General features: G+C 39.8%; 54 protein-coding genes and 6 tRNA genes (2 of these 60 only partly in view). 25 read left to right on the top strand and 35 right to left on the bottom strand.

Going from position 1 to position 57,671, the window contains the following annotated elements:
- From aroB to G9371_RS07820, 7 genes are all read right to left on the bottom strand, one after another.
- On the bottom strand, nt 1–460 hold the 5' portion of the coding sequence (gene aroB / locus G9371_RS07850) for a 3-dehydroquinate synthase (protein WP_001193997.1). It extends 623 nt beyond the left edge of the window; only the first 460 of its 1,083 coding nucleotides appear in the window; it begins with the start codon at nt 458–460; the stop codon falls past the left edge of the window.
- Between the two features lie 28 nt (nt 461–488).
- Nucleotides 489–1,058 carry a shikimate kinase AroK gene (gene aroK, locus G9371_RS07845; RefSeq protein WP_000643712.1) on the bottom strand — a complete coding sequence of 190 codons (570 nt, stop codon included), beginning with the start codon at nt 1,056–1,058 and terminating at the stop codon, nt 489–491.
- A gap of 11 nt (nt 1,059–1,069) precedes the next feature.
- Nucleotides 1,070–3,235 (bottom strand): type IV pilus secretin PilQ family protein, encoded by a 2,166-nt coding sequence (pilQ, locus tag G9371_RS07840; RefSeq protein WP_029424115.1) that lies wholly within the window; start codon nt 3,233–3,235, stop codon nt 1,070–1,072.
- 67 nt (nt 3,236–3,302) lie between these two features.
- Nucleotides 3,303–3,830: a pilus assembly protein PilP gene (locus tag G9371_RS07835; protein ID WP_000695065.1), complete on the bottom strand. Its 528-nt coding sequence runs from the start codon at nt 3,828–3,830 to the stop codon at nt 3,303–3,305.
- Between the two features lie 10 nt (nt 3,831–3,840).
- Nucleotides 3,841–4,581: a type 4a pilus biogenesis protein PilO gene (locus tag G9371_RS07830; protein WP_000076101.1), complete on the bottom strand. Its 741-nt coding sequence runs from the start codon at nt 4,579–4,581 to the stop codon at nt 3,841–3,843.
- Nucleotides 4,578–5,219, bottom strand: a complete 642-nt coding sequence (locus G9371_RS07825) for a PilN domain-containing protein (protein WP_000201227.1) — start codon at nt 5,217–5,219, stop codon at nt 4,578–4,580. The genes G9371_RS07830 and G9371_RS07825 overlap by 4 nt, the downstream gene beginning before the upstream one ends.
- Nucleotides 5,219–6,277: a pilus assembly protein PilM gene (locus G9371_RS07820; protein WP_002014066.1), complete on the bottom strand. Its 1,059-nt coding sequence runs from the start codon at nt 6,275–6,277 to the stop codon at nt 5,219–5,221. Before G9371_RS07820 ends, G9371_RS07825 begins: the two co-directional genes overlap by 1 nt.
- Before the next feature lie 161 nt (nt 6,278–6,438).
- Here G9371_RS07820 and ponA point away from each other — a divergent pair, with 161 nt between their 5' ends.
- Nucleotides 6,439–8,994: a penicillin-binding protein PBP1a gene (gene ponA, locus G9371_RS07815; RefSeq protein WP_000736677.1), complete on the top strand. Its 2,556-nt coding sequence runs from the start codon at nt 6,439–6,441 to the stop codon at nt 8,992–8,994.
- Nucleotides 8,995–9,011: 17 nt separating this feature from the next.
- Here ponA and G9371_RS07810 read toward each other — a convergent pair whose 3' ends face one another.
- The 9 genes from G9371_RS07810 to G9371_RS07770 all read right to left on the bottom strand — a co-directional run bounded on the left by G9371_RS07810 (nt 9,012) and on the right by G9371_RS07770 (nt 18,586).
- Entirely contained in the window at nt 9,012–9,836 is an 825-nt protein-coding gene (locus tag G9371_RS07810; RefSeq protein ID WP_086221410.1) for a putative RNA methyltransferase, read from the bottom strand.
- A 2-nt stretch (nt 9,837–9,838) separates the two neighbouring features.
- Complete coding sequence (locus G9371_RS07805) at nt 9,839–10,171, bottom strand: hypothetical protein (protein ID WP_000169602.1); 333 nt, start codon at nt 10,169–10,171, stop codon at nt 9,839–9,841.
- A gap of 60 nt (nt 10,172–10,231) precedes the next feature.
- Nucleotides 10,232–11,350: a phospho-N-acetylmuramoyl-pentapeptide-transferase gene (gene mraY, locus G9371_RS07800; protein ID WP_000928089.1), complete on the bottom strand. Its 1,119-nt coding sequence runs from the start codon at nt 11,348–11,350 to the stop codon at nt 10,232–10,234.
- A complete protein-coding gene (locus G9371_RS07795) occupies nt 11,351–12,751 on the bottom strand; it encodes a UDP-N-acetylmuramoyl-tripeptide--D-alanyl-D-alanine ligase (protein ID WP_004839801.1) in 1,401 nt (466 codons plus the stop codon).
- Between the two features lie 8 nt (nt 12,752–12,759).
- Nucleotides 12,760–14,259 carry a UDP-N-acetylmuramoyl-L-alanyl-D-glutamate--2,6-diaminopimelate ligase gene (locus G9371_RS07790; RefSeq protein WP_029424113.1) on the bottom strand — a complete coding sequence of 500 codons (1,500 nt, stop codon included), beginning with the start codon at nt 14,257–14,259 and terminating at the stop codon, nt 12,760–12,762.
- A gap of 3 nt (nt 14,260–14,262) precedes the next feature.
- Nucleotides 14,263–16,095, bottom strand: coding sequence for a penicillin-binding protein PBP3 (ftsI, locus tag G9371_RS07785; RefSeq protein ID WP_000227936.1), 1,833 nt, complete (start codon nt 16,093–16,095; stop codon nt 14,263–14,265).
- Nucleotides 16,096–16,106: 11 nt separating this feature from the next.
- Entirely contained in the window at nt 16,107–16,439 is a 333-nt protein-coding gene (gene ftsL, locus G9371_RS07780; RefSeq protein WP_000842465.1) for a cell division protein FtsL, read from the bottom strand.
- Entirely contained in the window at nt 16,439–17,362 is a 924-nt protein-coding gene (rsmH, locus tag G9371_RS07775) for a 16S rRNA (cytosine(1402)-N(4))-methyltransferase RsmH (RefSeq protein WP_000018346.1), read from the bottom strand. Before rsmH ends, ftsL begins: the two co-directional genes overlap by 1 nt.
- 222 nt (nt 17,363–17,584) lie before the next feature.
- Complete coding sequence (locus G9371_RS07770) at nt 17,585–18,586, bottom strand: sulfate ABC transporter substrate-binding protein (protein ID WP_029424112.1); 1,002 nt, start codon at nt 18,584–18,586, stop codon at nt 17,585–17,587.
- Nucleotides 18,587–18,982: 396 nt separating this feature from the next.
- Here G9371_RS07770 and G9371_RS07765 point away from each other — a divergent pair, with 396 nt between their 5' ends.
- From G9371_RS07765 to G9371_RS07730, 8 genes are all read left to right on the top strand, one after another.
- Nucleotides 18,983–19,282, top strand: coding sequence for a hypothetical protein (locus G9371_RS07765; RefSeq protein ID WP_000690905.1), 300 nt, complete (start codon nt 18,983–18,985; stop codon nt 19,280–19,282).
- A 116-nt stretch (nt 19,283–19,398) separates the two neighbouring features.
- Nucleotides 19,399–20,907 (top strand): glutamate--tRNA ligase, encoded by a 1,509-nt coding sequence (gene gltX / locus G9371_RS07760; RefSeq protein ID WP_000868422.1) that lies wholly within the window; start codon nt 19,399–19,401, stop codon nt 20,905–20,907.
- A 57-nt stretch (nt 20,908–20,964) separates the two neighbouring features.
- A tRNA-Ala gene (locus G9371_RS07755) sits at nt 20,965–21,040 on the top strand.
- Between the two features lie 25 nt (nt 21,041–21,065).
- Nucleotides 21,066–21,141 (top strand) — tRNA-Glu (locus G9371_RS07750).
- A gap of 131 nt (nt 21,142–21,272) precedes the next feature.
- Nucleotides 21,273–22,691 carry an amino acid permease gene (locus G9371_RS07745; protein ID WP_001183128.1) on the top strand — a complete coding sequence of 473 codons (1,419 nt, stop codon included), beginning with the start codon at nt 21,273–21,275 and terminating at the stop codon, nt 22,689–22,691.
- A gap of 119 nt (nt 22,692–22,810) precedes the next feature.
- On the top strand, nt 22,811–23,695 hold the full coding sequence (locus tag G9371_RS07740) for a hypothetical protein (RefSeq protein WP_001988038.1): 885 nt from the start codon (nt 22,811–22,813) through the stop codon (nt 23,693–23,695).
- A 134-nt stretch (nt 23,696–23,829) separates the two neighbouring features.
- A tRNA-Glu gene (locus G9371_RS07735) sits at nt 23,830–23,905 on the top strand.
- A gap of 28 nt (nt 23,906–23,933) precedes the next feature.
- Nucleotides 23,934–24,009, top strand: a tRNA-Glu gene (locus G9371_RS07730).
- 92 nt (nt 24,010–24,101) lie between these two features.
- Here G9371_RS07730 and G9371_RS07725 read toward each other — a convergent pair.
- Nucleotides 24,102–25,049, bottom strand: a complete 948-nt coding sequence (locus G9371_RS07725; protein ID WP_000529525.1) for a hypothetical protein — start codon at nt 25,047–25,049, stop codon at nt 24,102–24,104.
- Nucleotides 25,050–25,322: 273 nt separating this feature from the next.
- Here G9371_RS07725 and G9371_RS07720 point away from each other — a divergent pair, with 273 nt between their 5' ends.
- On the top strand, nt 25,323–25,661 hold the full coding sequence (locus tag G9371_RS07720) for a hypothetical protein (RefSeq protein WP_002132336.1): 339 nt from the start codon (nt 25,323–25,325) through the stop codon (nt 25,659–25,661).
- 18 nt (nt 25,662–25,679) lie between these two features.
- Here the strand turns inward: G9371_RS07720 and G9371_RS07715 are convergent, their stop codons facing one another.
- From G9371_RS07715 to G9371_RS07675, 9 genes are all read right to left on the bottom strand, one after another.
- Nucleotides 25,680–26,636: a cation diffusion facilitator family transporter gene (locus G9371_RS07715; RefSeq protein WP_002132369.1), complete on the bottom strand. Its 957-nt coding sequence runs from the start codon at nt 26,634–26,636 to the stop codon at nt 25,680–25,682.
- Between the two features lie 132 nt (nt 26,637–26,768).
- Nucleotides 26,769–29,927: an efflux RND transporter permease subunit gene (locus G9371_RS07710; protein ID WP_002132384.1), complete on the bottom strand. Its 3,159-nt coding sequence runs from the start codon at nt 29,925–29,927 to the stop codon at nt 26,769–26,771.
- The gene (locus G9371_RS07705; RefSeq protein ID WP_002132438.1) at nt 29,917–31,125 is read right to left on the bottom strand and encodes an efflux RND transporter periplasmic adaptor subunit; all 1,209 of its coding nucleotides are present in this window, start codon (nt 31,123–31,125) and stop codon (nt 29,917–29,919) included. Before G9371_RS07705 ends, G9371_RS07710 begins: the two co-directional genes overlap by 11 nt.
- A complete protein-coding gene (locus G9371_RS07700; protein ID WP_029424111.1) occupies nt 31,125–32,534 on the bottom strand; it encodes a TolC family protein in 1,410 nt (469 codons plus the stop codon). Before G9371_RS07700 ends, G9371_RS07705 begins: the two co-directional genes overlap by 1 nt.
- A gap of 57 nt (nt 32,535–32,591) precedes the next feature.
- Nucleotides 32,592–32,984 carry a cation efflux protein, CzcI-like gene (locus tag G9371_RS07695; RefSeq protein ID WP_071543202.1) on the bottom strand — a complete coding sequence of 131 codons (393 nt, stop codon included), beginning with the start codon at nt 32,982–32,984 and terminating at the stop codon, nt 32,592–32,594.
- Nucleotides 32,985–33,181: 197 nt separating this feature from the next.
- Nucleotides 33,182–33,355 carry a hypothetical protein gene (locus G9371_RS07690; RefSeq protein ID WP_000023573.1) on the bottom strand — a complete coding sequence of 58 codons (174 nt, stop codon included), beginning with the start codon at nt 33,353–33,355 and terminating at the stop codon, nt 33,182–33,184.
- Between the two features lie 144 nt (nt 33,356–33,499).
- The gene (locus G9371_RS07685) at nt 33,500–34,117 is read right to left on the bottom strand and encodes a methyltransferase family protein (protein ID WP_002132347.1); all 618 of its coding nucleotides are present in this window, start codon (nt 34,115–34,117) and stop codon (nt 33,500–33,502) included.
- Nucleotides 34,108–34,302 carry a hypothetical protein gene (locus G9371_RS07680; RefSeq protein WP_000935947.1) on the bottom strand — a complete coding sequence of 65 codons (195 nt, stop codon included), beginning with the start codon at nt 34,300–34,302 and terminating at the stop codon, nt 34,108–34,110. Before G9371_RS07680 ends, G9371_RS07685 begins: the two co-directional genes overlap by 10 nt.
- Before the next feature lie 56 nt (nt 34,303–34,358).
- The gene (locus G9371_RS07675) at nt 34,359–34,757 is read right to left on the bottom strand and encodes a cation efflux protein, CzcI-like (protein ID WP_002060055.1); all 399 of its coding nucleotides are present in this window, start codon (nt 34,755–34,757) and stop codon (nt 34,359–34,361) included.
- Nucleotides 34,758–34,904: 147 nt separating this feature from the next.
- On the opposite strand from G9371_RS07675, the gene G9371_RS07670 reads away from it, so the two are divergent.
- Complete coding sequence (locus G9371_RS07670) at nt 34,905–35,597, top strand: hypothetical protein (protein WP_000277242.1); 693 nt, start codon at nt 34,905–34,907, stop codon at nt 35,595–35,597.
- Between the two features lie 342 nt (nt 35,598–35,939).
- Entirely contained in the window at nt 35,940–36,320 is a 381-nt protein-coding gene (locus G9371_RS07665) for a tetratricopeptide repeat protein (RefSeq protein ID WP_002060024.1), read from the top strand.
- A gap of 42 nt (nt 36,321–36,362) precedes the next feature.
- Here G9371_RS07665 and ettA read toward each other — a convergent pair whose 3' ends face one another.
- Complete coding sequence (ettA, locus tag G9371_RS07660; protein ID WP_000090021.1) at nt 36,363–38,024, bottom strand: energy-dependent translational throttle protein EttA; 1,662 nt, start codon at nt 38,022–38,024, stop codon at nt 36,363–36,365.
- Nucleotides 38,025–38,321: 297 nt separating this feature from the next.
- Here ettA and G9371_RS07655 point away from each other — a divergent pair, with 297 nt between their 5' ends.
- Both G9371_RS07655 and G9371_RS07650 read left to right on the top strand, forming a co-directional pair.
- Complete coding sequence (locus G9371_RS07655) at nt 38,322–39,599, top strand: O-acetylhomoserine aminocarboxypropyltransferase/cysteine synthase family protein (RefSeq protein WP_165471263.1); 1,278 nt, start codon at nt 38,322–38,324, stop codon at nt 39,597–39,599.
- A gap of 273 nt (nt 39,600–39,872) precedes the next feature.
- A complete protein-coding gene (locus G9371_RS07650) occupies nt 39,873–40,763 on the top strand; it encodes an SDR family NAD(P)-dependent oxidoreductase (RefSeq protein ID WP_001035486.1) in 891 nt (296 codons plus the stop codon).
- Between the two features lie 67 nt (nt 40,764–40,830).
- On the opposite strand, the gene G9371_RS07645 is transcribed toward G9371_RS07650, so the two are convergent.
- Both G9371_RS07645 and G9371_RS07640 read right to left on the bottom strand, forming a co-directional pair.
- Nucleotides 40,831–43,020, bottom strand: coding sequence for a bifunctional SulP family inorganic anion transporter/carbonic anhydrase (locus G9371_RS07645; RefSeq protein WP_001111065.1), 2,190 nt, complete (start codon nt 43,018–43,020; stop codon nt 40,831–40,833).
- Nucleotides 43,021–43,323: 303 nt separating this feature from the next.
- Nucleotides 43,324–45,672: a Tex family protein gene (locus G9371_RS07640; protein ID WP_000131196.1), complete on the bottom strand. Its 2,349-nt coding sequence runs from the start codon at nt 45,670–45,672 to the stop codon at nt 43,324–43,326.
- 655 nt (nt 45,673–46,327) lie between these two features.
- On the opposite strand from G9371_RS07640, the gene ompR reads away from it, so the two are divergent.
- The 5 genes from ompR (at nt 46,328) to G9371_RS07615 (ending at nt 50,835) form a co-directional block, all read left to right on the top strand.
- Complete coding sequence (gene ompR / locus G9371_RS07635) at nt 46,328–47,092, top strand: two-component system response regulator OmpR (RefSeq protein WP_000060753.1); 765 nt, start codon at nt 46,328–46,330, stop codon at nt 47,090–47,092.
- 17 nt (nt 47,093–47,109) lie between these two features.
- Entirely contained in the window at nt 47,110–48,567 is a 1,458-nt protein-coding gene (locus tag G9371_RS07630; RefSeq protein WP_000051217.1) for an ATP-binding protein, read from the top strand.
- Nucleotides 48,568–48,594: 27 nt separating this feature from the next.
- Complete coding sequence (locus tag G9371_RS07625) at nt 48,595–48,723, top strand: hypothetical protein (protein WP_085940424.1); 129 nt, start codon at nt 48,595–48,597, stop codon at nt 48,721–48,723.
- Between the two features lie 35 nt (nt 48,724–48,758).
- Nucleotides 48,759–50,273, top strand: a complete 1,515-nt coding sequence (locus G9371_RS07620) for an acetyl-CoA hydrolase/transferase family protein (protein ID WP_000059344.1) — start codon at nt 48,759–48,761, stop codon at nt 50,271–50,273.
- A 130-nt stretch (nt 50,274–50,403) separates the two neighbouring features.
- A complete protein-coding gene (locus tag G9371_RS07615; RefSeq protein WP_000469967.1) occupies nt 50,404–50,835 on the top strand; it encodes a GNAT family acetyltransferase in 432 nt (143 codons plus the stop codon).
- Nucleotides 50,836–51,006: 171 nt separating this feature from the next.
- On the opposite strand, the gene G9371_RS07610 is transcribed toward G9371_RS07615, so the two are convergent.
- From G9371_RS07610 to G9371_RS07600, 3 genes are all read right to left on the bottom strand, one after another.
- Nucleotides 51,007–51,082 (bottom strand) — tRNA-Phe (locus G9371_RS07610).
- 126 nt (nt 51,083–51,208) lie between these two features.
- Nucleotides 51,209–51,284, bottom strand: a tRNA-Phe gene (locus tag G9371_RS07605).
- Between the two features lie 105 nt (nt 51,285–51,389).
- Nucleotides 51,390–51,773 carry a GNAT family N-acetyltransferase gene (locus G9371_RS07600; RefSeq protein ID WP_001123235.1) on the bottom strand — a complete coding sequence of 128 codons (384 nt, stop codon included), beginning with the start codon at nt 51,771–51,773 and terminating at the stop codon, nt 51,390–51,392.
- 102 nt (nt 51,774–51,875) lie between these two features.
- Between G9371_RS07600 and hisB the strand changes: the two genes are divergently transcribed.
- The 5 genes from hisB (at nt 51,876) to hisA (ending at nt 55,342) form a co-directional block, all read left to right on the top strand.
- Complete coding sequence (hisB, locus tag G9371_RS07595) at nt 51,876–52,469, top strand: imidazoleglycerol-phosphate dehydratase HisB (RefSeq protein ID WP_000194096.1); 594 nt, start codon at nt 51,876–51,878, stop codon at nt 52,467–52,469.
- Nucleotides 52,469–53,086 carry an imidazole glycerol phosphate synthase subunit HisH gene (gene hisH, locus G9371_RS07590; RefSeq protein WP_000196730.1) on the top strand — a complete coding sequence of 206 codons (618 nt, stop codon included), beginning with the start codon at nt 52,469–52,471 and terminating at the stop codon, nt 53,084–53,086. Before hisB ends, hisH begins: the two co-directional genes overlap by 1 nt.
- 153 nt (nt 53,087–53,239) lie before the next feature.
- Nucleotides 53,240–53,788 (top strand): DUF805 domain-containing protein, encoded by a 549-nt coding sequence (locus tag G9371_RS07585; RefSeq protein ID WP_001087823.1) that lies wholly within the window; start codon nt 53,240–53,242, stop codon nt 53,786–53,788.
- A gap of 86 nt (nt 53,789–53,874) precedes the next feature.
- Nucleotides 53,875–54,516: a 3'-5' exonuclease gene (locus tag G9371_RS07580; RefSeq protein WP_029424109.1), complete on the top strand. Its 642-nt coding sequence runs from the start codon at nt 53,875–53,877 to the stop codon at nt 54,514–54,516.
- Nucleotides 54,517–54,610: 94 nt separating this feature from the next.
- Nucleotides 54,611–55,342, top strand: coding sequence for a 1-(5-phosphoribosyl)-5-[(5-phosphoribosylamino)methylideneamino]imidazole-4-carboxamide isomerase (gene hisA, locus G9371_RS07575; RefSeq protein ID WP_000905538.1), 732 nt, complete (start codon nt 54,611–54,613; stop codon nt 55,340–55,342).
- Between the two features lie 68 nt (nt 55,343–55,410).
- Here hisA and G9371_RS07570 read toward each other — a convergent pair whose 3' ends face one another.
- Entirely contained in the window at nt 55,411–55,962 is a 552-nt protein-coding gene (locus G9371_RS07570; RefSeq protein WP_029424108.1) for a helix-turn-helix domain-containing protein, read from the bottom strand.
- A gap of 98 nt (nt 55,963–56,060) precedes the next feature.
- Here G9371_RS07570 and G9371_RS07565 point away from each other — a divergent pair, with 98 nt between their 5' ends.
- Nucleotides 56,061–56,963 carry a DMT family transporter gene (locus G9371_RS07565; RefSeq protein ID WP_029424107.1) on the top strand — a complete coding sequence of 301 codons (903 nt, stop codon included), beginning with the start codon at nt 56,061–56,063 and terminating at the stop codon, nt 56,961–56,963.
- A 25-nt stretch (nt 56,964–56,988) separates the two neighbouring features.
- On the opposite strand, the gene G9371_RS07560 is transcribed toward G9371_RS07565, so the two are convergent.
- Together G9371_RS07560 and G9371_RS07555 are read right to left on the bottom strand one after the other, a co-directional pair.
- Complete coding sequence (locus G9371_RS07560) at nt 56,989–57,300, bottom strand: antibiotic biosynthesis monooxygenase family protein (RefSeq protein ID WP_000582728.1); 312 nt, start codon at nt 57,298–57,300, stop codon at nt 56,989–56,991.
- Between the two features lie 3 nt (nt 57,301–57,303).
- Nucleotides 57,304–57,671, bottom strand: the 3' portion of a protein-coding gene (locus tag G9371_RS07555; protein ID WP_001088854.1) for a DUF4870 family protein. Its footprint extends 25 nt past the window's final position; 368 of the gene's 393 nt are visible here — the last part of the coding sequence; the start codon falls outside the window, past its right edge — the gene reads right to left on this strand; the stop codon is at nt 57,304–57,306.

Raw genomic sequence — 57,671 nt, 5'->3', positions numbered from 1 at the left:
CTAACATATTCTTGCCAAGCGGATGATTAATTCCTGTTTTTCCACCAACACTTGAGTCTACTTGTGAAAGTAAGGTCGTAGGAACCTGTACAAAATAAACGCCACGTTGGAAACAAGCAGAAGCAAAACCAGCCATATCACCAATGACACCACCACCTAAAGCTAAAACCGTACAATCACGGTTAAAACCAGCTTCAAGCAATGCATCAAAAATTAAGTTTAAATGCTGAATATCTTTATACTTTTCGCCATCAGGTAAAATACAGGTCGCAACCGTTTTACCTAGACTTTCCAAAGCTTCCTGATAGTGGCTTAAATATAAAGGTGCAACCGTAACATTACTCACAATCATGACCTGTTGGCCATGAATATAAGGCTCTAGTAATTGTTTCGGGTCAAGTTGGCTACCAATGAAAATAGGATAACGGCGTTCGCCTAATTCAACATGTAAAGTTTGCATGAATTTATAAAACCACTAGTCAGTTCGTCTATTTTAACTTGTTCGATAGAATAAGTTGCAAAATCTTTTGGGCAAGATCACGTGCAGCACCTTGATTCGTTTCAATCGTATAGTGTGCAACTTCACGATACAGAGGATCTCTGATCTTTAATAAATCCCGCAATTTTTGTTCAGGATTTTCAACTTGTAATAAAGGTCTATTTTTATCGCGATAGGTTCTTTGTAGTTGTAATTCGACAGGAGTATATAGATAAACAACAATTCCACGTTGCTTTAAAAACTCCCGATTAGGCGCCTGAGTAATAGCACCGCCACCTGTGGCAAGCACTAATGCCTTACGTGAAGTAAGCTCATTTAAAACGACAGTTTCACGCGTACGAAAGCCGACTTCTCCTTCTTTTTCAAAAATCCAGGGAATAGTAGCCCCTGTCTTGCGCTCAATTTCATGATCACTATCTAAAAATTCACGCCCTAATAGTTCTGCTAAATGACGTCCAACAGTTGTTTTTCCTGCCCCCATGGGCCCTACCAAATAAATATTTGGTAGGGTTTCAAACGCTTTGCTTGGCAAGGCGCCACCTATTTCAATTGCTTTCATTAAAAAATATATTAATGATTTCTCGCTAAAGTGTCATTAACAATTCGTGGTGTAACGAAAATCAGCAACTCTTGTTTATCATCAGACTTTACATCTTTTCTAAATAAACGCCCAACGACAGGAATATCACCAAAGAAAGGAACTTTGGTTTGTGAATTCATAGTCGTTTGCTCAAAAACACCACCCAAAATGACAGTTTCGCCATTATCTACCAATACATTGGTATTGATATTATTTTTATTTAAAATCAACTCTCCATTTGGAGCCGCACCCGCTACAGAATCCTTAGAAATATCCAACTTCATTTGAATCTTGCCATCAGGTGTAATACTTGGTGTCACATTTAAACTCAGCAAAGCATCTTTAAAAGATGTTGTAGCAGTTGAACCTGCTGCAGAGTTAGTTGTAGATTGATATGGAACTTGTTGACCAGTTGCAACTTTCGCTGTTTGTTTATCGGCAGTCATGACTTTAGGGGTAGAAATAACCTCACCATAACCATCCGCTTGTAAAGCAGACAATTCAAGATCTAACATAAAGTCAGACATACTAATCAAGCCAAAAGCAATACTTCCTGCAGGATTAGAAACTCCTAAATCCACGTTTAAGTTATCTGGGCGCTCAATCGTATATTTATACCCACCTGTAGTTTCATCTTTTTTAGGTTCGCGTAAATTCCATAAAGTTGTTTCACTACCGCCAACCAGCAAATTGTTGTTATTGGTAATACCTTGCGACAGAATGCCCCACTTCACACCAAGTTCTTTGGTAAATGACGTAGAGGCTCTGACAATACGTGCCTCAACCATAACCTGTTTAACTTGCACATCAAGCAAGTCAATCATTTTACGAATTTGATCAATTGACTGAGCAGTATCATTAATAATAAGAGTATTGGTTCGATCATCTTGAGTAATAGTGCCACGTGGGCTAAGCAAACTCCCCACATTATTGCCTAGACTATCAACTCCAGTATTTAAATTGGTTGAAGTTGAGGTCCCTCCACCAGAAGTATGCTGTAAGCCATTACTATTATTTGAGCCTTGTGTAATGAGACCCATAATATCGCCAGCTTTAGCATACTTCAGTTGAATATACTCAGTCTGTAAGGGTGCAAGTTTGACACTTTGTGCAACAGCTTTCGCTTCTTCTTCTTCCGCTTTAATCAATTCTGCAACTGGAGCAATCCAAATCACATTGCCATTACGGCGTTTATCAAGATTTTTAGTTTTTAAAATAATATCAAGAGCCTGATCCCAAGGTACATCTTTTAAACGTAGTGTGATATTACCTTGTACACTATCGGCAGCTACCATATTGATGCCTGTAAAATCAGCAAGTAATTGCAACACACGGCGTACTTCAATATCTTGGAAGTCTAATGAAAGTTTATTTCCTGAATAATTTGGCGTTTTATATAAAGAGGTAACATTTTTATCTTGGGGACGTTTCAAACTGATCGTGAGCTTATTCTCCGCCTGATAGGCCATATATTCATAGCTACCAGAGGACTGGATAGTTATTACACCAACCCCTTTATCATTATAAGCATCGATACTTGAAACCGGGGTTGCAAAATCATTTACATTTAAGCGACGCGCTAAATGTGTCGGGATTTTTGTACCTATTGTTCTTATAACGACTTTACTACCCTGCTGCTGAACATCTACAGGCGTATTACTTCCTAAAAGATCTACAACAACCAGGCCTTCTCCCTGACTACCACGCTGAAAGCCAATATTTGAAACTCCCTGTGGTTGTGCTGAGACCACAGGTAGCGGCTTATTACTTGTTTGAGCAGAATTAATTTTTAAAATGAAAGTATTGCCTTCGACTCGTGTTGTAAATGCTCCAGCATCTTTTAGGTTTACAGTTAAACGTGAGCGCCGGTCATCTGAAGTAACATCTACAGAACTTGCCTCATTAGTTGCAACACTAATTTTAGACTGTTTTAAACCTTGCTGTGCCTTATCAAAATCAAGGATTAAACGTGAAGGATTTTCAAGTTGGTAAGCTTGTGGTTGTGGTGGCAAGCCATTAAACATGACTCTAATTTCTGTGCCCTGACCTGCAATTTGCATTGGTACAATGTTGGTCATGCTGACCTGTGCAGATGCAGCCTGCATAATCGCAATAGCTACAGCCCCCATAGAAAACTGACGGAATACGTGATTCATTGTCTGACCATCCCCAATTAAATTAAATAATCTTTAAAAATATTTTTTCGTTGTTATTCCCTAAATTTTAGGGTGCAGGCCCAATCAAGACCAATGTTCTTGGTCTTTCGACATAGCCTTCTCGACCATCTGGTACGATTTCAACCAGATCAATCTGGGTTGGACTAATATGGGTAATACGGCCCTGATTCATGCCCATATAGTTACCCACTTGTACCCGTTCAATCTGCTGATCCGGTGTCTGGATCAGGGCCAATATCTGCCCTCGATTATTACGCATGCTCCCTTTCATATTTAAAGCTTCAAGTGCATAACTTTCGAGTGGTTGCGGCGCACGTGAGAAATTCGGATAAACCCGTTTCCCCGCCATAATCTTGAGCTCGGCAGCTAGAGAACTTGGCATAAATGGGCTTTTTAATTGATGAGCAGCGTAATTAAATTGTGGTACAGGAGTAAAAATCGGTGCTGGTTCAATAGGGAGTGGCGGCTGATTACGAATATTGGCCATTTCCTGATTTACTGCATCAATTCTTGAATCACAACCGACAAGCACAGCACACGCCAAAACATAAAGAGTAATTTGCTTAATTTTCATCATAACTCTCCTATTTCGGCTGAACAGTAGTGTTCGTTGAAGCAGATGCTGCTGGAGCTTTGCCTGTTTGCTCCGATGTATCTGTTGCCCCTACGTATCGGTATGTTTTTGCTTTAATGGAATAGTTCAGCACAGGAATATCAGACTTGTTATCTTTAGCTGGCGATACATCAACAGTAAAATCGTGCATGGTTACAATACGAGGCAAAGCAGCGATACTACTTACAAAAGCTCCAAATGCGTGATAGTCCCCGGTCGCTTCTATGGCAATTGGTTGCTCAATAAAAATTTCCTGCTTTACTTCATCTTCCAAGCGAATATTTTTAAATTTCAATCCAGAGTTCACTCCTGTTAAGTTGATATCTTCAACTAAACTCGGAATCTCAGTTTCTTTTGGTAACTGCTCTAGTTGCTGGTTGAAATTTGCCTGCATCTCTTGAAGCTGTACCTGATACTGTTGCAGGTTACGTAATTTCGAGTCTTTTTCACGAAATTCGTTTAATAAATTGCTTTCCTGAGCTTGAGCATTATCAATAGCTTGTAATTTCGGTTGAATAACAATGAAATACCCCAAAGCTAACACAGCAAAGAAAATAAAAATCCAACACGTAATTTTTACAGATATTGGCCAACTACCGTAGTTGTTCATATCCAGCGTATTAAATTGCTGAAGGAATTTATCGAGATTAAATTTCTTTTTCTTTGCAGATAATTGTTCTAATGACAATTCTTGAAGTTCGTCTTGACTCATTTAGCAGCCCCCACACTTTCACCTGTAGATGGCTTAGCAGAATCATCCGTTGTGGTCACGCCCATTTCCCCCAAATCGACAGTCACAACAAAACTACCATAGTGGTCTTCCACCCTAGGAAGAAGAGAACTTGCAGCCTTATCTTTTTTCTCTTCATTAGCCAAGAAAGAGTTCATAAAAGCATTACGATACCAAGGAGATGCTTCAAGATTACGGAGTAGTTCGGCTACTGTATTTGGACTTTCAGCTTTACCTTCAATCGTAAACTTATCTCCGGTTCGGCTAAATTTCGTTAAATACATAGCTGATGGTGTGACTCGAACTAACTCATCAACAAGTCTTACCACTACTGGACGTTGACTCTGCAAACCTTGAATCAACTTCATGCGTTCAATAATGGCATCACGCTGTTCCTGTAAGCCGTTTAATGTTTTTAATTGCTGATCAAGGTTCTGATTTGTGCTCATAATGAGCTGATTCGCTTGCTCTTGATCATCTAATTTATGGTCAAAATAAAACCATCCCCCAAATACGGTTGTAATCCCCAAAACAACCACCCCAAAACATAACGTTATAAATTGTTTTTTTCGTTGCTCCCTCAGCTCTTCGCGCCAAGGCAGTAAATTAATTGTTGCCATTAATCAAAACTCCTTAAAGCCAAGCCACATGCCACCATTAAAGATGAAGCATCATTTTCAATTTTTTGAACGTCGACTTGAGGAGAAAAGCCCATTTGTAAAAACGGGTTGGCAATCGTGACACGGTAACCTAATTTTTGCTGCAAAAGCTTGGCAAGGCCTGGAATATTCGCATTTCCACCAGCGAGCAAAATATGATCTATTTCGTTAAATTGGGATGAAGAAAAGAAAAATTGTAATGAGCGGGCCGCCTGCTGAACTACCGCATCTAGAAATGGGTCTAGCACTTCAATTTCATAATCATCGGGTAAAGAGCGATCTTTTTTCGCTCGGCTTGCTTCTTCTAAAGACAAACCATAACGACTTTGAATTTCAAGCGTAAGTTGTTTTCCGCCAAAAACCTGCTCTCGTGTATAAATAATCTTGCCATTTTGCATGACAGATAATGTCGTCATGGTATGACCGATATCTAAAATCCCTATGGTATTTGCACCCATCGGTAAGCTATCAGCAAACACGCTAAAAGCGCGTTCAACCGCGTAACTTTCGACATCAGCCAATTTAGGATTTAAATCTGCCAATTCAAGCACTTCAACGCGTGTTTCAACGTTTTCTGTTCTTGTGGCGACCAAGAGTACATTTACACGATTTGGATTCGCAAGACGATCGGGCAAAACCTCAAAATCAAGGCTCACCTCATCTAAAGGGAACGGTATATACTGCTCCGCATCTACACGAATCTGAACTTCGCGTTCGTCATCGCTCATATCTGCATCCATTTCGATAGTTTTATGAATAACCGTCGATGTCGGAACAGCAATTGCAGCATGAGTGGTTTGGGGATTTGCTAAATTCATCGCCCGTTCCAAAGCCTCTGCAACTGCTTCTGGATTTAAGATATTTTTTTCAACTACACTGTTTTCGGGTAAAGGCATCAAAGCATAGCTTTCTACCCAATATTTACCGTTCTTGACAGAGAGCTCTAACAACTTAACAGAAGTCGAACTAATATCGACACCCATTAACCCCTTATTAGGTTTACGATATAACCTGAGCACACTATTGTCCTATTATTTTTTTATCCCCAAAAAAAATTACAAACCAATAATCTCGGTCTTTATTTTTACACGGATACAATATCTCATCTAACAATCCGCATGTCTAAAGGCTATACTGACCACAATTAGTTTGTATTCGATCTTATTAAAGCTTACTTATCATGAAAAAGCTATCCAGTTTGGGCTTCGTGCGTCCAATTTTTTTGATCATTATTATTATCTTAGTCTCACTTCCGATGGGATTCTATGGCATGTATCTCTATATTGCCCCAACGCTTCCGGAAATGAGTTCGCTAAAAAAAGCACCGCTTTTAAAACCATTGCAAGTCTATACAGCCGATAATCAACTCATTGCTGAATACGGTGGTAAACTTTCTATTCCGGTTGAATACAAACAAATTCCTCCTAATTTTATTCATGCATTCCTAGCAGCAGAAGATTCTTCTTTCTTTGAACATAGCGGCATTAGTTTTAAAGGTTTAGGCCGTGCTTTGAGTGAAAGTGTGACTGGTTCTGATGTACAAACTGGTGGCTCAACCATCACGATGCAGGTCGCAAAGAACTATTATTTGAGTCCAGAAAGAACATTAAAACGCAAACTAACAGAAATCTTTTTGGCTCGAAAAATTGAGCAAAACTTATCTAAAGAAGACATCTTAAGCCTCTATGTAAATAAGATTTTCTTAGGTAAAAATGCTTACGGTATCGCAGCGGCTGCAAAGATTTACTACAACAAAAGCATTAATGAGCTCAGCATTGCCCAAATGGCCATGATTGCCGGCTTGCCTAAAGCACCATCTAAATATAATCCAGTTGTTAACCCTGAGCGTGCACTTGAACGTCGCAACTGGATTTTAGGCCGAATGCTTCAACTTGGTTATATCTCTCAAGCGGAATATCAAAAGGCCGTTGCAGAACCAATCAATTTGAATATGCCCAACCGTGACCTAAATAATATTCACCCCTACGCAGGTGAAATGGTCCGCTCAGAGCTTGTAAAACATTTTGGTGAACAAGCAATTGATTCTGGTTATAAAGTCTACACAACAATTAATGCGAAACGCCAAGCGATTGCGGAAAAAGCTGTGCAGGACGGTCTTGAAGCTTATGACCGTCGTCATGGCTGGCGTGGTGCAGAAGCACATGATAAGCCATTAAGCGAATTTAGAGCATATGCCAACACTTATCCGGCGCAAGTTACCAAGGTAAATAGCAGCTCTTTTGAAGCATTAATGCAAGATGGCTCAACAGTAACCGTGCAATGGTCCGGCATGTCATGGGCCCGTCCCTATCGCAATGCAAATAGCGTAGGTGCAGCGCCTTCTCGTGCATCTCAAATTGTTAAAGTTAAAGATATTGTTCGTTTACGTCCAAATGAAGCTAAAACTGCGTGGTCACTAGTTCAAGTACCAAAAGTTCAAGGTCAGCTCATTGCAATTAACCCAAACGATGGCTCAATTGAAGCAATTGTAGGTGGTTATAATTTCTATCAATCAAAATTTAACCGTGCTTTACAAGGCTGGCGTCAGCCAGGTTCTACCATCAAACCATTCCTCTATGCTTTAGCATTAGAACGTGGCATGACACCTTATAGTATGGTGAATGATAGCCCTATTACGATTGGCAAGTGGACACCGAAGAACTCTGATGGTCGCTACCTAGGTATGATCCCGTTACGCCGTGCTTTGTATTTGTCTCGTAATACGGTTTCAGTAAGGCTCTTACAAACTGTAGGAATTGAACGTACTCGCCAATTATTCATGGATTTTGGTTTACAAGAGGATCAAATTCCACGTAACTACACCATTGCTTTAGGTACGCCTCAAGTATTACCAATTCAAATGGCAACTGGATATGCAACATTCGCAAACGGTGGTTACCGCGTTCAACCGCATTTTATTCAGCGTATTGAAGATGCATACGGTAAAGTCATTTACGAAGCCAAACCAGAATATGCATGTATTCCATGTATTAACGCTCCTGAGACAACTGACGATGCACAGGTAACTACTCCAGATGATCAAGTTGTTGAAGTTACAAATAAAGAGCTAGAGCAGAAAGAAAAGACAACCAAACAACTTAATCTTAAACAGACGGACAAAAATAACAGTCAATATCGTCAAGCTCAGCGCATTTTAAAATCAAGCTCTGCTTATGACATGGCAAATATCTTACGTGACGTAATTGAGCATGGTACAGGTCGTGCTGCACTCAAGATTGGCCGTAGTGATTTAGGAGGTAAAACAGGTACGACTAACGATGCAAAAGATGCATGGTTTGCAGGTTTTAATGGCAAGTTAGTAACTGTAACATGGGTTGGTTTTGACCAGCCGACTACACTTGGCCGCCGTGAGTATGGTGGTATTGCTGCATTACCGATCTGGATTAACTTTATGGGTCAAGCATTGCAAGGTACACCAGCTGCTTGGGTTCGTTTAGAAAAAGATGCTCAGGCACCTATTTCTCGCGATAAGCAAGAAGTCACAACTGAAGTAGGCGATAAGAAAACATATCGTGCTGCCCCTCCATTAGCACGTCCACTCTATCGTCCTGCACCACCGCAACCTAAAACCACCAATAATGACTTCGATGACTTACCTGGTGAGGAAATTGTGATTCCTTCCAAGACAACACCTCCAGCGATGAAACCTTCGCAAGGGGCAGCGCCGAAGCGTGAAAAAGATGAATTAGAAAACTTGATTAATCAAATTGAGTAAAAATAAAAAAGCCATCGTTAGATGGCTTTTTTATTACGCTTTTGAAAAAGATAAATTTGAAAAGATGCGGTCACTTGTAAGTGTGCTTTCTGTTCTAATTGCATACGACGTTCTGGAGATGCCTTATAAGCATAGGGAGTCATAGCAATAAGATTTTTTAAAGCCTGCTGGTCAAGTACTAAAGGAGCATCAATAACTTGCTGTTCTTTCAACTCAAATAAATCTTGCAATTGTTCAACAAATTTCTGTGGTGTGTGAGGATTAACCTGTTCAAACAACGCCTCACGCATCGCATACAAATGATCGGTTGCCGGGGTCACAACAATTAAATAACCATCATCTTTTAAAACACGCAGAATTTCCGTTTGGGGAATCGGGCTAAAAAGACTCGTACACACATCCATGCTTTGATCGATGACCGGTAAAGTTGCTCCTGTACCAACCACCCATGTCACTTTGTCATTTAACTTTGCTGCGCGTTGTACTGCATTTTTTGCAATATCTACACCTATACACTGTTCAACGACCTGTTGCATTGCGCTGGTGTAATAGCCCTCACCACAGCCAATATCAAGTACCATTTTAGCTTGAAGATCTTTCAGCAAATGAACTACTGCTTGCTGTAAAGGTTGATAATAGCCACCTTGTAAGAAAGCACGGCGCGCATCTACAGACTCAGGAGTATCTCCCGGATTTTTACTATGTTTGTGCTGTACAACATGTAAGTTCACATAACCTTGCTTTGCAATGTCATAGCTATGGCCCTGTTCACACCGCCATGTTTTGCTTACCAGCTCAAGTCGTTGACGACACACAGGGCACATTAAATTTTGCGTAGTCACGTTTAATTATTCTCTTGTTCTTTTTGTTGTAAATAAGCCTTAGCGTGCATTCCAACAAATGTACGGCCTGCATTTGTTCCCTTAATCCATTCATCTACTTCAAACAAATCAAATAAGCCCACTTTAACTAAAGTTGGAATTGCGATCTTCAACTCTTCTTCAATTTGCCCTCTTTGCCCCGCATTATAGAGCTCAATATTATGCAGCATCGTCGCGACAGTTCCCGTTTGCACCTGACTTCCATCTTTAAGCACAACTTGAGGTAAGACTTCGCCCTCTCCAACTACTTTTTGATTAATTACAGATAATTGGTCTAGACCAGCAACTTTTGTCATTTACCTCTCCAATAAAAAAAGCCAGTAGAAACTGGCTTTATATTGACACCAAAATAAGTTCTAGCGCAATTTTAAGGTCATTAGGCCTAAAACAACCAGCATAATCGTAATAATCCAGAAACGGATGACTACTTGGGTTTCTTTCCAGCCTTGTTTTTCATAGTGATGGTGCAAAGGTGCCATCAAAAATACGCGTTTATTCCGCATTCGTAATGAGCCGATTTGCAGGAATACCGATACCGCTTCCATAACGAAAACACCGCCCATAATTGCGAATACGATTTCTTGGCGAACCATAACGGCAATGGTTCCAAGCATTGCACCTAGAGCTAAAGCGCCCACATCCCCCATAAAGACTTGCGCCGGATGTGCGTTATACCAAAGAAATGCCAAACCTGCACCAATCATGGCAGAACAGATCACCACAAGTTCAGAGGTATATTTCACATAAGGAATATGCAAATAGTTGGCAAAACGAATATCACCAGATAAATAAGCAAATACGCCTAAGCCCGTCGCTACCATAACCACTGGCATAATGGCTAAACCATCTAAACCATCAGTTAGGTTAACCGCATTAGAGGCACCATTAATTACTAAATAGGTAAATACAATAAATGCTAAACCTAAAGGAACAATAGAAAGCGGAATTGAAAGATTCTTAAAGAAAGGAATCAATAAATCCAGCATATTTGCTGTGTATTCTGCATTAGATTGTTGGGTAGCAATTAAATATAACGCAATACCAGCACCCAGCGATGCGACAGAAGTCCAGAAAAACTTCTTACGGGCAGGTAGACCTGCATTATCTTTATAGCGAATTTTAATCCAGTCATCTGCCCAGCCAACCGCACCGAACACAACCATTACACCAAGTACAATCCAAACATAAGGGTTAGATAAATCAGCCCACAATAAAGTACTAATACCAATTGAGAGCAGAATTAAAATCCCCCCCATGGTCGGTGTACCCATCTTCTTAGCATGATTTTCAGGAGCAAACGAACTTACTGCCTGACCGTATTTTAACGCTTGTAATTTACGAATCATGATTGGTCCGAGAACCAAACCAATGGTCAGTGACGTTAATACACTGAGTAAAGAACGTAATGTTAAATAACGAACAACCTGAAACGAACTGTGATAGCCCGCAAGTTGTTCAAACAACCATAACAGCATTTAAAGTTTCTCCATCAAATCAGCCATCAACGTTTCCATATGAGTAAAGCGAGAACCTTTAAACAGGAAACTCATGGACTGGGGTTGATGTGTTTGGATTAGATTGATTAAAAATGGAAGCGCCTCAGCTTGAGTCTGAAATGCTTTCAATTTAGTAGAATGAAGACCTGCGCCTTCGAGAGCTGCTGAGGCAAACTGCCCAACTGCAATAATATGGTCTAAAGGAAGCTCAGCAAGATCGCGACCTAGATCGTGATGTTCTTGCCAACTACTATCACCTAACTCCCCAATATCCCCCATCACCATGACTTTAATGCCATTTTGCTGAAGTAATACTTGTGCCGCAGCACGCATAGATGTTGGATTGGCGTTATAAGTATCATCAATAAATAAATGAGGCGCTTTTTGAATAAAATTCAAACGACCTTTTGCACCTTGTGCTTGCTCTAGACCTTTTACGATATCTTCCAAGCTAACACCTAACGCCAAAGCAAATGCTACTGCTGCAGTTGCGTTTTGCACATTGTGCTCACCCGCAAATGGCAGTCTTACAAAACTTGAACCTTGAGGCGTATGTAACTGGAAATTGGCAGATTGTGGCAACAATTCAATCTCTGTAGCAAAGACATCACCACCAGCACCAAAGCTCATGATTTGATGGCTTTTGGCTGCTTCACGAATCTCAGCGGTAAAGTCATCTTGTTGCGGAACAATAGCAACGCCCTGAGGTAAAATATGACGATAGATTTCTGATTTAGCGCGGCAAATGCCATCACGCCCGCCGAACTCACCCAAATGAGCAGTTCCAATATTTAAAATGCCAGCAACATGCGGTTGAACAATTTTTGATGTGTAATCAATTTCACCTTGATGATTTGCACCAAGTTCCATCACCGCATACTGATGCTCCTTTCGAAGCTCAAGCAACATCATCGGCACACCAAGGTCATTATTTAAATTGCCTCGGGTAATCAATGTAGGTGCTAAACGAGACAAAATACTTCCTAGCATTTCTTTGGTGGTGGTTTTACCACTACTGCCCGTTAAAGCAATTACTTTCAATTGAGCATTTTGTTCACGGCGATACGCACCAAGTTGCCCTAAAGCCAAACGGGTATCGGCAACTACAAGCTGAGCAATTTCTGCATCTATAGGCCGCTCGACAATAGCGACTTGGCAACCATTTGCAGCCACTTGCGCGACAAAATTATGCGCGTCGAAACGTTCACCTTTTAGTGCTAAAAAGGCATCCCCACTTTCTGCATGACGCGAGTCAGTCAAAATACGTTTAATTTCACTTTGAGGGATCTGGTCTTTATGCCAGTAACCCTGTGTTGCCTGTTGTAATTGTTGAGCTGTCCACGGTTCCAAAGGCACGGTACTGGTGGTTGAAGTATGCATAATTTTTCCTATTGTGCAGGGTAAGCAGCATCTACCGTATGATGTTGGGCATCAATCGCGGAACGCACTTCAACCACATCATCAAACCAGTGACGCACACCATTAATTTCTTGATAATTTTCATGTCCTTTGCCGGCAATCACTACAATGTCACCAGCTTGAGCTTGCTCTGCAACAAATTTAATTGCTTCACGGCGGTCATGAATTTCATGCATACGATGCCCTGAAAAATCGATTCCTTGCTTCATGTCAGCAAAAATTTGTTCAGGGTCTTCTGTTCTTGGATTATCTGAAGTCAGAATAACAGGATTTGCGCCATCCAAAGCTGCTTGAGTCATGAGTGGACGCTTACCACGGTCACGGTCACCACCACATCCAAACACCGCCCAAAGCTGATTCGAAACATGACGCTTTAATGTTTTAAGCACTTGAATCAATGCATCTGGTGTATGCGCATAATCCACTACAAATAATCGCTCATCATCACGAATAACTTGCATTCGGCCTGGCGCACCAATTAGTTTAGGAACAAAATTAACCAATGCCTGTAAATCGAAACCAGCTTGCTCAGCAGCGATGAGTGCGGCAATTAAATTTTCAACATTGAAATGACCTAATAATGGGCTTTCTACCGCAAATGAACCTTGCTGACTTACTAAATTAAAAGTTGCACCCGCCAAGCTATAGCTTAAATCGGTAATGTAATAATCAGCTGTATTTTGAGTTAGTGAGTAAGTCAAAATTTTAGGTTGTGCTGGATTATTTTGGGCAGACTTAATCATCAAGTCAGCATGCGCATCATCTAAATTAATAACAGCGACTTTTAACGAATTAAACTGAAATAAACGCGCCTTCGCTTCTGCATAAGCTTCTAAAGTGCCATGATAATCCAGATGGTCACGACTTAAGTTGCTATAAACAGCAATTTCAATATCGCAACCATTTAATCGACCCTGTTCAAGACCATGTGAACTTGCTTCTAAAGAAGCAAAAGTTGCTCCCTGTTTAGCATAATCATGTAGCGCATTTTGTAACTGTAGAGCGTCGAGGGTAGTATGCGTAGAAGGCGTTAAATTCGGTAAAATACCATTCCCTGTTGTCCCCATCACTGCACAGCGCTGCTGCTGTGAACTAATTAACTCAGCAATTAAACGAGAAATTGTTGTTTTACCATTTGTGCCTGTTACAGCTATAATCCGTAAAGGTTTTACTACATCAGCCTGTTGCAAATAACGTTTTTGCCACTCTCCCATGCGCTGACGCACATCAGGGCATACCCATTCATTTGCTACACCTAATTCGGTTTCGCTAATGACAGCCAACGCTCCATTTGCTAAAGCCGCTTCAGCAAATGTACGCGTTTTTTCAGGCTGGCTATAACTTGTCAAAGCAATAAAAATTTGGCCCGTTTCAACTTTACGACTATCTAAACTAAAGCCGTGAAATCGCTGTTGAGGCCATTGAGCATCAATTTCGATTGGATGAATTTCTTGAAAAGAAACAGTCATAGCTTACCTGCGAATAGGATTTTCTGGAGTATTAAGTGGCTTATCAAGCGGCACATTCATTAAGCGCAACGACTCTTGCATAATACGAGCAAAAACTGGAGCGGCAACCAAACCACCGTAATAGCGACCTTGTGGGTTTTCCACCACTACAATAACGGCTAAACGTGGATCACTAATTGGTGCGACACCCGCAAATAAGGCACGATACTCATTATTTGAATATCCTTTACCATCTGCACGCAATTTATGTGCAGTACCTGTTTTACCACCTACCCTATAACCAGGAATATTGGCTTGTTTTGCAGTACCACCCGGCATAGTCACTTGCTCAAGCATTAACAAAACTTGATCGGCAATTTTCGGATTTAAAACTTGCTCACCTTTAGGTGGCTGATCTAGTTTATGCAAGCTTAATGGCATTTTGACACCATGATTTGCAAGCATGGCATAACCTTGAGCCAATTGAAGGATTGTCGCGTTTAAGCCATAACCATATGCCATGGTCCCGATTTGAGAAGAATTTAATTTATTAACAGGTAAAACCAGACCTGAACTTTCCCCAGGGAACCTTACTGCAGAACGCTTACCAAAACCAACGCGATTAAAGAAGCTCGGCAAGGTTTCTTTCGGAAGCGATAATGCAATTTTTGCAGAACCCACGTTTGAAGACTTAATAATGACACCACTTACGGTCAAAGCCCCGTAGTTATGGGTATCACGAATAGTATGCCAGCCTAAACGCATTGAGCCAGGAGAGGTATTTACAATCGTATTTGGCGTATATTGACCAGTTTCTAAAGCTGCAGAAATAGTAAAAGGTTTCATGGTTGAACCTGGCTCGAACATATCGATCGCACCACGGTTACGCATAGCATCTTTATTTGATAAGCCATTCTTATCATTCGGGTTATAAGATGGCCAACTGGTCATTGCCAGAATTTCACCCGTTTTAACATCAACCGCAATCGCCGTTGCTGAACGCGCATTGTTAGCCACACCTGCAGCCGTTAATTCACGGTACATAATGTACTGCAAACGTGAGTCGATACTTAAAGTGATATTTTCACCTGGTTCACCCTCACGAATCACCTCAGAGACTTTTAAACGGTTACCACGTTTATCGCGAATAATTTTTTGCTCACCATCCACGCCTGACAGTTGCTTATTCAACTGCATTTCCAAGCCTTCGATACCTTGACCTTCACTATTGGTCAAACCAATAATTTGGGCATTTGGCTGAGGTTGCGGATAATAACGTTTATAAGTTTTTTCTGCATACACCCCTTGAAAATTACCTTTCATAATGAGGTCAGCTTGCTGAGGAGGTACTTCTTTTTTCAAAACCAAATAGCGAGAACGCGGACGTGCATTCATCTGTTTTTTAAGATCAGCACGATCAACACCCACCACGTCGGCAAGTTCATCAAGATTTAAATTTTTATCTGGTAACTGGCGTTTTAATTTACGGTTGTTTGGATCTTGTTTTAGTTCAGCCGTAATTTGATCATATAAATGCTTGGTCTCAAAATAATCACGCGGATCAATCACAATTTTCATGATTGGACTACTAATCGCTAAAGGTACACCGTGGCGATCACTAATCACTCCACGCATAGCCTCTATACGTTCAGTACGCAAAATATTGGCATTCGCCTTATTTTGCAAAAAGTCTTTATTAATGACTTGAACATAAAATGCACGTGCAATTAATACCACAAAACACAGTAGCACGACTGCCCAGAGCAGATAAAACCGCCACATATCAAAGGCAAGACTTGGTTTTTCCGAAATAGACTGCTGTTTTTTTCGTGTTTGCTTTGTTCGCTTATCTACCATACAGCAAGGCCTTACTTATTTTGCTCTGAGGTCATCGGTAAAGAAATTACCACCGTTTCTGCAGCAGGTGGCGAAAACATTCGAAGTTGGGTCACGGCACGTGTACCAATTTGTGCTGTAGCACCAAAGGTTTGCTGCTCAATCAACAAGCGCCCCCACTCCGCATTGAGGTCATCACGTTCACGCATATAAGAGCTTAACTCTCTATAATCATGACGGTATTCAAATACTTGAAATACCACCATCATGGCACTGATAAAAACCAATGCCACCATGACTGCATATACCACAACTTTTTTGACCACTTTATTTTCTGTGGTTTCGATTTCATCACTGCTTTTCATTACGCGCCTTTTTGTTCCAAGCGTTCAGCAACCCGAAGCCATGCACTACGTGAACGTGGATTCGCTTTTACTTCTTCTTCACTCGCACGAACCCGTGAAATTTTCTTTAATCTTCTCGTATCAACCTGCTGTTGAGGCATCCCCCAACCAGAATCTTCTGCTAGAGTTGATTCTTTTTGAATAAACTGTTTGATCAACCGATCTTCAAGCGAATGGAAGCTGATCACAGACAAACGCCCTTTTGGTTTAAGCAAGTCTACAGCTTGCGGTAAAAATACTTCAATATCATCTAGTTCTTTGTTAATAGCAATACGGATTGCCTGAAACGTACGTGTCGCCGGATGTTTATGCTTTTCCCATTTTGGATGGGCTGTTTTTACTATTTCAGCCAATTGCGCCGTAGTATCCAATTTTCCGGCCTGTTTAATTGCTCTAGCAATACGGCGACTATATCGTTCTTCACCATATTGATAAATGATATTTGCCAAATCTTCCTCTTCTACCTCAAGTAACCATTCGGCAGCAGTCAATCCTTTAGAGTTATCCATGCGCATATCTAACGGGCCATCTTGCATAAAGCTAAAGCCGCGTTCAGCCTGGTCGAGTTGAGGAGAGGACACACCTAAGTCTGCCATAATTCCATCGACACTTTGCACCCCAATTTCCTGCATTTTTTCCTTAATATCAGCAAAACTTGCATGAATAATCGTAAATCTTGGATCTTCTTGTGCTAAAGCAGCCGCAACTTCCAGAGCTTGAGGGTCTTTATCAAAAGCATATACTCGGGCGTTTTCATCGAGTTTCGACAATAACAAGCGCGTATGCCCACCTCGTCCAAAGGTTGCATCGATATACACCCCAGTTGTGCGATCTGCCAATAAGCTTTCAACGGTCTCAAAAAGTAAGACAGAAATATGCGACATAGGAGTAAAATCATAGCGTAAAAATGTAACTGCACATTATCACCTTGTTTATGGCTAACACCAAACGGCTTTTTGTAGGAAAATATTAATTTTTCATAGAGAAAACCGTTTTCTTTTCATTTTTTAAGCAAAACAAAAAAGCAAGCTCACCTTTTCAGGCTCACTTGCTTCACTATAAAAAAGTAAACTAATTTTTAAACTTCTACTCTACCAAAATTTTATCTACTGCTTTCCATCATAAATCTGATCAAAGATAGCTCCATTGGCAAAATGGGTTTTCTGAGCTTTTGCCCAACCGCCAAAAACATCATTGATCGTAAATAATTTAATTTTTGGGAATTGTGCTGCATATTTAGCAGCAACTTGAGGATTACGAGGACGGAAATAGTGTTTAGCAGCCAACTCTTGACCTAAAGGTGAGTATAAAAAGTTGAGATAACCTTTTGCCAAAGTACGGTTACCGTCTTTGTCGACTGTTTTGTCAACAATAGCAACAGATGGTTCTGCCAAAATTGAAATTGATGGGTAAACAATTTCATATTTATCTTTATCGAGACCTTTCGTTGCCAATAGTGCTTCATTTTCCCAAGAAAGTAGAACATCTCCAATTCCACGCTCAGCAAATGTAGTAAGCGAGCCTCGCGCTCCCGAATCTAACACCTTAACGTTGTGATAAAGTTTTTTAACCAGCTCTTTGGCTTTAGCGTCATTTCCACCCGGCTGCTTTAAAGCATATCCCCATGCAGAAAGATAAATCCAACGCGGTGCCCCACCCGTTTTTGGATTAGGCGTAATAATTTCAACACCAGGTTTAGTTAAATCATTCCAATCACGAATATTTTTTGGATTGCCTTTTCTTACTAAAAACACAACTGTAGAGGTATACGGTGCAGAATTATTAGGGAATTCTTTTTGCCAGTTTGGCTGGATAAAGCCTGCTTTTACAATTTCATCAATATCATTGGCTAAGGCTAAGGTCACCACATCTGCCTCAAGACCAGTTGCTACAGCGCGAGCCTGTTTTCCTGAGCCCCCATGGGATTGTTTAAAATCCACGTCCTGCCTGGTACGTTGTTTCCAGAAATTACCAAATGCCTGATTATATTCCTGATAAAACTCTCGAGTTGGGTCATAAGAAACATTTAAAAATGTAGTCGCCGCCTGCACAGCACTTCCTGCCAACCCCATATACGTAGCGACTGCAATTCTTGCTATTCTTTTCATTTATAAAAACCACTTTTACTTTTAACGTTTACTATATTTTTATTTTTTTAGTTTTCAATCAAATAGTTATATAAATAAATGTTTTACTAATCACTTTAAAAGATATAATTAACTCTAATTTTTCCTTCTCCTTTTTGAAAAGTTTTGTAATTATTCTTATAGTTTATTTATAGTCTTCACTTTATCTACACATTAATTTGTTAAATAATGAGACGTAATGGATACACATAGGCTACATTTAAAGGTACCAGCGTAAAATAAAGGTATTTTTTGTAAAAAGTGTGACACAGTTCTACTTTTTTATTAAAATTTATGTTTGAATCGTAGCGTTACCGTAATTTTACATTTGGTTAAACTCAAAAAATAGACGAAATGTACTGAGGGGATGAACAGAAAATGAAAATTCATTATGGAAAAGCTTTAAGCTTGGGTTTGGTGCTTAGTTTTGCATCGCAACTGTCTACAGCAGCCGTACTGAAAGATACACCAAGTAAAAGTCTTTCAGATAAACAGTCTTCACTTATTGAAAAAGCTTTAGATCAGCAAAAACGTAACACTATTGTACTTCCATCAACAGATGATGAGTTAAAAGTACTTAATACTATCCGTGTTACACCAACTCAAAACTTTCTTGCAGCACAGCATGAACGTTTTTCACGTTTTGTTCAGGCAATCTTCCAGCCGCACACTTCTTAATATTTGAAACGACCCCTCATCGTTTCAATTTCAGCCCAGACTGTCGTTAAATAAAACGTCAGAATACTGGGCTTTTTCGTTATAATAGTTCCAATTTTTATTTTGACCCATTAACTATGAAAGTTCGTACTCGTATTGCACCTTCTCCTACCGGTTTCCCACATGTTGGTACTGCCTACATCGCCCTATTCAATATGTGTTTTGCGAAACAGCATGGCGGGGAATTCATTTTAAGAATTGAAGATACAGACCAGCTTCGCTCTACGCCAGAATCTGAAAAAATGATTTTAGACTCTCTACGCTGGTTAGGCTTAAATTGGTCTGAAGGTCCGGATGTAGGTGGTCCTCATGCTCCTTACCGCCAATCAGAGCGTATGGGAATTTATAAGCAATACGCGTTAGAACTTGTTGAAAAAGGTCATGCTTTTTATTGTTTTGCTACAGCAGAAGAACTTGACCAAATGCGTGCCGAGCAGCAAGCTCGTGGCGAAACACCAAAATACGATGGTCGTGGTTTAAAGCTGTCTCAAGAAGAAGTAGCTCGACGTCTTGAAGCGGGTGAACCTCATGTTATCCGTATGAAAGTGCCTGAAGAAGGCGTGTGTAAATTTAACGACTTACTCCGTGGTGAAGTTGAAATTCCTTGGGCACAAGTCGATATGCAAGTGCTTCTTAAAACAGATGGTTTACCAACTTACCATTTAGCTAACGTTGTTGATGACCATTTAATGGAAATCACCCATGTATTACGTGGTGAAGAATGGCTTCCGTCTGCACCGAAGCATCAATTGCTTTACCAATACTTCGGTTGGGAAATGCCAACGCTTTGCCATATGCCATTGCTTCGTAATCCAGATAAATCGAAGTTATCTAAACGCAAAAACCCGACCTCAATTAACTACTACCGTGATATCGGCGTTTTACCAGAAGCCTTACTCAACTATTTAGGCCGTATGGGTTGGTCAATGCCGGATGAAAGAGAAGTTTTCACATTACAAGACATGATGGATAACTTTGATATTCAACGCGTATCACTAGGTGGACCAATTTTTGACGTTGAAAAACTCAATTGGTTAAATGGTCAATGGATTAAAGGGTTAACCCCAGGACAACTATTAGACCGTTTATTGACATGGAAAAGTGATCGCAGCACTTTAGAAGACATTGCTGCCGCTATTCAACCACGTATTAATTTACTTTCTGAAGCTGTAAATTGGGCTGGTTTCTACTTTAACCATATGCCACAAATTACGGCTGAAATGTTTGAAAGTAAAAAATTGACTCAAGAGCAAGTTCGTCAAAGTTTACAATTCGCAATTTGGCGTCTTGAAAGTCAGTTTACTTGGAATAACGACACAGTTAGTCAAACTTTAATGGATTTGGCAAATCAGATGGGCATTAAATTACGTGACTTCATGCCAACGTTCTTTATTGCAATTGCTGGCTCAACAAGTTCAACACCAGTTATGCAGTCAATGGTTACGCTTGGCCCTGACTTAACCTTTGCTCGCTTACGACATGCGCTAGAAATTGTAGGTGCACCGAGTAAAAAAGAGGTAAAAAACTGGGAAAAGCTTAATGAAAGTTTAAAATTGCCGAAAAATGAAGCAACTAGCGAAGCTTAATTCATTTTTTTATTGACGTGTGAGCGCATTCACCCTAATATTGCGCTCACACAAACTGGGGTCATAGCTCAGTTGGTAGAGCGCTACAATGGCATTGTAGAGGTCAGCGGTTCGATCCCGCTTGGCTCCACCAAGCTCCTTTGTGTTTGCCTCATCAAGTCCCTATCGTCTAGAGGCCTAGGACATCGCCCTTTCACGGCGGTAACCGGGGTTCGAATCCCCGTAGGGACGCCATTTTCTATTTTAAAAATTCCTTTTAAAGACTCTATCGTCACCTTCCTGTCTATTCTTTGACTGCTTCTTGATTGCACATTTGTCTATTTTATCTAAAATAGCGTCTTTCTCAAATTCTCTCAATGTGTAATATGCAGCCATCTGACAAACAACTAGATGCTCAGCATCAGAACAGTACTGCACCTTTAAAAAGAGCCATGAGTACCCGCCACCTTGTCATGTTATCGCTAGGTGGAGCAATCGGTACTGGTTTATTTTTGGGTTCAGGGGAAGTCATTTCACAAACTGGACCTATTGGCGCAATTATTGCCTATATTCTTGGGGGTGCAATTGCTTACATGGTCATGCTCTGTTTAGGCGAGCTGGCTGTACATATGCCCGTTTCGGGTTCTTTCGGTGCATACGCTCGAAAGTACATTAGTCCAAGTACAGGCTACATGATTTCATGGATGTACTGGCTAACATGGACAGCAACGCTAGGAACCGAGTTTACCGCCGCTGCTCTACTTATGCAGGAATGGTTTCCACAAATTTCAATGTGGATCTGGACACTTATTTTTGCAGTAACTATTTTCGGGTTAAATATCAGCTCAACCCGAGTATTTGCCGAGTCAGAGTTCTGGCTAGCGCTGGTTAAGGTCATTACCGTCATTGCTTTTATTGTACTTGGATTATTAGCAATTTTTGGTTTAATTCCTTTCCACGGTGCTCAAACTGCTCCATTGTTTAGTAATTTAACTGCCCAAGGTTGGTTCCCACACGGTTTTCTTCCTATTTTCACCACTATGCTTATTGTTAACTTTGCTTTCTCTGGAACAGAGTTAATTGGTGTAGCTGCTGGCGAAACTAAAGATCCTGCTCAGAATGTCCCTAAAGCGATTAATGCTGCAATCTGGCGTCTTCTTATCTTCTTTGTGGGCACCATTATTGTAATCAGTGCATTACTTCCTTTCCAACTTGCTGGTTTAGGTGGTGACAACGTAAGTAATAGTCCTTTCGTTACCGTATTTAATTACATCGGTATTCCATATGCAGATGACATCATCCGTTTTGTTATTATTACTGCACTACTCTCAGCCGCAAACTCGGGACTATATGCAGCTTCACGTATGATGTGGTCTTTATCAGAGCAAAAACTCCTTCCGGGTGTATTTGCAACACTTTCAAAAAGCGGGACACCTATTGTTGCTTTAGTTGTAACGATGTTCGGTGCAATTCCAGGCTTATTATCAGAGCAATTTGCTCCTGAAACCATCTTTAAAAACTTGCTAGGTGTTGCAGCTTTTACCATGGTTATTGTCTGGATGAGCATTTGTTTAAGCCAGTTCAATTTCCGTCGACAATGGTACCGTTCTGGACATACGGTTAGCGATTTAAAATATGCAGCACCGTTATTTCCTATCGTTCCAATTTTAGGTTTTCTTTTCTGCTTTATTACATGTTTAAGTATGGCGGCAGATCCTGAAATGCGTGCTGGCTTTATAGGTTGCTTAATTTTTACTGCCATGTGCTATCTCAGCTACTTTATTTTCTATCGAAATAAAGCTTAAGTGTTTGTAATTTAAAAAGTGTAGCAAAAAGCTACACTTTTTTTTTGCTTAGAGACTGGCTTTATATAATCTACCGTTGTAGATTTAAATTTATATTAAAAAACAATTCCTTGTATACAATGAAAATTATATTTATCCATGGGATGAATCAGCAGAATTACACAGCACATCGTTTAAAAGAGCACTGGCTAAAAGTATTTAAACTGGGCTTAAAACAATTGCACTGTAGAGTTAATTTAAGAGATCTACATATACATATGCCATTTTATGGCGATTTAATGACGAAGTATCAATTATCCAATCAACTTGATCTTAATACTTTACTTCCAAAAACTTTTAATTTTCATTTACCCATCCATTTACATCATCAGCCATCAACCCCCAAGGAACATACTCCTTTTATACCTCACCTTCCTCTTTCACCAGATCAACCAGCACAAAGCTTATCAGAGCGTTTATATTTAACTTCACAGATGGTGAAAGATCGCGTTCTTAAGGAAATGGTGGTTCTTTTAAATAATTTTCCAAAATTACATGAAAGTTTAATTCAGCAATTCTTGATTGAAACTTATATGTACTTATCTAATCCTGATTTTATGTATGAGGTTCATCAAAGAATTTTAAAACAAATGCATGATGATGAAGATTGTATTGTAGTCGCCCACTCTTTGGGTTCTGTGATTGCCTATCATTTATTATCAGATCCTTCTTATCAGTTTTCAGTACAGCGCTTTATTACCTTAGCATCCCCTCTTTCTTTTCGCGTCATACAAAGCAAACTCCCCACTCCCATTGAACGTCCTAAATGTTTAAAGGGCGACTGGTATAACTTTTATTCTAAAGATGACTTTTTAACCGCTTTTCCCTTAAGTGAGGCACCTTTTAATTTTACTCCCCCCATTATTAATCAAGAGATTTTTACTTTTGCCAACCAACCTCATGAAATTGTCGGCTACTTACAACATCATGCTGTGGTAAAAACAATTATTGAGCCTTTCCAATAAAAAATATCTATAAACGTATATATTTTCTACAATTTGAGTTATTTTTAAGCGCTTAACTGATTTTTTTAATATTTCTTCAGAAAACTATTTGACACTTTTATTAAATCGACCTAATATACGCCCACCTCTGAAACGTCCCTATCGTCTAGAGGCCTAGGACATCGCCCTTTCACGGCGGTAACCGGGGTTCGAATCCCCGTAGGGACGCCAATATTTTTCAGATGTATGCCTCATATAAGTCCCTATCGTCTAGAGGCCTAGGACATCGCCCTTTCACGGCGGTAACCGGGGTTCGAATCCCCGTAGGGACGCCAAATTCTAAAAAGCCACTGCATAACGACAGTGGCTTTTTTCTTATCTAGACAATAAGAAAGCTGATCATAAACCAGCTTCCCGTCACGCTTATTTAATTTGCGATTCCAACTTGAACTTCCAGACGGCCTGATTGAACACGTAGCCCTTTTATTTCGAACTGATCTACCAGTTGCTGCACAAGCTCACGACTTTCTCTTAAAATATTAAGTCCCGGTAGAATACTAAAGTCGGTTAAATTTAAAAGTTTTTCTACCATCCATGAGCGGTTATTAATGAAATCAATAAAACCTGCTTGCTCAAGGTCAATGAACCACATGCGATGACCATCACGCTGAATACCCGGAATATCACGAATCAAATGATTAATCAGCGATGGAATAGGCAACATATTAATCACTTCAAAACCTACTCGACCAATACGGCGAACAGCCCAATTCGATAATGTTCCACCATGACGTATTTGCACATCCAGACTTTCATCCATTTGGCGTAAGCGCAAGAACTTTTCTTGTCCAATGCGGCATTCCAATACTCGAAAATCTAAACTTAGGCGATATAGGAAACGGTGATAGTGCCCATCGATTTCAACCTGAAACCGATCATTGCCACATTGAACTTTAATATCATCAATTTCCGAACGATCTATGCGTTTACGAATTTGACTGTTTAATAGCATTTCTGGCAAATACAAATTCAAGGTACTTTTACCTAGAAAAGTACGTGCCATGATTAAAGCAACCTGTCTTGCAGTTTCACTTGTTTCAGACACCATATCTCTGACAGTCCCTGCTGCCAGGTTGGTCATGCCCACCACTCCACGCTTTGTATGAGATGTCACCTGATCCAAAGCATCTAGGGCTGCATCAGCAACTTCAGCAAGATTACGTGTAGTATCACTAGCAAACCCGACGGCGTCTTGCGCATGCTGTAATGTTTTATGCAGCAAACGGCGTGAGAATGACAGTTTTATAGGGTCAGGATTCCCTGAAACTGTTGATGTCGTTGTAGGCTTCGACTTATTGTCATCTTCTTGACCCAAGTCCCTCTCCTTTTTATATTTCTTTCACATCCTATTAATGAGCATTTCAGCTCATTTCCAGTGTTGGACACACTTGGTTTTTATCTAGATTAGCATGCTCTACAGCATTATTTTAATTTTTATGTGTACGCATAAATCATCGTTTTTTTATATATCCTTGTTTCAAAAAAGTATTTTATATCGGATATTCACCTCAACTTTTTAATCAACTACAAATTTTTTTCTTTCTTTGCATTTCCGTTAGAATAGATTCAAATTTAATGTGGAGCTGTCATGCAATATCGTTGCCCTCAATGTCAAAGTGTTAAAATTATGCCGGTGAGCCAAGGTGTTAATAGTGCTAAACCTGTTGTGCCTAAAAGCTTAGTGATTTTAGTTCCTGCCATTTTTGTACTTTTACTCTTGGTTGTGATTAGTATTTTTATGTGGATTTTTGGCAATGGTGCAGGCAGCTCTCTTCAAATTGCAACAGTAGTTGCATTTGTGGTTACTATAGGTGCAGGTTTTATGTTCTGGCGCGATTTGCCTGATTTTAAATTGTCTATGCAAGCATTTATGCAGTCACAAAAACATTGGAAATGTCGTGACTGCAATCATGAGTGGGAAATTTAAAACAGTATTCACATCAGCTTAATGCTGATGTGAATGTGTCTTGTCATTATCGTTATGCTCGTGTGAAGCATGTTGAGCAATATGCTGACAGTTGATCTCAGCATCATCTTCAATTTGCAATGTCACTTCACCAATACCATGCTCAAGAGAAAGCATTTCAACTGCATCTTGATAGAGCTTATTACGGTCAGCTTCAGGCGCAAATAAGTGCACGGTTAAATGGATATTTTTAGACGTAATTGCCCATACTTTGAGTTGGTGAATACTCTCCACACCATTTAATGAAAGTAAATCTGCACGTAGCTTTTCAATATCGACTTCTTCGGGTACACCTTCGAGCAAAATATTAATACTTTGTTTAAGTAAAACCCATGTTCTTGGCAACACCCAAAATCCAATCAATACCGCAATAAGCGTGTCAATCCAGTACCAGTTAGTGAAGTAAATAATAATTGCACCAATAATAACGCCAACTGAGCCTAGTGCATCACTCAATACTTCTAGATAAGCACCTTTCACATTTAAGCTGTTATTGGCACTCGACATAAGAATTTTCATTGAGATGAGGTTTATTACCAAACCAATGGTCGCCACAATGAGCATACCTACACTTTGAATTTCAGGTGGCTGCGAAAAGCGGATATAGGCTTCATATAAAATATAAATTGCTACCACAAAAAGCATGAGCGCATTAAATAAAGCAGCCAGAATTTCAAAGCGCTGATAACCGAAAGTACGTTTATTATCGGCAGGACGTTTAGAAATCTGTATGGCAACCAAGGCAATGGCTAAAGCAGCTGCATCTGTAAACATATGTGCAGCGTCAGAGAGCAATGCCAAACTTTGTGTGATTAAACCTGCAATCACCTCAACAATTAAAAATGTCGTGGTAAGCGCCAAGGCAATCGTTAATTTTTTAGCATTACCTTCAGTCACTACAGCATGACTATGATCATGACCATGATGTCCACCCATTTTGCGGACTCCTTTTTATTTATCTTTATGGTGAGTTAAAAGTAAAGATGAAGACATCATTACCTTTAACTCTTACAAACACTTTTTCGACTTAAATTTTGTAATCAAAAAAGATATCTCAAATCGATGACATTATGAATTCTCAACACTTTTCGTCTTGCCTTCATTCATCCATCGATAAATGACCGGTAATAAAACCAAAGTTAATATCGTAGATGAAATAATGCCACCAATTACTACCGTTGCCAAAGGTCGTTGTACCTCTGCACCAGTTCCAGTTGCCAAAGCCATTGGAATAAAACCAAGTGAAGCAACAAATGCCGTCATTAATACAGGGCGTAGTCGCAGTACAGCACCTTTCCAAGTTGCAGCATGAACATCTAGGGTTGCTCTTAGCTCTTTAATGAATGTGAGCATGACCAAACCATTCAATACCGCAACACCTGATAAAGCGATAAACCCGACTCCAGCAGACATAGAAAGCGGAATATCTCTCAGCCACAAAGCCACTAATCCGCCAGACAAAGCGAAAGGAACCCCGCTAAATACAAGTAAACTGTCTTTAAAGTTACTAAATACCGCCATCAGCAATACAAAGATCATGATGAGCGCCATCGGCACAACGATTTGCATTCTTGCAGTGGCAGAAGCAAGATTCTCAAATTGCCCTCCATAGCCTAACCAATAACCGCTAGGTAGCTTTTGCTGCGCCAGTTTGCTTTGCATCTCTTGTACAAAAGACCCAAGGTCACGATCACGCACATTTGCCGTCACAATCACTCGGCGTTTGCCATTTTCACGGCTCACTTGAGCAAGGCCCAGAATATTCTCAACCTTGGCAACGTCTTGTAACTGGATCAGACCGCCGTTTGGTAAGCGAATCGGTAATTGTGCTAGCTGCTGAGGCGTACGCATGTTTTCCTGTAAGCGAATCACGAAATCGAAACGTCTATCGCCCTGTAAAATTTGCCCTACACTCTGTCCTCCAATACTCGCAGCGACAATATCCTGAATAGACTTGACTGATAATCCATATTGAGCAGCTAGTGCATGATTAACATCTACATTAAGTAATGGCAAACCATCAGTCTGTTCGACTTTGACTTCACTGGCACCTGGAATACTACGTAGCTGTTGGGCTATTTTTTCCGCTTCCTGATTGAGGACTTGCATATCATCCCCAAAAACTTTCACCCCGATATCACTACGGACGCCTGAAATGAGTTCATTAAAACGTAGTTCAATCGGTTGCGAGAATTCACTGTTATTACCAGGAATCTGATTCACGAATTGCAGCATTCTGGTACGCAATTCATCTATCGTTTCTTTAGGGTTTGGCCATTGATCATGTGGTTTTAATAGAACAATACCATCGGAAATATTTGGAGGCATGACATCGGTAGCAACCTCGGCGGTTCCTGTTCTTGCAAAAATGGCTTTAATTTCAGGGAAAGCTTTCAGTAACTGCTTTTCTACATTCTCTTGAATCTTAAGCGACTCTTCTATGCCTGTGCTCGGTGCACGCATGAGTTGTAATGCAAAATCACCCTCACTGAGTTGAGGGGCGAACTCACTCCCCACTCTTGTTGCAATAGCACTTGTCAAAATTAAGATGCTGACCGCTGCTGTGACAACAACATATCGAAAGGCATATGCTTTATCGAGTAAGCCTGCATAACCTTTTTTCAGCGTCATCATCCAGCGGCTTTCTTTTTCCTTCACTTCACCCGTAATAAACAGAGCTACTGCTGCCGGAACAAAGGTCACAGATAAAATAATTGCTCCCAATAATGCTAGGACAACGGTCATTGCCATAGGATGAAACATCTTTGCTTCAACGCCTGCTAAAGCAAAAATTGGTAGGTACACGACCATAATGATGATCTGACCAAAGATTAATGGGCGTCGTGCCTGTTTAGCTGCGAGAAAAACCTCTGTGAAACGCTCTGAACGTGTTAATAAACGACCTTTTAAATGCTGCGCTTCAGCTAAACGCCGAATACAGTTTTCAACAATAACAACGGCCCCATCAACAATGATCCCGAAGTCCAAAGCGCCCAGACTCATCAGGTTGGCACTGATTTTTTGTTCCGCCATACCTGTTAAGGTAAAAAGCATTGCCAATGGGATAATACAAGCAGTGATTAAAGCGGCGCGAAAGTTTCCTAAAAAAATAAAAAGGATAACGATGACTAAAATCGCCCCTTCAATCAAATTTTTAGCTACTGTTTTAATCGCTTTATCTACGAGGCTACTACGATCATAGACTGTTTCAATCACCACGCCCTGAGGGAGTGATCTTTGAATTTCCTGAACTTTATCGTCAATCGCCTTAGCAATAGTTTTACTGTTTTCACCCATCATCATCATGGCGATACCTAAAACAGTTTCCTGTCCATTATAGGTAGCACCACCTGTACGCAAATCATGACCAATCGATACTGACGCTACATCGGCAACCCGTATAGGTAAACCGTTTTTAGTGGCGACCGTAACATTCTGGATATCTTGTATTGACATCAGCATGCCGGGAACACGAACGGTGAGTTGCTGGCCGTTCTCTTCAATAAATCCGGCACCACGGTTTTCATTATTATTTTGAAGCGCATCCTGTAAGTCGGTAAGTGGAATCTGCAACTGCTGTAACCGTGTCAGATCTGGAGAGACCACATAGGTTTTATTATATCCACCAATGCTATTAACCTCGGCTACCCCTTGTACACGTTGTAACTGGGGCCGAATAATCCAGTCTTGAATTTCACGCAGGTCCATCGCGCTATAAGCTGAACCATCTGCTTTTTTAGCATTTGGCTCTGCTTTTACCACCCATTGATAAATCTCACCGAGTCCAGTCGAAATTGGAGACATTTGCGGATCAATGCTATCTGGTAAAGCACTCTTAGCTTCTTGTAAACGTTGGTTAATCAGCTGTCTTGCCCAGTAAATGTCAGTACCATCTTTAAAGATAATCGTGACCTGAGAAAGACCATATCTGGAAATTGAACGAGTCTGTTCCAGATTTGGAATACCAGACATGGCATTTTCAATCGGATAAGTAATCCTTTGCTCAACTTCTGGTGCTGTAAAACCATTGGCCTGACTATTGATTTGTACCTGTACATTGGTGATATCAGGCACAGCATCAATTGAAAGTTTTTGATAGCTATAAATTCCGACACCAATCCAAGCAATAACAAACATCATGACCCAAATGGCGTTGTTAATTGAAAACTGAATAATTCGATCAAACAAACCTTCAGCCTTTGGCAAATCAGGTTTATTAATGTCCATGCTCTGCCTCCCCTTTTTCAAGTTCGGACTTGAGCAAGAAACTACCTTGAGTCACATATTGCTGCTTTTCAGTAATTCCAGATTTAACCTCTACCCATTGTGCATCTGAAGAATAATTGCCTAACTCTACCGCAACAGGAGCAAAATGAATTTTGTCCTTCTCCTGTTTTGCAATAAAGACGACATTCTTTCCATCAATCTGTTGTATCGCTGTCTTATTAACTCGTAATACAGTCGCTGCATTATTTTGCTTCAGTAACACATTGACCATTAAGTTAGGGCGTAATTCTTTTGAAGGTGTGAGTACCTTGGCACGAACCTGTAGACGACCAGTTTGAGTATCTGCTTCTGAAGTTAAACTTTGTACCTGTGCTTTAAAAATATTATTCGTTTGCAGTGATTTAAATTCAATTTCCTGATTAGGCTGAATATTAGTATTTGTACTTGGTAGCACAAATTCAATCCATAACTGATCTAGGCGATCAATAACAAATAACTGTTTTTCAGGACCAATTTGCTCACCAATGACAATATCTTTACTACTGATTACACCACTTAAAGGTGCAGTTAAAACATATCGACCTTTACTTGAGCGATTTGCTCCCAATGCAGATAAACGGCTATTTGCAGCCTGCACTTGAATCTGCGCCTGACGATAAGCATTGTAAGCGCGCTGGTAATCTTGACGTGCTGAAACCCCTTGTTCCCACAATTGTTTTTCACGTTGATAATCTTGCTGGGCTAATGTCAGTGCTTCTTGTGCCATGCTTAAGTTAGCTTGTTGATCGACTAAATCAGGTACAAATAAAGTCGCAAGCGCCTGACCCTTTTCAACTTGTTGTCCCAACGCAACATTTACACTATCTACACGCGCAGAAAAAGTTGAAGAGACATGTGCTTGCTGGTCTGTATTTACAACAAGTTTGGCAGGATACGAGAGATTCTGCTCAACTTCTCCACGTCCTACTTGCTCTAACTTCACTCCATATTCAACCAGTTGCTTAGAAGTTAAGTTTAAACTGCCTTCCTCTTTTTCAGATTCTTCATGACCAGCTTCACCCTCTGCATGCGCTTCTTCACTTTTCTCAGTATTAGGCTGTTTTTTTCCAGAGAAAAATAACCAAGCACTTAAAGCAAGGCAGACAATCAGCAGCAAAATAGCAATAAGCCATTGGTTTTTCATTTTTTTAACTGACATTACTCTGCCCCTCCAACTGTCGGCAACTGATAGGTGTCTTGCCATAAATTTTGATTAATTTGATTTAATGCATCTCCAGACATCACCATATTTGGATCGATCCCGAGAGCTAAACTTTCTGCCTCAATTGCTTTTTGCCAAGCAGATTTAAGAAGTTGAACTTTTTTCAAGCGTTGTTCTTGTAATTGAAGGGTAGATTGCTGAACATCGGTAATTGCAAATTTACCGACTTTAAAGCCAAGCAGCATTTTCTCTTGTACCGTCTCTGATAAAGGGATTTGCTGCTCATTCATTAAATTATATTGCTGCTTTAAACCCGCTAACTCGTACTGTAGAGTACGAATAGAATTCTCGCTTTGCTTTTTATAAAAGCTTTGCTGCTGGTCAATTAAATCGAGTTTGCTTTGAGCAACTTTTAGGGCATATTGCTGGCGATTAAAAATGTTTAAAGGAACCGCTATACCTACTCGGATCTGATTTTCGGTACTGCTCGTTTCTGCGGTTTTACTACGAACCACGCCCATATTTACAGTAGGCGTAGGCCGATTTTTTGCCTTTAAATAATTAATTTCAGAATTTTGTTGTATTGCTTGAAGCCGTAGGGACTGTTCTAACAAATTCTGTTTCAAATATTGGTCGATATCACTTTCATTTTTTAAAGGCCACGTACTTTTTATATCTGGACGTAACGTGAAGTTATCTTCTGTCTCACCCCATAAGTTAGCCAATTTTCTTTTAGCACTACTCAGTGATAATTCAACTTCCTGATATAAACGCTGATTTTCAACATGCGTCATGAGAGTTCGATCTAAATCAACCTGAGCAATACTGCCTGCCTGAAAGCGTAAGCGGGTAGCATCTAAAAGGTTCTTACTCGTTCTTAACTGGGCTTTAGCAACTTCATGTTCAAGCTCTAAAATAGATACTTGTGACCATAAATATTTTACCGCCAGCTTCAGTTGAGCCTCATATAAAACCTGATTTAACTCAACTTGATTTTGCTGAACACTTGCTAGTTTTTTTGCTGCGGAACGTACACCAAAAATATCTAGTTTTTGCGAGATCCCAAGTTCTAATTCCTGATCTTTTCCAGATTTAAAACCCGTTTGCTGTACAGAAACCGTCGGATTTTCCCATAGCTGGCTCTGTTTGATATTGCTCTCGGCGATATCTTGTTGAGTTTGCCAAATTCCTGTTTGAGTCTGAAACTGCTTAACCTGATCGAGCACCTGTTCAAAAGTTAAAACATTCTGTATACGCTGTAGTTGTGTATTCTCAGCAAGGTTCTGATTTGAACTGGCTGCGTTTGTTACGACACCAGTTGAAAGTGCAACAGCAACAACTAATGATTTAAGTACCCAAGACGTACTCAGACTAACGAAACTTTTTTTGTATAAAAAAATAGACATAAAATAACCCTATGAAATAAATAATATTTCTGGTGGGTTATTTTTCGGCTACCCCACCTATAGCAGGGTTAAAACAGGAGGCGGGTCTTGTTTAGAGATATGAGGGGACTTATAAGAATTAGACCAATAATATTGTTGTTTTGGCTCAGATGACTGTATTAACGGTGAAACAATTTTTTCTTGTGCTTCTACAATCACAACATGAAAACATGAAGGTAAATGGTCATGATGATCGGACAAGTTTAACGGAGCTTTATGAGTCCCCGCGATATCTGTCTTTTTCGTATGGCTATGCTGTGAAGCTTCATAACTCAACGCTGCATGATGACCAAAATGATGTAATGCCTTTTCCTGATTTTCATGGGCGCAAAATGCCGCTGCCACATTCCATAAACTTTGGAATATAAGCAAACAGAATAAGACGGACATGAAAAGTGCAGAACGTGGCAACAGCACACCATTAAACTAAGAAGTTGAGCAAAGCCACTATAGCAGGCCGTGGGCATGTAATAAAATTACATCTAATAAGTAGCAGTATAGAAGCGATTCTAATCTCGCCTGAGTAAAGATAAGAATAAATCATTAAGAATCTTTATCTTTACTCATAGGAAACTAATTATTAAGTAATTAGTTTCCTACAAAAAAAATTATTTATGCTTACAAGTTAAATGAGGCTTCTTACCTTCTTCAGCTTTAGCTTTTGTTTCTTGCTGAGACTTAAGATTCTTTTCGAGGAATATTAACCCTCCATCAGCATGAGCCAAACTTGTTGAAAGAAGTAAAACCATCAAAGCCGATTTTGTATTTAGTTTAATAGACATAATAATCACCAGATCTAAATATTCCTAATTTATTTAAGGACTTATCCCAGAAATAAAATTAATTTTTCGCATACCTTAGTTAATCAATTCAGGACAAATCTTCTGAGTCTCTAAGAAGCATGCGGATATACTTTCATTTCATTTTTAGAACCAACTAAACAATGAAGGGAGAACACCGTGCAGTCGCAACTCATCAAAAAGTTGGACTAAGGCCGCAACCCAGATAAACCACACCACCTGCGTCAAAAAAATACGGAAATGCTTCGGTGAAACCTGATAGAACTCAGGCTCTTTAAAATTTTTGAAACTTGGTAAAAAGCGTGGAATTGTCTTTATATAATCTGAATATGCAGTTCCATATTTTTCACTCAGGAATGCTTCTTCTTGGCGTATAACAAAATGGTAGTAACAGAGAAAATAAAGCGTGAATACTATTGGAAAGATAAACGTCTCTGTAATCAACATGATCCCGACTCCACCCAGATAACTAAACAGATAGAGTGGATTTCTACATAAAGAATAGGGACCGTCTATCACCAACTTAGCATTCTTAAATCCGGAAATGTAAAGACTGCACCATATTCTTCCCATTACTCCTATGCCCACAAAAAACCATCCAAAGAACCATAAAATATGTTCTATAAATGCCGCCTGGAAATGCCATTTACTAAAACTTAAAGCAAGAATAATAGCTAAAATCAGCCCAATCACTCGGGAGCTCACAGTTCTAACACGGGGGGTAAATAAAATATTCATTTCCATAAACCTCCATCACTGTGAATCATCAGAGATAAGATAACCGATTCATTAAAATGATATTTTTGTGTTCCGGAAAAATTTGACAGAACCTTATATCCCGCCTTGTCATTAACATAAAGACGTGAATGTTTAAGCGAGTAATCTACATAGAAGATTGCTGCGCTTTGTTTGCACATATAATTAAGCATAAAATAACCCTTTGAAATAAATAAATTTCTGGTGGGTTATTTTTCGGCTACCCCACCTATAGCAGGGTTAAGACAGGAGGGGGATTTAAAGAGCCAAGATACGGGGACTGATAAGAATTAGACCAGTAATAGATTTGTGAAAGCTCATGTACACGCACAAAAGGTTCTTGAGCTTGTTGTGCATTTTCAGTCATCACTACATGAAAACATGAAGGTAAATGATCGTGATGATCTTGCCAGCTTAATGGAGCATTCTCAGAATTTTCTACAATACCAACATGTTCAGTCTGCATATGGTCTGAAGATTGATATACATTTAAATCTGCATGATGACCGAAATGTTGTAATGCCTTTTCCTGATTTTTATGCACGCAAAATGCCGCTGCCACATTCCATAAGCTTTGGAATATAAGCAAACTAAACAAGACGGACATAAAAACTGTAGAACGTGGCAAAAGTACACCATGACAGTAAATTGCACAAAGTCACTATAGCAAGCGATACCAATGTAATAAAATTACAAAATGATTTTTGGTTAATTTATCGCTGTTTTAAAAAAGTTTTTTCTTTAGAAAAATTAATTTCCTGTTTGAGTTCCTTCAATGTATAAACTATTTTCTACCCTACTCGTTGTCGTCTGTTTAAATTTGAGTGCTTGTGCCACGACATTACTTTCAGAAGCTTTACCTAACGAAACCACAAAAACCGAGAAAATCATTTTAGCAAAAGATCAAATCATTGCTTTAGGACAAGCTGTTCAAAACCAGCAAGAACAAGGCGTCGTATTTATAGGACAAGACTTTAATTATTTAATGACGGAAGGAAGTTCGGAATTTTTAAATATCATTAAAAATATTCCTGTAAATCAAAGAACTTTAATTATTCCATCTCCTCTGCTACTTGAAATGGATGACCCTACGCTTTTTCATGGTGAACTCAAGTTTCAATACAATATTCCCGCTTCAAAACTTTCTGATCAACAGAAAGAAAATTTAAAAAATTTAGGGTTTAAAAATCATTTTATGGTTATGGAGAACCAAACACAGCTTTTATATCCCTACGCTATTATTCGTTTTAAAGGCCAAATTTATCAAACCAGTCCTACTTTAAAAGTTCAACAAACGATTCCAACTCCATATCCAATCGCCTTACAACAAAAAGATGAAATAACCAAGAAACATCCGTTTAAACGTGTAACGCGTATGGCGCTTTATCCTTTAGCGATGGCATTTGATATAGTGACGGTAGCCCCTTCTCTCATCTTGTCAGATTTACGAGGTGACTTTACTAAATAAGCACCCTTACCATTCTAAAAACAAAACCAGTCCTTAGGCTGGTTTTGTTTAAGAAAATTTCTTTTGTTTGATATTTATAAATTTTCTCAATTTTTTTATTTTGAATAATGATTTGTTCTTAAACTTTTTAAATTCTATTTTCACGTTTGTATACCAATACTTTTATAGAAGTTTCGCTAAGCGTAAAAACACGTGTAACTTTTATGTAAGCTAAAACTTCATCATTTTTCATCCAAATGCGCTATATCAGATTTACAAAAAATAACATAAGATTTTCATATAAGGGACTAGCTTAAAAGTGTGAGTCAATTCAATCAAATTGAGGAACAAGGGGAGACTGTCATGAATATGAAAACACTCAAGCATGGGCTTAATCACTTGTTTGCCTTTGAAAACTTACCAGCCGATATGCATTCACAAGCTGAGGATGAAATTGAACAAGGCTTACGCTTTGAAGAGTTAGCCATACAAGATCATGAACGTATGCAGAATTGGTTAGATATTACCCCAAATGACCGCAATGCGATGTGGTGCTACCTCCGTGCAGCTTTAAGAGGTAATGCTGACGCTTCCTTTAAACTTGGTATTGGCTATTTAAATGGTCAATTTGGTTTAGATAAAAACTACACTGAAGCTGAAAAGTGGTTAAACAAAGCAGCAAGTCAGGGACATCCTGATGCTGAACGTTGCTTACAAGAAGCTTTTAGTAAACTTGCCTTCTAACAAAAAACCAGCCCTTAGGCTGGTTTTTAAATTTAGCAGTAATTAACCGCTAATTTTTTTGTATTTCTTGCGATGAGGCTGAGCGTCATCACCTAGCTTAGCACGGCGATAAGCTTCAAACTCGGTATAGTTACCTGTATAGAACTCTGGTTGTTCATCTTCAAATGACAAGATATGAGTCGCAATACGGTCAAGGAACCAACGGTCATGCGATACAACCATTACTGTACCCGGGAATACCAAAATTGCATCTTCAAGTGCACGTAAAGTTTCTACGTCCAAGTCGTTTGATGGCTCATCCAGTAAGATAACGTTTGCACCTTGCTGTAAAATTTTCGCAAGTTGTAAACGGTTACGCTCACCACCTGACAATTCACCTACGCGTTTTTGCTGATCTTGGCCTTTAAAGTTAAAACGACCAATATAAGCACGTGATGCAATTTCATAATCGCCCACTTTCAAGATGTCTAAACCGCCAGAAACTTCTTCCCAAACCGTTTTGTTATCATCTAAAGTGTCACGAATCTGACCAACATAAGCAACTTTAACTGAATCACCAAGTGTTACAGTACCGGTGTCAGGTTTTTGCTCACCTGTCATCATACGGAATAAAGTCGTTTTACCGGCACCGTTAGGACCAACAATACCTACAATTGCTGCTGGTGGTACGGTAAATGACAAGTTTTCGTAAAGTAAACGATCACCAAATGACTTGCTGATATTTTCTACTTCAACAACCTTGTTACCTAAACGTGGACCAGGTGGAATATAGATTTCAGAGGTCTCATTACGCTGTTGGAATTCGCGTGAGTTAAGCTCTTCAAAACGCTCCATACGCGCTTTGTTTTTCTTTTGCTGACCTTTCGCATTTTGACGAACCCATTCAAGTTCTTTTTTCAATGCTTTAGCAAAAGATTCTTCTTGTTTCTGCTCTTGTTCTAAACGAGCATTTTTTTGCTCCAACCAAGAAGTATAGTTACCTTGATAAGGAATACCGTGTCCACGGTCAAGCTCCAAGATCCACTCGGCAACATTATCTAAGAAATAACGGTCGTGCGTAATCGCCACGATTGTGCCAGGGAAATCTTTTAAGAAACGCTCTAACCAAGATACAGACTCTGCATCCAAATGGTTCGTTGGTTCGTCAAGAAGCAACATATCTGGTTTAGAGAGCAATAAACGGCAAAGTGCTACACGACGGCGTTCACCACCAGAAAGCTTAGTTACATCTGCATCCCAAGCTGGAAGGTTCAAGGCATCTGCCGCGATTTCAAGCTGGTTATTTAGGTTATGTGCATCCCAAGCATGGATAATTGATTCTAATTTTTCCTGCTCTTTCGCAAGCGCATCAAAATCAGCATCTGGGTCTGCATATTCTGCAAATACCTGATCAAGACGCTCTAAAGCATCTAAAGCTTCACGCACACCATCTTCAACGTTACCACGAACGTCTTTAGTCGGATCAAGTGGCGGTTCTTGCTCTAAATAGCCGATTTTAATTCCAGGTTGTGCACGAGCTTCACCAGAGAAATCTTTATCTACGCCAGCCATAATACGAAGCAAGGTAGACTTACCCGCACCGTTCAAACCGAGAACACCAATTTTGGCACCCGGGAAAAATGATAAAGAGATGTCTTTTAAGATTTCGCGCTTTGGCGGAACCATCTTAGACACTCGGTTCATCGTATAAATATATTGGGCCACGCAGGACTCCTCAATTGAAAAACCAATACATCGCAAGACGCGACAAAATAATCGCGCGTATTATACGATGAAAACACTAATGACTTGAAGTTATGATTTCCATCGTACGGATTTATCAAACAATTTTCTTTTTCAATAAGTTGCAAAATGTTTACGTATAAGATTTATACAACGTTTCAGCGTATATTTTTCTATCTATATTCCTAAAATTGGATAACAAACCAGAATTTCTGCAATTTTCTATATAAATTTTAAGCTAGACTCGCTTAATATTTAACTCACGAAGATGAAGTAATCATGACTTATAAAGATGAAACCTTAGCCATTCACGCAGGCTACACTCCTGAAGCAACTACTAAAGCTGTTGCAGTCCCTATCTATCAGACAACTTCGTATGCATTTGATAACACACAACACGGTGCCGACCTTTTCGATTTAAAAGTTCAAGGCAATATCTATACCCGTATTATGAATCCAACCACAGCCGTACTTGAGCAGCGCCTTGCTGCGTTAGAAGGCGGTATTGGTGCATTAGCTTTGGCATCGGGAATGGCAGCTATTACTTACGCAATTCAGACCATTACTGAAGCTGGAGATAATATTGCCTCAGTCTCAACTTTATATGGTGGAACGTACAACTTATTTGCTCATACCCTGCCAAAACAAGGCATTGAAGTTCGCTTTTTTGATTATCAAAAGCCTGAAAGCTTACGTAACTTAATTGATGATAAAACTAAACTTGTTTTTGTTGAGTCAATCGGCAATCCGCTTGGAAATATCATCGATCTAGAAGAAATTTCGAAAATCGCCCATGAATATGGCGTACCTGTCGTTGTTGATAATACAGTCGCTACCCCTGCTTTATTAAAACCATTCCAATATGGCGCCGATATCGTCATACATTCTTTGACTAAATATATTGGTGGTCATGGCAATAGTATTGGTGGTGCGATTATCGATAGCGGTAAGTTTCCTTGGGGTAAATATCCGGAGCGTTTTAAAGTATTGAACACGCCAGACCCAAGCTATCATGGTGTGAACTATGTAGAGGCATTAGGTGAAGCTGCCTATATAGCAAGGGCTCGCGTTGTACCATTACGTAATACAGGCGCAGCTATTAGTCCGCTCAGTGTTTTCTTAATTTTACAGGGTCTAGAAACGCTTAATTTACGGATGGAACGCCATACTGAAAATGCACAAAGAATTGCGGAATATTTGCAAAATCATCCGAAAGTAAAATGGGTCAATTACGCAGGCTTAAAAGATCATCCACAACACCAACTTGCGCAAAAATATGTAAAAGGTAAACCTTCTGCAATTTTATCTTTTGGGGTTCAAGATGGCCGTGAAGGCGGTACTCGCTTCATTGATGCCCTCCAGCTATTTACCCGTCTTGTGAATATTGGTGATGCGAAAAGTCTGGCTTGTCACCCTGCAACCACAACTCACCGCCAACTCAACGAACAAGAACTAAAAGCTGCTGGTGTAAGTGAAGATATGGTACGTCTTTCAATTGGTATCGAGCATGTTGATAACCTCATTGCCGATTTAGAACAAGCACTTTCATCCGTATAAATTTTAAACTCATCTAACAAGCCTCTGGAATATAGAGGCTTTTTTATTTTCAAGTGATTTAACTATTAAGAATAATTAATGGATTAGGGTAATAATTTAGAGTTTTTACTCTAAATAAATTGTTAAATTTCATATATTTACATACTAGACAATTTTTAAACATCTATTAAGATAAGGCAATATTTAGGAGTTCATCAGGATGAACCAACGGTTGTAAAAATAAAAATTACATACCGGAATAAATAGCCCCTGCCCCTACTTAGGTAAAATGCTGTGAATAAAAAATTAGAAGCTCTGTTCCAGGAAAAGGTACAAGGTAAAGTCATCTTAGTGACAGGCGCCTCAAGTGGAATCGGTTTAACGATTTCCAATAAACTTGCTGACGCTGGTGCGCATGTTTTACTGGTTGCCCGTACTCAAGAAACATTAGAAGAAGTCAAAGCAGATATTGAAAGCCGTGGCGGTCAGGCATCAATTTTCCCATGTGATCTGAATGACATGGAAATGATTGATCAGGTTTCTAAAGAGATTTTAGCTTCTGTTGACCATATTGATATTTTAATTAATAACGCAGGTCGCTCTATTCGTCGTGCCGTTCATGAGTCTTATGACCGTTTCCACGACTTTGAGCGTACTATGCAATTGAACTACTTTGGCGCTGTACGTTTAGTGCTCAATATTTTGCCTCACATGATTCAACGCAAAGATGGGCAAATTATTAATATTAGTTCGATTGGTGTATTAGCAAATGCAACCCGCTTCTCGGCTTATGTTGCTTCTAAAGCTGCGCTTGATGCATTTAGCCGTTGTCTATCGGCAGAAGTTCATGCACATAAAATTGCAATTACTTCAATTTACATGCCTTTAGTGCGTACACCAATGATTGCGCCGACCAAGATTTATAAATATGTACCGACTCTCTCACCTGAGCAAGCAGCCGATTTAATTGCTTATGCGATTGTGAAACGTCCAAAACGTATTGCAACTAACTTAGGCCGTTTGGCTTCTATGACCTATTCAGTGGCGCCTGGCATTAACAATATGTTTATGTCGATTGGTTTCCGTCTGTTTCCAAGTTCAGACGCCGCAAAAGGCAAAAAAGCTGAAAAACTTAACTGGGTGCAAAAAGCATATGCACGCATTTTCCCTGGTGAGCATTGGTAATTTAAAATATTCAGCAAGCTTAAATAAAAAAGCGCCTCATGAAAGGCGCTTTTTTATTTGGTTCTATTTACGCATCTAAAAACTCGACATGCCCTGTTTTAACATCGTAAATCGCGCCAACAATCGCTATTTCACCACGATCCAGTAAGTCTTTAAGTACCGTACTGTTATTAATAATATATTGGATATTGTAGTGAACATTCATAGCAGTTACCTGATTTACGAAGGTCTTGTTTAATTCACGGGGTTGCATAATGTCATATACACTTTCTACCGAATGCATGAGCGGACCAAGCACATATTGAATATGCGGCATCTCTTTGACATCGGAGATTTGTTTTTGCTGTAAGCGTAACTGACATGCACTAGTCACTGCACCACAGTCAGTATGACCTAAAACTAAAATGACTTTTGAGCCTTTGGCCTGACAAGCAAACTCAAGCGAGCCTAATACCTTTTGACCTGCAATATTACCTGCAATCCTTAAACTAAATAGATCACCAATACCCACGTCAAAAATCATTTCAGTTGGAGCACGTGAGTCCATACAGCCCAAAACGGCAGCAATTGGGTGCTGGCCTTCATCTGCAGTAACACGAATTTGGCGATAAATATCACGTTGCAAGCGCTCATTTTTAACGAAACGTTCATTTCCTTCTTTAAGTAAAGTAATGACTTGCTGTGGACTTAATTTACGTTGTAGATCTCTCGTACTAATGTAGATATCCAGTACCGCATCATCTACCTCTTCATAGTGCTGCTTAAATCCAATAAGCTTAAGGTCGACTTGGCGTTTAACTGCCGTCTCATTTTGATAGTCTTGAATGACTTGATAAATATCCGGATCAATCGAATCACATTGAGTGGCATCAATAATCAACTGTTGATCTTTATGAACATGTTCCAAGGCAGAAATGAGCGCGGAACGATTCAGAAAAGTCACTTGTGAAGGAAGCTCAATACGCGTCACGATTCCATGTAAATGCTTTTCTTTATAAACACGAACACCTTTATTGAAGTTGCCATATAAAATAAATGCACTACTGGTAAATAGCCCCACCAAGATTCCGGTTAATAAATCTGTCAACAAGATTGCAACCAAGGTAATAATGAATGGTAAAAACTGTCTCCAACCTTTTTGGTAAAGCTGTTTGAATAACTTTGGATGAGTCAGTTTAAAACCAGTCACGATCAAAATTGCTGCAAGTGCAGACAAAGGAATCATGTTCATGAGTGGGACAAAAAATAGAATGGCAAGCAGTAACAACACACCGTGAATAATGGTTGAGCATTTACTACGTGCACCTGTATTGGCATTTACAGAACTACGGACAATCACTGAGGTCACTGGCATTCCGCCAATTAAACCCGACACAATATTACCTGCTCCTTGCGCCCATAACTCACGATTAGGTGGAGATGAACGCTTTTGAGGATCAAGCTTATCGGCCGCTTCTAAATTTAGTAATGTTTCTAAAGATGCCACGATCGCAAGTGTAATGGCTCCGGTATAAATTAATGGTTCAGCTAAATAGCTAAAGTCAGGAAAAACCAATACCTCTTCTGGTGCTTGTAATATATTTGGTAGTTGAATCAAATTATTACTTTGCACAGCCCATGAAGAACCAATACTTATTAAAACAAAGTTAAAAACTGCTGCGAGTACCACGGCAATTAAGGCAGAAGGCAACGCTAACTTTTTAAGTGGGCTACTGTCCCAAGCTAAAATTAAAAATAAGCTCAACAGTCCAATCAATGCTGCTCCAGCATCAAATTTTTGGATAAACGTATCCGGTGTAGCAGTCCAAACTTCTTTCCATGAAAAATCAGTCAACCCAAATAAATAAGGTAACTGTGTCACAATCAGAATGGCACCAATGGCTGCCAATAATCCTAAAATGACATTGTTTGGAATAAAGTTGGCAAAGAAACCCAACTTAAATACACCAAACAGAATTTGTAAAATTCCTGCAAATACAATACACAATAAAAAGGCGGCATAATTGCCGCCTAATTGATCGAGTTGTACAAGGATGACCGCAGTCAACCCTGCTGCTGGGCCAGAAACGCTGATGTGAGAGCCACTCAGCAGGCCAACAATAATTCCACCCACTATTCCAGCAATAATGCCAGAAATAATTGGAGCACCTGAGGCTAAGGCAATACCCAAACATAAGGGTAAAGCCACGAGAAATACGACCACTCCCGAAAGGAGGTCGTTTACGTGAAATCTATTTTTCAGTTCTAAAGCCGGCATAAAAACAACCATTTATAATATAAAAAAACAATCAATTTTTAATGTAACTGCCTGAAAGTGAGGAACTTACTTCAAGGCTTTATCGATATTGTCTGACAACTGAATCGGGTTAAAGTTGAGTTATGCTATAACGTTGTATAGTTGATTGTAGATTTCACGACGTTTTTGTTGATCTTAAGATTCACCTCATCTTTATGAGCGTGATGTTTTAATAAAACATAGCGCTAGCCATTTAGAAGACGATTTAGAAACAATAAAAAAAGCCTCCCGTTTAGGAGGCTTTTTTAAGTTCTCTAAAGGCTCTTATTTAGAACCCTTAATTCCTGCTTGCAATAATAATGCACCAAAACCACCAATTTTTTGCTCTTGTGGTTTTTCTTGCTTACTACGCTGCGGACGTTCAACTTGATCTTTACGCGGTTGTGGACGTTTACCTTGTGGTTTACGCTCAGAACGCTGTTCGTTATTTTGCTCACGACGTGGTGGACGCTGTGCTTTCACAGGTGCCGCACCTTCTGCACGCATACTCAAGTTCACACGGTTACGTTCAACATCAACCTGCATAACACGCACTTGTACGATCTGACCTGGTTTTACCACTTTATGCGGGTCAGAAACGAACTCATTGGCTAATTCAGAGATATGAACCAAACCATCTTGATGCACACCAATATCAACAAAGGCACCAAAATTCGTCACATTCGTCACAACACCTTCAAGCTGCATACCTTCAGTCAACTGAGCAACTTCAGTAATGTCTTCACGGAATTTAGCTGTGCGGAATTCTGGACGAGGGTCACGGCCCGGTTTTTCAAGTTCTGCTAAAACGTCTTGAATAGTTGGCAAACCGAATTTGTCATCAACAAACTCTTCTGCTTTAACCTGACGAATAATTTCGGTATTACCAATAATATCTTTTACCGTTGTAGCTTTTGCTGCAACAATTTTCTCAACAAGACCATAACTTTCAGGGTGAACAGCAGATGCATCTAATGGCTCTGAACCATTTTGGATACGCAAGAAACCAGCAGCCTGTTCAAAAGTACGTTCGCCAAGACGCGGTACATTTTTAAGTGCCTGACGTGTGTCAAAACGGCCATGCTCTTTACGGTATTCAACAATTTGCTGTGCAATTGCTTTATTCAAACCTGCAATATAAGCCAAGATTGCTGGTGAAGCAGTATTTACGTCTACCCCAACAGCGTTTACACAGTCTTCTACAACTGCATCAAGTGTTTTTGCTAAACCAGTTTGGTTCACATCATGTTGATATTGACCTACGCCAATCGACTTCGGATCAATTTTAACAAGCTCAGCAAGCGGGTCTTGTAAACGGCGCGCAATAGAAACTGCACCACGGATTGAAACATCAAGCTCTGGCAGTTCCGCCGCAGCAAGTTCACTTGCAGAGTAAACAGAGGCGCCTGCTTCACTTACGGTTACGCGAGTTAATTTAAGATCTGTATTTGCAGCCATCATTTCAGCTACAACAGCTTCTGTTTCACGGCTCGCAGTACCATTGCCAATAGCAATAAGCTCGACATTGTATTCACGACATAGACGTGCAAGCTCAGCAATTGAGCCTTCTTTATCTTCTTTAGGCGCAAATGGATAAATCGTACTATGTGCAAGTACATCACCAGCTTCGCTTACCACAGCTAGTTTCACACCAGTACGAATACCAGGGTCAACACCCAAAGTCGTACGGCTACCAGCTGGCGCTGATAACAATAAGTGACGAAGATTTTCAGCAAACACCTGCATTGCTTCTGCTTCAGCAGCAAGACGTTTTTCTGTAAGTAATGAATGCTCGATTTGAGGACGAACTTTACCTAACCAGAATAATTTTGCAGTTTGTTTTAAAAAATCTTGACGTGTTTGTGGCTGAACCTGATCAAGGTTGTATTCAGTTTCAATACGAGCCAATGGTGCATCATCTTCGCCATCAACTTTTAAACCGAGTACGTTTTCTTGGCGGCCACGTAACATCGCCAATAAACGATGTGATGGTAATTTGTTTAGGCCTTCCGAGAATTCAAAGTAATCGCGGAACTTTTTGCCCACTTCTTTCTTCTCTTCAGATGCAACAGTACTTTTTAACACTGCTGTTTTTGCAAAAGTCGCTTTTAATTCTGTAGTAAGAGGAATGTTTTGTGCCCAGTCATCAATCAGAATATGCTGGATTGCGTCTAATTGACTTTCAACGTCCGGATAGTCTTCATGACTAAAACCAGCCAATGCTTCTGTCGGATCAATTTGTTCTGAAATAATTTTTTCGGCAATTGGTCCAAGGCCCGCTTCTTTTGCCTTGAAAGATTTGCTCGTACGTTTAGGACGGTACGGCGCATAAATTTCTTCTAAAGCATTTTTTGTTTCGGCTGCATTCACCCGCGCCAACAAGTCATCATTCAATTTATTCTGTTCTTGCAATGACTGAATGACCTTTTCACGGCGCTCATATAAATCACGTAAATACGCTAAACGAGTATCTAATTGGCGTAACTGCGTATCATCTAAACCTTGTGTTACTTCTTTACGGTAACGGGCAATGAATGGAACACTGGCACCTTCATCAATTAAGCGGATGGCAGCTTCTACTTGGTTTGGACGTACGGCAAGCTCACTTGCCAACTGCTGAACTAAGTCAGTCATCGTGTTTGATCCCACAAGGATAAAGTTTAAAAGCACTGATTATAAAGACCAAGACCATAAAATCCACACTTGTTTGCGTATTCAAAACGTTTTTTTGTATTGACTATGAATTTTTCACATTCTTATGGCTGTAAAAAAGTTTTTTCTGTGACTCATTTGGGCCTTTAAGCTAGCCTTTTACCTTTTAAAAAATATGAAATTTATAGATTCTTCTTTAATTAAAGAAAATTTTTAATATAAATTATGAGAAAAAGAACATATTGATACATTGCCAGAACGATCAAAATATAGTTTTTCTTATCTTTCTAAATAAATTATTAAGTTCTCATACTTAAACCACAAATGAATAAATTAAAAATTAGAACTTAAAAACCGAAACTCATTTTTAAAATAATTTATTTGAAACAAATATTTATTAGAATTTAATTGATGAGAAAGAGGTAAATAGCCAAATATTTGAGTTTTTCTTTAAGGCTTTGCTAAATTATGGGCATAAGATGTTGTTTTTTGGTTTCAAGCCCCTACGAAAATTGTAATTTTGAGCAAATTGATACATAGTCTTAACAAGAACATCGGCATTATACTGAGGGCTTGTTGGCAATAAGCCTAACCGATCCAATAATATATAAATTATGACTTTAAAAGGGAGTACATCATGAGTTTAGTTGTACCTGCTGAACATCCTGAAACCGTACATAACGAAACGGATCGTGTCGAGCGCATTTTAGTGGTCGATGACGATGTGCGTTTACGTACCCTCTTGCAACGTTTTTTGGAAGATAAAGGCTTTGTTGTAAAAACTGCCCATGATGCCTCACAAATGGATCGTTTATTACAACGTGAGTTATTTTCACTTATCGTGCTCGACTTTATGTTGCCCGTTGAAGATGGTTTAAGTATTTGTCGTCGTTTACGTCAGTCAAATATTGATACTCCAATTATCATGTTAACTGCACGTGGTAGTGACTCTGACCGTATTGCTGGTCTTGAAGCCGGCGCAGATGACTATTTACCAAAACCATTTAACCCAAATGAACTTTTAGCACGTATTCGCGCAGTATTGCGTCGTCAGGTACGTGAAGTTCCGGGTGCGCCAAGCCAACAAGTTGAAGTGGTTAGCTTCGGCCCATGGTCTCTAGATTTATCTACACGTACACTGACTCGTGAGGGTCAAATCGTTACATTGACTACAGGTGAATTTGCCGTATTAAAAGCTTTGGTACAGCATCCACGTGAACCTTTAACACGCGACAAGCTCATGAACTTGGCTCGTGGCCGTGAATGGGGTGCAATGGAACGTTCTATTGATGTTCAAGTGTCTCGTCTACGCCGCTTAATTGAAGATAACCCGGCACGTGCACGTTACATTCAAACTGTATGGGGCGTAGGCTATGTGTTTGTTCCGGATGGTGCTGAATAAGCTTGAGATAAAATAGAGTGAGTTTAGAGCCAATACCACCGCAAACCTTTACCGACTACGTTGCGTACTCAGAGCGTAAACGGACCCGATGGGAACGTTTTCTCGACAAGATTAAGCCACGTTCTGCGGCCATGCGTACCACAATTTTGGTACTGCTGGTAGTACTCTTTAGCTTATTTATGTCATTGTGGTTTTTTTGGCGAACCCTCTATTTACCTGAAATTCAGCAACATGCGCGCTATCTAGCAGTTGAACTAGAACTGGTAAATAACCCTAATATTCGTATTTTTCATCGCGATAGCGAAGTTGACGTCGACACATGGTTACGCAATCGGGTTGGCATTGAATATGTCACGAACCCCAAAGAATATCCAAGTGTCCGCGATAAAATTATTGCCGAGTTTTTTACCAACCAAGTTGAGCAAAAACTGGCAAATGAAATTGGCGCAAAAGACGTTACTGTCTATTTCCAATTTAAACCTAGCCCACGTATCTGGATTCAAACGCCAGAAATGCATGGTAACTGGGTTCGTGAACCTTTAAAAACCTATGCCAACTATAGCCCCGAGCTACTGGTAGGCTGGGTTGTGGGTGTCCCATTAGTTTCGGCCATCATTATTTTAATTTTGGTTCGACAAATGAACCGACCATTACGTCGTTTGCAAAATGCTGCCAACGAATACAGTAAGTCTGGAACTGCACCTTATTTAGATACTAACCATGGCCCTTTAGAAATTCGCCAAGTAAACCAAGCGTTTAACCGTATGGTATATACGCTTGAACAAACGGAGCGTGAAAGACGAATCATGCTAGCGGGAATTTCACATGATTTAAGGACTCCTCTCACACGTATTCGTTTAACTGCAGAGATGCTACCTGATGAGTTTCTACGTGAAGGTCTGGTTTATGACGTAGATGATATGGATGCGATTCTAAATCAGTTCATCTCATATATGCGCGATGGTTCAGATGAGGAATTAAAAGACACTAATATCAATATTCTTTTACAAGAATTGGTGGTTCAGTTTAAACCCCTTGATATTCGCTTTAACATGCAGGATGTTCCCATTATTCCTGCACGCAGCCTCTCTTTAAAACGACTTATTGCCAACCTCATTAATAACGCAAAGCGTTATGGTGCTGAACCGATCGAACTCAGTGCAAAGGTTGAAAATGAACATATTTTAATTACGGTTGCTGACCATGGTGAAGGCATTCCAGAAGATCAAATTGAAGAATTAATGCAGCCTTTTGTAAGAGGCAACTCGGCTAGAACGATTCAGGGAAGCGGTTTGGGTCTTGCCATTGTTAAACGTATTGTCGATATTCACCAAGGTGAAATCCAGATTCACAATCGTGAACAAGGCGGTTTAGAGGTAATTATTTCTTTACCAATTCCAAAACCCGCCCCTGAAGAAAATACAACGCACAATCCTTTAGAAAAAATCAAACAAACTTTAAGTGAGCGCTTTTAATTTGAGCAATTGAACATTTAAAGCGCTATTTTAAACCTCAAAAAAGCCAATAATAATCAATATATTAAAAATCATAAAAATAAGTTATACCCGCATTTATTTAAAAAATTAGACCTTAGCCTAACACCTATGCACTTTTCATTTTTTCATAGCTAAAATCCGGTATGTTTTGACAATATTGAGGATGTCCAATGTCTTTAAGTCGTATTCGCCTAGCTTCTCTTCATGACAAGGTCATCAGTGCTGAACAAGCTGCGCAATTCATCGAAAATGGAATGACCGTTGGTATGAGTGGTTTTACTCGTGCCGGTGAAGCTAAAGCTGTTCCACAAGCACTTGTAGAGCTTGCAAAAAAGAATCCGTTAAAAATCACGTTAATTACGGGTGCTAGCTTAGGTAATGACTTAGACAAACAACTCACGGAAGCAGGTGTTTTATCTCGTCGCATGCCATTCCAAGTGGATAACACTTTACGCCGCGCAATTAACAACGGCGAAGTCATGTTTATTGACCAACACTTGTCAGAAACTGTTGAGCAAATGCGTAACCAGCAACTTAAACGTCCAGATGTTGCGGTCATTGAAGCAATTGCGATTACTGAAGATGGTGGCATTATTCCAACAACTTCTGTTGGTAACTCTGCAAGTTTTGCAATTTTTGCCGAAAAAGTAATTGTTGAAATCAACACTTCTTTAAGCGAAAGCTTTGAAGGTTTGCACGATATCTATATTCCAACTTATCGTCCAACACGTACGCCAATTCCATTAACAAAAGTGGATGAACGTATTGGTACAACAGCTATCCAAATCGATCCTTCGAAAATTGTTGGTATTGTCTTTAACGATACACATGACTCTCCATCGACAGTCACTCCACCGGATGATGAGACTCAAGGCATTGCCAATCACCTTATCGCATTCTTTGAAAAAGAAGTGGCTGAAGGTCGTTTACCGAAGAACCTTGGTCCACTCCAAGCAGGGATCGGTTCGATTGCAAATGCTGTACTGACAGGTTTAAAAGATTCTAATTTTGAAGACCTCATCATGTACTCAGAAGTACTACAAGACTGTACTTTTGAACTAATTGATGCAGGCAAAATGAAATTTGCTTCTGGTAGTTCAATTACGCTTTCAGCAAAATGTGGTGAAAAAGTTTTTGGCAATATCGAAGCTTACAAAGACAAATTAGTGCTTCGTCCACAAGAAATTTCTAATCACCCTGAGCTTGTACGTCGTTTAGGTATTATCGGTATTAATACTGCACTTGAGTTTGATATTTACGGTAACGTGAACTCAACTCACGTGTGCGGTACTAAAATGATGAACGGTATTGGTGGTTCAGGTGACTTCGCTCGTAATGCGCACTTGGCAATCTTTGTAACCAAATCAATCGCTAAAGGCGGCGATATTTCTTCTATCGTGCCAATGGTGAGCCACGTTGACCACAGTGAACACGACGTTGATATTTTAGTGACAGAGCAAGGTTTAGCAGACTTACGTGGTTTAGCACCTCGTGAACGCGCTCGCGCTATTATCGACAACTGCGTACACCCGCTTTACCGTGATGCATTAAATGACTATTTTGATCGTGCATGTGCTAAAGGCGGACATACACCTCACTTACTTCGTGAAGCATTGTCTTGGCATGCAAACTTTGAAGAAACAGGCCAAATGCTTCAACCAACACCAGTTGCAAAATCAGCTTAAGACATACTTTTAATTTAAGCACTCCTACGGGGGTGCTTTTTTATTTGTGTAAATTATTCACAAACTACTGCTCAAGTTCGAATTTTTATTTTATCTTTTCAATACATCAAAACAAAAAGTAGAAATCCATATGTTCATTATTCGCCAATTTACAAATGCAGATCTGGATGATGTGGTCAATTTATGGGAAAGCTGTGGCCTAACTCGCCCTTGGAATAACCCTGAAACGGATATTTTTAGGAAAGTTTCGCAGCAGGATGATTTATTCCTCGTTGCTATTAAGGATGAGCAACTGATTGGCACGCTTATGGGCGGCTACGACGGCCATAGAGGCTGGATTAATTATCTGGCTGTTCACCCCCATCAACAACGCCTAGGAATAGCCACAGCGCTTGTTCAACAGCTTGAGAAGCGGCTTATGGCGCGTGGCTGCCCCAAATTACAATTATTAGTGCGTAAAGATAATCTGAATGTATTGAATTTTTACGAGCAGCTCGGCTATGACGAAGTAGAAGCGGTATGTTTAGGAAAACGTCTTATTAGTGACAACCCTCATGACTAAAGGCGCCTTTTCAAATGAAGAGCCTTTAGGAAATAAAGCCAGACCTTGGGATAACTCACTTTACTTGTGGATAAAATGAGGGTTATACACAGGTGAAGTCATTCTACTCACGTATCAAATAAATAGGCATGAAAAAAGCCCCATACTTAAAGTATGGGGCTTTTTCGAATATGGTGGCGAGACCCAGGATCGAACTGGGGACACACGGATTTTCAATCCGTTGCTCTACCAACTGAGCTATCACGCCGATGGCCTGTATTAAGCCGTATCTCAGAACAATAGTCAACAATTATCCTGAGTTTTTGATTTAAATGAGTATTTTTTATACTCAAAAAAAATCCCTGATGGGATCAGGGATTGAAAACACAAATAATGGTGGCGAGACCCAGGATCGAACTGGGGACACACGGATTTTCAATCCGTTGCTCTACCAACTGAGCTATCACGCCGAAGTGGGCGTATTAAACAATGTTTATAGGAGGACGTCAAGCAACTTCCGCATTTTTTGTAACAAGTGTTTAATTTTAAATCACAAGTGCCTTAAAAATAAGTTTTTAACTGTGCAATTTACCAATATGAGCTAAGCAGCGATGAATTGCACCACAACCTGGCTCAAAAATTTTAACGCCTTTTGCTTCTTCTATACGACAAGCTTCTTCAACTAGACGCTCTGCTACTCCACGTCCACGATTTGCAGGGTGTACAACTATATACTCAAGCACTTTGCTTTCACCTTGTCCTGAACACCAGATTGCACCTATAATTTTGGTGTTAAATTCGGCAGTGTATAGCGTGGTATACTGTTGTAAATCTTGTTCAAGTTGTTCAATCGCATCGTGCCCGTCACCAAACTCCGGACTTGTGTCATACAGTCGCTCAAGCTGATCGCGGATCTCTGAATTATCTAGAGAACTATAAGCATGTACGGTAATAGGCATTGATTAACCCTCCTGAGCAAACTATGATGCTGTCACGAATTCGTCACAGCGAAATTGTCGTTAACATCCAATCATTTTTGACGTTTTTTGAGGAACGTGTCCATGACGCAACGTATCAGTGAAGTGGTTAGAAATACCAATGAAACCAAAATTCGAGTTCGTTTAAATCTCGATGGTACTGGTCAAGGCACACTAAACACCGGAGTTCCATTTTTAGACCATATGATTGATCAAATCAAGCGACATGGCTTATTTGATATCGATATTCATTGTGATGGAGACTTAGAGATTGATGATCACCATACCGTAGAAGACTGCGGTATCACGCTTGGACAAGCTTTTGCACAAGCTTTAGGTGATAAAAAAGGTTTACGTCGTTATGGGCATTTTTACGCACCATTAGACGAAGCTTTATCTCGTGTGGTTGTAGATTTGTCTGGTCGTCCGGGTTTATTTATGGATATTCCATTTACTCGCGCGCGCATTGGTACCTTTGACGTAGATTTATTTTCCGAGTTTTTCCAAGGTTTCGTAAACCATGCGCTTATGACCTTACACATCGATAACTTGAAAGGTAAAAATAGCCACCATCAAATCGAGAGTGTATTTAAAGCACTAGCTCGTGCTTTACGTATGGCATGTGAAATTGATCCACGTGCTGAAAACACGATTGCATCGACAAAAGGTAGCCTCTAATGACACGTATCGCATTGCTTGATTATGGCATGGGTAATCTGCACTCAGCCGCTAAAGCACTTGAATATGTAGGTGCAACCGTCGATGTGACAAATGATCCAAAATTAATTGCACAAGCCGACAAAATTGTTTTCCCGGGTGTTGGGGCAATGCGTGACTGTATGCAAGGCATGCGTGAAGCAGGGATTGATGAAGTTGTACGCAAAGCAGCTTTTAATAAACCTGTTCTTGCAATTTGCGTAGGCATGCAGGCACTACTACAAAGCTCAGAAGAAAACGGCGGTGTAGATGCCTTGGGTATTTTTGACGGGATAGTAAAACACTTCCCTCAAATGGAAGGTTTAAAAGTCCCACACATGGGCTGGAACCAAGTTCACCAAATGGACCCAAGCCACCCGATGTGGAACAACATTGAACAAGATGCTCGCTTTTACTTTGTACACAGCTACTATGTTGAACCTAAAGATGAAAATCTTGTGGCTGCAACATGTGAGTATGGCGTGAACTTCTGCACAGCAATTCACAAAGATAATTTATTCGCGACTCAATTCCACCCAGAGAAAAGTCACACTGCTGGTTTGCAGTTACTGAAAAACTTTGTGGAATGGAATATTTAATTCAATTCAAAAACTAAAACAGATCAGGTCAAGATAGCCTGATCTGTTTTTTTATTTATAATAATAACCAATCATTTATAGAATGATATTTTATTCAACAAAATATTGAATATTCATACTTTTAAATAAAATCAAATGATTAGGATAAACACAATGAATTCACCTTTTGAAAATCAACCACTTCAACAAGATTCACCGTTTAAGGCAAATGGTCGTTTTGGACGACTCTCTTATGCAGCTTGGACATTCTTATTTACGCTAGTCCTTGTTACCGCCATTCTACTTATTATGTTTACTTTTGGTTTTACAAACCCTGAAGGTACCCCAGACTTTTCTACACCTGGCTTAATCTGTATAGCAATTCTTTATATAGTCGGTATTTATATTAACTTCGTATTTACCATCCGCCGTTTGCATGACCGCAATAATACAGGGTGGCTCTCTTTACTGATGCTAGTACCGGTCGTGAATATTGGCCTTGCCATTTATTTATTCTGTGCAAAAGGAACTGAAGGTCCTAATGATTATGGACCTAAGCGTCCAACGCCAAGCTGGGAGCGTGTTTTAGGCTGGATTTATATTGTGCTTATTCCCCTTGCATTAATTTTTGGTGTTATTGCCGTAATTATGGCTCCGACCTATGAAGGTTATGTCGAGAAAAGCGAAAGTATTGTAATTGGTAGCCCATCTCAGTCTGAATAATTTTTAAAGATGTACATAAAGCCTAGTTCTCTAGGCTTTATTCATATATAAAGTGAATAGCCTTATTCATTTGTACGCTGTTAAATATGTCTGAAGCCTCTGCCCTTCTTGATAAAACTTCTATTCAGCAGCTCCCTCCTTTTGAAAATCTTAACTATCAAAATATTGTGGTGATTGAAAATAGCGAGCAATGCAAAACTATTGAAGAAGAATTAAAAGCAGCGACCTTTTTAGGATTTGATTCTGAATCTAAACCTACTTTTCAGGTAGGTGAAGTATCAACTGGCCCACATTTGATTCAGCTGGCTACAGAACACAAAGCCTATTTATTTCATGTCAATTCATCGACTTTAAAATTTTTACAGCCCATTTTGTCTAATCCAAAACAAATTAAAGTCGGCTTTGGGCTTAAAAATGATAAGCATATTTTTCACAAAAAAGGCATAGAACTTGAAAGCTGCGTTGACCTTGCTAAAGGTTTTAGCCACTTTGGTTTTAAACAACAAATGGGCGTACAAAAAGCCGTAGCACTATTACTTGGTCAGTATCTTGCCAAGTCGAAGAAAGTCGGAACTTCAAATTGGGCGCGAAAACCGCTTACTTCGCAACAAATCAGTTATGCAGCTGCTGACGCCTATGCTGCCCTATTGGTATTTCTCGAGCTTAAAAAAAGAAAAGTATTACCGATACATATTTCTGAAAAAATTCAAACCGCACTTCAAGGGTAAAGTTATAAAAGTCTTTTCTAAGGCTTAGCGATTGATCAATACTTTGCTAAGATGTGCACAATTTCATAAACATGATGAAGCAAGGAGCGAAAGCATGCTAATCATTCCAGCAATTGACCTGAAAGATGGTAAATGTGTGCGTTTAAAACAAGGGCGTATGGAAGACGATACCGTTTTCTCTGACGATCCGGTTGCAACTGCCCAGCATTGGGTAAATGAAGGCGCACGACGTTTGCATTTGGTCGATTTGAATGGTGCTTTCGCAGGTACGCCTATTCATAAACCTGTTGTTGAAGCAATTGCAAAAGCTCAGCCAGAATTACCAATTCAAATTGGTGGCGGTATCCGCTCATTAGAAACCATTGAACACTATTTAGAAGCTGGTGTGACGTTTGTCATTATCGGTACTAAAGCCGTTCAAGAGCCTGAATTTGTAGAAGAAGCATGTAAACGCTTTGCAGGCCACATCATTGTTGGTATTGATGCCATGAATGGTATGGTTGCAACTGACGGTTGGGCAAACGTTACCGACGTGAAAGCAACTGATTTAGCAAAACGCTTTGCAGATGCAGGCGTGTCTAGCATTGTTTATACAGACATTGCGCGTGACGGCATGATGCAAGGTGTAAATGTTGAGCAAACTGTAAACTTGGCTCAATACTCAGGCTTACCAGTCATTGCTTCAGGTGGTGTAACCAACCTTGATGACGTTCGTAACTTAAAAGGCCAACCGGGTATTTTAGGTGCAATCACAGGCCGTGCAATTTATGAAGGTACTTTAAACCTTCGTGAAGCTCAGCTTTTGTTAGATGAAAACCGTCTTTAATTTTTAAGATGTAAAAAAGAGCCGTTTTAGGCTCTTTTTTTATTGCTGATATGAAAATATATTCCGAATCAATACACCACATTACGAATAAATTTAAGTACTTGGCTACCGCTATTGATATAGGTATAAGTCACTGAACTGGCAAAAATAAAAGATGAACCAGCCGCAATAGTTTCTGAGCTGTCTGTAAATTGTATGGTCAATTCGCCTTCTAACACATAAATCAGTTCTTGCCATCCTTCGGCATCGGCTTCAGCAACATAAGACTCCCCAACAGCCAAAGACCATGTCCAAAGTTCAACTTGAGAACGGGAAGGAACTGAAGCAAGAAAAGTTGCCTTGCTTTCTTCCTTTTCACCTTGCCAAGCGAGTGCATTTACTAGGGCATGTTCTTTTAGCTCAGGCGCACTCACAATTGTTCTAAAATCTACTCCCAATACTGCCGCAATCGCATCGAGTTTAGCTAAGCTAATGTTGACTTGGCCTGTTTCCAAAGCAGCAATGGTACGTCTACTTACACTTGCCCGATCAGCCAAGTCCTGTTGGCTTAAACTGCGCTCATCTCTTAATGAACGGATATTTGTGCCTACATGTTGTAAAACGCTACTCGACTGGCTCATAAAATAGATGAATAAAGAAAATTTGAGCAATATATTGCACAAAACAGAAGAATAGCGCAATATGTGCAGTATATTGCACAATTCCCTTTAGTTTGAGTATGTCACCAACTTATCTGAGTTCAAGCAAAGTTCCTCAATTAGCTCTCATTTTGATTACGGTCATTTGGGGTGGAACATTTCTTACTGTGCAGTACGCACTGAATTTTTCATCACCTATGTTTTTTGTCGGCTGCCGTTTTGCCGTAGCTGCCTTAACGCTATTACTTATTTCATTAAAGAGCATGAAAGGCATTACATTAAAAGACTTGGGCGCTGGCAGTGTAATTGGCCTTGTCATTGCAGCGGGCTATGGCACGCAGACAATCGGCCTGCAAACTATTCCGAGTAGTGAATCAGCTTTTTTAACGGCGCTGTATGTTCCGCTTGTTCCTATTTTAATGTGGCTCATTTTTAGAAAAATTCCACATATCATGACTTGGGTGGGAGCAGCTCTTGCTTTTACTGGCCTTGTTTTATTGACGGGTAATGGTTTTAAGCAAATTTCCTTGAGTTTTGGACAGCTTTTAACAGTGCTCGGCGCCTTTGCGATTGCCTTAGAAATTATTTTTATTAGCTACTTTGCTGGAAAGGTAAATTTGCGTCGCGTCACCATTATTCAACTTGGTGTCGCCTCTCTACTTTCTTTTACCATTATGCCTATAGTAGGTGAACATACAGTTCCAGCATTTTCATGGCCCCTAGTACTCATTGCCGTCGCATTAGGCTTAGCAAGTGCACTCATTCAATTTGTAATGAACTGGGCTCAACGTGTAGTTGACCCTTCGCGTGCTGCAATTATCTATGCAGGAGAACCTGTTTGGGCAGGTATTATTGGTCGAATTGCAGGTGAGCGTTTACCAGTTATTGCCCTTTTTGGGGGTGCTTTAGTGGTCTTAGGTGTTTTAGTCAGTGAGTTAAAAATTAAGCTGCCTATTAAGAAAAACAAAAGAGTTCGAGAATAAAAAAGAGAGCTTAACGCTCTCTTTTTTATATATCATTTTTCTTTAATAAAATAGAGGGTTCGTAGTACTCAACTGTCGGCATTGGATCATAAAATGGATGAAGCAATTTTTTCCATTCTTGATAAGCCTCCGACTTTCTAAACCCTTCTGTATGATTTTCAATTTCATCCCAGAAAATCATTAAAATATAATGATGGGGATCGGTTGCATGCTTAATCAGTTGGACAGCATTAAAGCCTTCCATTGGATAAACAATATGTTTAGCCTGCTCGAATGCCTTAAGGAATGCTTCACTTTGCCCAGACTTTATACTCAAATGCACATGTTCAATAATCATGATTTATTGATACATCGGTCGGTTATCATTTAACGCAATCAAACCGCGAATGGCACGATATACAATCCAGATCCATGCTGCTGCGATAACACCCACACAGAACACAGTCGATGAGATAGCAACACCCGCAAATAGATCGGTATTTTCACCCGTAAAGAACAAGAAAATAAACGGCAAAAAGGCAATAATATTCCAAGCCAAGTACCACCAGAATGTTCTGATTTGCCATGTAAAGTGGCTCGCAAAAATTGAACCCTGTACATCTGAGCGTTTTACATAGTTAATAATTAAAGCAATTATCGCAAGTAAGCCGCCTGTAAAAATGGCAACAATATAAAGTACATATAAAATAAGTGTTAAAGTACGATTTG

The organism is Acinetobacter sp. EKM10A (genome assembly GCF_011075215.1).
GTDB classification, from domain to species: Bacteria; Pseudomonadota; Gammaproteobacteria; order Pseudomonadales; family Moraxellaceae; genus Acinetobacter; species Acinetobacter baumannii.
This window is presented reverse-complemented; position numbering and strand designations above follow the sequence as displayed.

What these genes read in the sequence shown, in the direction of transcription:
- aroK (WP_000643712.1), bottom strand. Translation starts at nt 1,058, where the DNA reads ATGAAAGCAATTGAAATAGGTGGCGCCTTGCCAAGCAAAGCGTTTGAA.
- pilQ (WP_029424115.1), bottom strand. Translation starts at nt 3,235, where the DNA reads ATGAATCACGTATTCCGTCAGTTTTCTATGGGGGCTGTAGCTATTGCG.
- G9371_RS07835 (WP_000695065.1), bottom strand. Translation starts at nt 3,830, where the DNA reads ATGAAAATTAAGCAAATTACTCTTTATGTTTTGGCGTGTGCTGTGCTT.
- G9371_RS07830 (WP_000076101.1), bottom strand. Translation starts at nt 4,581, where the DNA reads ATGAGTCAAGACGAACTTCAAGAATTGTCATTAGAACAATTATCTGCA.
- G9371_RS07825 (WP_000201227.1), bottom strand. Translation starts at nt 5,219, where the DNA reads ATGGCAACAATTAATTTACTGCCTTGGCGCGAAGAGCTGAGGGAGCAA.
- ponA (WP_000736677.1), top strand. Translation starts at nt 6,439, where the DNA reads ATGAAAAAGCTATCCAGTTTGGGCTTCGTGCGTCCAATTTTTTTGATC.
- G9371_RS07805 (WP_000169602.1), bottom strand. Translation starts at nt 10,171, where the DNA reads ATGACAAAAGTTGCTGGTCTAGACCAATTATCTGTAATTAATCAAAAA.
- mraY (WP_000928089.1), bottom strand. Translation starts at nt 11,350, where the DNA reads ATGCTGTTATGGTTGTTTGAACAACTTGCGGGCTATCACAGTTCGTTT.
- G9371_RS07795 (WP_004839801.1), bottom strand. Translation starts at nt 12,751, where the DNA reads ATGCATACTTCAACCACCAGTACCGTGCCTTTGGAACCGTGGACAGCT.
- G9371_RS07790 (WP_029424113.1), bottom strand. Translation starts at nt 14,259, where the DNA reads ATGACTGTTTCTTTTCAAGAAATTCATCCAATCGAAATTGATGCTCAA.
- ftsI (WP_000227936.1), bottom strand. Translation starts at nt 16,095, where the DNA reads ATGGTAGATAAGCGAACAAAGCAAACACGAAAAAAACAGCAGTCTATT.
- ftsL (WP_000842465.1), bottom strand. Translation starts at nt 16,439, where the DNA reads ATGAAAAGCAGTGATGAAATCGAAACCACAGAAAATAAAGTGGTCAAA.
- rsmH (WP_000018346.1), bottom strand. Translation starts at nt 17,362, where the DNA reads ATGTCGCATATTTCTGTCTTACTTTTTGAGACCGTTGAAAGCTTATTG.
- G9371_RS07770 (WP_029424112.1), bottom strand. Translation starts at nt 18,586, where the DNA reads ATGAAAAGAATAGCAAGAATTGCAGTCGCTACGTATATGGGGTTGGCA.
- G9371_RS07765 (WP_000690905.1), top strand. Translation starts at nt 18,983, where the DNA reads ATGAAAATTCATTATGGAAAAGCTTTAAGCTTGGGTTTGGTGCTTAGT.
- gltX (WP_000868422.1), top strand. Translation starts at nt 19,399, where the DNA reads ATGAAAGTTCGTACTCGTATTGCACCTTCTCCTACCGGTTTCCCACAT.
- G9371_RS07745 (WP_001183128.1), top strand. Translation starts at nt 21,273, where the DNA reads ATGCAGCCATCTGACAAACAACTAGATGCTCAGCATCAGAACAGTACT.
- G9371_RS07740 (WP_001988038.1), top strand. Translation starts at nt 22,811, where the DNA reads ATGAAAATTATATTTATCCATGGGATGAATCAGCAGAATTACACAGCA.
- G9371_RS07720 (WP_002132336.1), top strand. Translation starts at nt 25,323, where the DNA reads ATGCAATATCGTTGCCCTCAATGTCAAAGTGTTAAAATTATGCCGGTG.
- G9371_RS07715 (WP_002132369.1), bottom strand. Translation starts at nt 26,636, where the DNA reads ATGGGTGGACATCATGGTCATGATCATAGTCATGCTGTAGTGACTGAA.
- G9371_RS07710 (WP_002132384.1), bottom strand. Translation starts at nt 29,927, where the DNA reads ATGGACATTAATAAACCTGATTTGCCAAAGGCTGAAGGTTTGTTTGAT.
- G9371_RS07705 (WP_002132438.1), bottom strand. Translation starts at nt 31,125, where the DNA reads ATGTCAGTTAAAAAAATGAAAAACCAATGGCTTATTGCTATTTTGCTG.
- G9371_RS07700 (WP_029424111.1), bottom strand. Translation starts at nt 32,534, where the DNA reads ATGTCTATTTTTTTATACAAAAAAAGTTTCGTTAGTCTGAGTACGTCT.
- G9371_RS07690 (WP_000023573.1), bottom strand. Translation starts at nt 33,355, where the DNA reads ATGTCTATTAAACTAAATACAAAATCGGCTTTGATGGTTTTACTTCTT.
- G9371_RS07685 (WP_002132347.1), bottom strand. Translation starts at nt 34,117, where the DNA reads ATGGAAATGAATATTTTATTTACCCCCCGTGTTAGAACTGTGAGCTCC.
- G9371_RS07680 (WP_000935947.1), bottom strand. Translation starts at nt 34,302, where the DNA reads ATGCTTAATTATATGTGCAAACAAAGCGCAGCAATCTTCTATGTAGAT.
- G9371_RS07670 (WP_000277242.1), top strand. Translation starts at nt 34,905, where the DNA reads ATGTATAAACTATTTTCTACCCTACTCGTTGTCGTCTGTTTAAATTTG.
- G9371_RS07665 (WP_002060024.1), top strand. Translation starts at nt 35,940, where the DNA reads ATGAATATGAAAACACTCAAGCATGGGCTTAATCACTTGTTTGCCTTT.
- G9371_RS07655 (WP_165471263.1), top strand. Translation starts at nt 38,322, where the DNA reads ATGACTTATAAAGATGAAACCTTAGCCATTCACGCAGGCTACACTCCT.
- G9371_RS07645 (WP_001111065.1), bottom strand. Translation starts at nt 43,020, where the DNA reads ATGCCGGCTTTAGAACTGAAAAATAGATTTCACGTAAACGACCTCCTT.
- G9371_RS07640 (WP_000131196.1), bottom strand. Translation starts at nt 45,672, where the DNA reads ATGACTGACTTAGTTCAGCAGTTGGCAAGTGAGCTTGCCGTACGTCCA.
- ompR (WP_000060753.1), top strand. Translation starts at nt 46,328, where the DNA reads ATGAGTTTAGTTGTACCTGCTGAACATCCTGAAACCGTACATAACGAA.
- G9371_RS07620 (WP_000059344.1), top strand. Translation starts at nt 48,759, where the DNA reads ATGTCTTTAAGTCGTATTCGCCTAGCTTCTCTTCATGACAAGGTCATC.
- G9371_RS07615 (WP_000469967.1), top strand. Translation starts at nt 50,404, where the DNA reads ATGTTCATTATTCGCCAATTTACAAATGCAGATCTGGATGATGTGGTC.
- G9371_RS07600 (WP_001123235.1), bottom strand. Translation starts at nt 51,773, where the DNA reads ATGCCTATTACCGTACATGCTTATAGTTCTCTAGATAATTCAGAGATC.
- hisB (WP_000194096.1), top strand. Translation starts at nt 51,876, where the DNA reads ATGACGCAACGTATCAGTGAAGTGGTTAGAAATACCAATGAAACCAAA.
- hisH (WP_000196730.1), top strand. Translation starts at nt 52,469, where the DNA reads ATGACACGTATCGCATTGCTTGATTATGGCATGGGTAATCTGCACTCA.
- G9371_RS07585 (WP_001087823.1), top strand. Translation starts at nt 53,240, where the DNA reads ATGAATTCACCTTTTGAAAATCAACCACTTCAACAAGATTCACCGTTT.
- G9371_RS07580 (WP_029424109.1), top strand. Translation starts at nt 53,875, where the DNA reads ATGTCTGAAGCCTCTGCCCTTCTTGATAAAACTTCTATTCAGCAGCTC.
- hisA (WP_000905538.1), top strand. Translation starts at nt 54,611, where the DNA reads ATGCTAATCATTCCAGCAATTGACCTGAAAGATGGTAAATGTGTGCGT.
- G9371_RS07570 (WP_029424108.1), bottom strand. Translation starts at nt 55,962, where the DNA reads ATGAGCCAGTCGAGTAGCGTTTTACAACATGTAGGCACAAATATCCGT.
- G9371_RS07565 (WP_029424107.1), top strand. Translation starts at nt 56,061, where the DNA reads ATGTCACCAACTTATCTGAGTTCAAGCAAAGTTCCTCAATTAGCTCTC.
- G9371_RS07560 (WP_000582728.1), bottom strand. Translation starts at nt 57,300, where the DNA reads ATGATTATTGAACATGTGCATTTGAGTATAAAGTCTGGGCAAAGTGAA.